The organism is Paraburkholderia solitsugae (assembly GCF_013177695.1).
GTDB classification, from domain to species: domain Bacteria; phylum Pseudomonadota; class Gammaproteobacteria; order Burkholderiales; family Burkholderiaceae; genus Paraburkholderia; species Paraburkholderia solitsugae.
This window is the reverse complement of sequence record NZ_WOEY01000161.1, coordinates 1-55703: the sequence shown is the minus strand read 5'-3', so window position 1 is coordinate 55703 and position 55703 is coordinate 1. Positions and strand designations below refer to the sequence as shown.

61 protein-coding genes (1 of these 61 running past the window's edge) are annotated in these 55703 nt (G+C 60.7%); 52 read left to right on the top strand and 9 right to left on the bottom strand.

The window, feature by feature from the left end; translation table 11 throughout:
- The 36 genes from recQ to dsbD form a co-directional block, all read left to right on the top strand.
- Positions 1-967 carry the 3' portion of a DNA helicase RecQ gene (gene recQ, locus GNZ12_RS40290; protein ID WP_172318039.1) on the top strand. It extends 881 nt beyond the left edge of the window, so 967 of the gene's 1848 nt are visible here — the last part of the coding sequence; the start codon falls outside the window, past its left edge; its stop codon occupies positions 965-967.
- 221 nt (positions 968-1188) lie between these two features.
- Positions 1189-1569: a 30S ribosomal protein S12 gene (gene rpsL, locus GNZ12_RS40285; protein WP_006998493.1), complete on the top strand. Its 381-nt coding sequence runs from the start codon at positions 1189-1191 to the stop codon at positions 1567-1569.
- 181 nt (positions 1570-1750) lie between these two features.
- Entirely contained in the window at positions 1751-2221 is a 471-nt protein-coding gene (rpsG, locus tag GNZ12_RS40280) for a 30S ribosomal protein S7 (RefSeq protein WP_006053291.1), read from the top strand.
- Positions 2222-2355: 134 nt separating this feature from the next.
- Positions 2356-4458 carry an elongation factor G gene (gene fusA / locus GNZ12_RS40275; RefSeq protein WP_054043378.1) on the top strand — a complete coding sequence of 701 codons (2103 nt, stop codon included), beginning with the start codon at positions 2356-2358 and terminating at the stop codon, positions 4456-4458.
- Positions 4459-4505: 47 nt separating this feature from the next.
- On the top strand, positions 4506-5696 hold the full coding sequence (gene tuf, locus GNZ12_RS40270) for an elongation factor Tu (RefSeq protein ID WP_063497539.1): 1191 nt from the start codon (positions 4506-4508) through the stop codon (positions 5694-5696).
- Positions 5697-5822: 126 nt separating this feature from the next.
- Positions 5823-6134, top strand: a complete 312-nt coding sequence (gene rpsJ, locus GNZ12_RS40265; protein ID WP_006998489.1) for a 30S ribosomal protein S10 — start codon at positions 5823-5825, stop codon at positions 6132-6134.
- Between the two features lie 201 nt (positions 6135-6335).
- Positions 6336-6995, top strand: coding sequence for a 50S ribosomal protein L3 (rplC, locus tag GNZ12_RS40260; RefSeq protein ID WP_027800367.1), 660 nt, complete (start codon positions 6336-6338; stop codon positions 6993-6995).
- The gene (rplD, locus tag GNZ12_RS40255) at positions 6995-7615 is read left to right on the top strand and encodes a 50S ribosomal protein L4 (protein ID WP_007180136.1); all 621 of its coding nucleotides are present in this window, start codon (positions 6995-6997) and stop codon (positions 7613-7615) included. Before rplC ends, rplD begins: the two co-directional genes overlap by 1 nt.
- The gene (rplW, locus tag GNZ12_RS40250; RefSeq protein WP_007180135.1) at positions 7612-7926 is read left to right on the top strand and encodes a 50S ribosomal protein L23; all 315 of its coding nucleotides are present in this window, start codon (positions 7612-7614) and stop codon (positions 7924-7926) included. Before rplD ends, rplW begins: the two co-directional genes overlap by 4 nt.
- 2 nt (positions 7927-7928) lie before the next feature.
- Positions 7929-8756: a 50S ribosomal protein L2 gene (rplB, locus tag GNZ12_RS40245; protein WP_169487532.1), complete on the top strand. Its 828-nt coding sequence runs from the start codon at positions 7929-7931 to the stop codon at positions 8754-8756.
- Positions 8757-8766: 10 nt separating this feature from the next.
- A complete protein-coding gene (rpsS, locus tag GNZ12_RS40240) occupies positions 8767-9042 on the top strand; it encodes a 30S ribosomal protein S19 (protein WP_054036552.1) in 276 nt (91 codons plus the stop codon).
- A gap of 7 nt (positions 9043-9049) precedes the next feature.
- Positions 9050-9382 carry a 50S ribosomal protein L22 gene (rplV, locus tag GNZ12_RS40235; RefSeq protein ID WP_197070230.1) on the top strand — a complete coding sequence of 111 codons (333 nt, stop codon included), beginning with the start codon at positions 9050-9052 and terminating at the stop codon, positions 9380-9382.
- Positions 9383-9393: 11 nt separating this feature from the next.
- Entirely contained in the window at positions 9394-10200 is an 807-nt protein-coding gene (gene rpsC, locus GNZ12_RS40230; protein ID WP_011490053.1) for a 30S ribosomal protein S3, read from the top strand.
- Between the two features lie 2 nt (positions 10201-10202).
- On the top strand, positions 10203-10619 hold the full coding sequence (gene rplP / locus GNZ12_RS40225) for a 50S ribosomal protein L16 (RefSeq protein ID WP_007180131.1): 417 nt from the start codon (positions 10203-10205) through the stop codon (positions 10617-10619).
- A gap of 10 nt (positions 10620-10629) precedes the next feature.
- Complete coding sequence (rpmC, locus tag GNZ12_RS40220; protein ID WP_007180130.1) at positions 10630-10824, top strand: 50S ribosomal protein L29; 195 nt, start codon at positions 10630-10632, stop codon at positions 10822-10824.
- Positions 10821-11093, top strand: coding sequence for a 30S ribosomal protein S17 (rpsQ, locus tag GNZ12_RS40215; RefSeq protein ID WP_007180129.1), 273 nt, complete (start codon positions 10821-10823; stop codon positions 11091-11093). Before rpmC ends, rpsQ begins: the two co-directional genes overlap by 4 nt.
- 290 nt (positions 11094-11383) lie before the next feature.
- Positions 11384-11752 (top strand): 50S ribosomal protein L14, encoded by a 369-nt coding sequence (gene rplN / locus GNZ12_RS40210; protein WP_006052212.1) that lies wholly within the window; start codon positions 11384-11386, stop codon positions 11750-11752.
- A 9-nt stretch (positions 11753-11761) separates the two neighbouring features.
- Positions 11762-12070, top strand: a complete 309-nt coding sequence (gene rplX / locus GNZ12_RS40205) for a 50S ribosomal protein L24 (RefSeq protein ID WP_115781222.1) — start codon at positions 11762-11764, stop codon at positions 12068-12070.
- Positions 12071-12087: 17 nt separating this feature from the next.
- Complete coding sequence (gene rplE / locus GNZ12_RS40200) at positions 12088-12627, top strand: 50S ribosomal protein L5 (RefSeq protein ID WP_006052214.1); 540 nt, start codon at positions 12088-12090, stop codon at positions 12625-12627.
- 7 nt (positions 12628-12634) lie between these two features.
- Entirely contained in the window at positions 12635-12940 is a 306-nt protein-coding gene (gene rpsN, locus GNZ12_RS40195) for a 30S ribosomal protein S14 (RefSeq protein ID WP_006052215.1), read from the top strand.
- A gap of 14 nt (positions 12941-12954) precedes the next feature.
- Entirely contained in the window at positions 12955-13350 is a 396-nt protein-coding gene (rpsH, locus tag GNZ12_RS40190) for a 30S ribosomal protein S8 (RefSeq protein ID WP_006052216.1), read from the top strand.
- 18 nt (positions 13351-13368) lie between these two features.
- On the top strand, positions 13369-13899 hold the full coding sequence (rplF, locus tag GNZ12_RS40185) for a 50S ribosomal protein L6 (protein WP_028199570.1): 531 nt from the start codon (positions 13369-13371) through the stop codon (positions 13897-13899).
- 12 nt (positions 13900-13911) lie between these two features.
- Positions 13912-14277: a 50S ribosomal protein L18 gene (gene rplR / locus GNZ12_RS40180; protein WP_006052218.1), complete on the top strand. Its 366-nt coding sequence runs from the start codon at positions 13912-13914 to the stop codon at positions 14275-14277.
- A gap of 14 nt (positions 14278-14291) precedes the next feature.
- Positions 14292-14810 (top strand): 30S ribosomal protein S5, encoded by a 519-nt coding sequence (gene rpsE, locus GNZ12_RS40175; protein ID WP_006052219.1) that lies wholly within the window; start codon positions 14292-14294, stop codon positions 14808-14810.
- A 10-nt stretch (positions 14811-14820) separates the two neighbouring features.
- Positions 14821-15003, top strand: a complete 183-nt coding sequence (gene rpmD / locus GNZ12_RS40170) for a 50S ribosomal protein L30 (RefSeq protein ID WP_007180126.1) — start codon at positions 14821-14823, stop codon at positions 15001-15003.
- 29 nt (positions 15004-15032) lie between these two features.
- A complete protein-coding gene (gene rplO / locus GNZ12_RS40165) occupies positions 15033-15467 on the top strand; it encodes a 50S ribosomal protein L15 (protein WP_074281990.1) in 435 nt (144 codons plus the stop codon).
- A gap of 46 nt (positions 15468-15513) precedes the next feature.
- A complete protein-coding gene (gene secY, locus GNZ12_RS40160; RefSeq protein ID WP_172177402.1) occupies positions 15514-16860 on the top strand; it encodes a preprotein translocase subunit SecY in 1347 nt (448 codons plus the stop codon).
- A gap of 8 nt (positions 16861-16868) precedes the next feature.
- Positions 16869-17087 carry a translation initiation factor IF-1 gene (infA, locus tag GNZ12_RS40155; protein ID WP_004521905.1) on the top strand — a complete coding sequence of 73 codons (219 nt, stop codon included), beginning with the start codon at positions 16869-16871 and terminating at the stop codon, positions 17085-17087.
- A 20-nt stretch (positions 17088-17107) separates the two neighbouring features.
- Positions 17108-17224: a 50S ribosomal protein L36 gene (gene rpmJ, locus GNZ12_RS40150; RefSeq protein WP_004199844.1), complete on the top strand. Its 117-nt coding sequence runs from the start codon at positions 17108-17110 to the stop codon at positions 17222-17224.
- A gap of 41 nt (positions 17225-17265) precedes the next feature.
- Positions 17266-17631, top strand: coding sequence for a 30S ribosomal protein S13 (rpsM, locus tag GNZ12_RS40145; RefSeq protein ID WP_012434566.1), 366 nt, complete (start codon positions 17266-17268; stop codon positions 17629-17631).
- A 28-nt stretch (positions 17632-17659) separates the two neighbouring features.
- Positions 17660-18064 (top strand): 30S ribosomal protein S11, encoded by a 405-nt coding sequence (gene rpsK / locus GNZ12_RS40140; protein ID WP_006052224.1) that lies wholly within the window; start codon positions 17660-17662, stop codon positions 18062-18064.
- 156 nt (positions 18065-18220) lie between these two features.
- Positions 18221-18844, top strand: coding sequence for a 30S ribosomal protein S4 (gene rpsD, locus GNZ12_RS40135; protein WP_172318037.1), 624 nt, complete (start codon positions 18221-18223; stop codon positions 18842-18844).
- 124 nt (positions 18845-18968) lie between these two features.
- On the top strand, positions 18969-19946 hold the full coding sequence (locus GNZ12_RS40130) for a DNA-directed RNA polymerase subunit alpha (RefSeq protein ID WP_006052226.1): 978 nt from the start codon (positions 18969-18971) through the stop codon (positions 19944-19946).
- Between the two features lie 182 nt (positions 19947-20128).
- Positions 20129-20521, top strand: a complete 393-nt coding sequence (rplQ, locus tag GNZ12_RS40125; protein ID WP_006052227.1) for a 50S ribosomal protein L17 — start codon at positions 20129-20131, stop codon at positions 20519-20521.
- Positions 20522-20714: 193 nt separating this feature from the next.
- Complete coding sequence (gene cutA / locus GNZ12_RS40120) at positions 20715-21047, top strand: divalent-cation tolerance protein CutA (protein ID WP_407947767.1); 333 nt, start codon at positions 20715-20717, stop codon at positions 21045-21047.
- Positions 21040-22911, top strand: a complete 1872-nt coding sequence (gene dsbD / locus GNZ12_RS40115) for a protein-disulfide reductase DsbD (protein WP_172318033.1) — start codon at positions 21040-21042, stop codon at positions 22909-22911. Before cutA ends, dsbD begins: the two co-directional genes overlap by 8 nt.
- Before the next feature lie 169 nt (positions 22912-23080).
- Here dsbD and hemB read toward each other — a convergent pair whose 3' ends face one another.
- Positions 23081-24079 carry a porphobilinogen synthase gene (hemB, locus tag GNZ12_RS40110; RefSeq protein WP_074281994.1) on the bottom strand — a complete coding sequence of 333 codons (999 nt, stop codon included), beginning with the start codon at positions 24077-24079 and terminating at the stop codon, positions 23081-23083.
- A gap of 250 nt (positions 24080-24329) precedes the next feature.
- Positions 24330-24986, bottom strand: a complete 657-nt coding sequence (yihA, locus tag GNZ12_RS40105; protein ID WP_172318031.1) for a ribosome biogenesis GTP-binding protein YihA/YsxC — start codon at positions 24984-24986, stop codon at positions 24330-24332.
- 216 nt (positions 24987-25202) lie between these two features.
- Between yihA and GNZ12_RS40100 the strand changes: the two genes are divergently transcribed.
- The 5 genes from GNZ12_RS40100 to msrQ all read left to right on the top strand — a co-directional run bounded on the left by GNZ12_RS40100 (position 25203) and on the right by msrQ (position 31306).
- On the top strand, positions 25203-25856 hold the full coding sequence (locus GNZ12_RS40100) for a c-type cytochrome (protein WP_172318049.1): 654 nt from the start codon (positions 25203-25205) through the stop codon (positions 25854-25856).
- Between the two features lie 116 nt (positions 25857-25972).
- Entirely contained in the window at positions 25973-28195 is a 2223-nt protein-coding gene (locus GNZ12_RS40095) for a cytochrome c biogenesis protein ResB (RefSeq protein ID WP_172318029.1), read from the top strand.
- 4 nt (positions 28196-28199) lie between these two features.
- Positions 28200-29414, top strand: coding sequence for a c-type cytochrome biogenesis protein CcsB (gene ccsB, locus GNZ12_RS40090; RefSeq protein ID WP_172318027.1), 1215 nt, complete (start codon positions 28200-28202; stop codon positions 29412-29414).
- A 186-nt stretch (positions 29415-29600) separates the two neighbouring features.
- Positions 29601-30596: a protein-methionine-sulfoxide reductase catalytic subunit MsrP gene (msrP, locus tag GNZ12_RS40085; RefSeq protein WP_172318025.1), complete on the top strand. Its 996-nt coding sequence runs from the start codon at positions 29601-29603 to the stop codon at positions 30594-30596.
- Positions 30597-30610: 14 nt separating this feature from the next.
- A complete protein-coding gene (gene msrQ / locus GNZ12_RS40080) occupies positions 30611-31306 on the top strand; it encodes a protein-methionine-sulfoxide reductase heme-binding subunit MsrQ (protein WP_172318023.1) in 696 nt (231 codons plus the stop codon).
- A gap of 78 nt (positions 31307-31384) precedes the next feature.
- Here msrQ and lysA read toward each other — a convergent pair whose 3' ends face one another.
- Together lysA and GNZ12_RS40070 are read right to left on the bottom strand one after the other, a co-directional pair.
- Positions 31385-32647: a diaminopimelate decarboxylase gene (lysA, locus tag GNZ12_RS40075; protein ID WP_172318021.1), complete on the bottom strand. Its 1263-nt coding sequence runs from the start codon at positions 32645-32647 to the stop codon at positions 31385-31387.
- A 9-nt stretch (positions 32648-32656) separates the two neighbouring features.
- Positions 32657-33001 carry a lipoprotein gene (locus GNZ12_RS40070; protein WP_172318019.1) on the bottom strand — a complete coding sequence of 115 codons (345 nt, stop codon included), beginning with the start codon at positions 32999-33001 and terminating at the stop codon, positions 32657-32659.
- A 35-nt stretch (positions 33002-33036) separates the two neighbouring features.
- Here GNZ12_RS40070 and cyaY point away from each other — a divergent pair, with 35 nt between their 5' ends.
- Positions 33037-33354 carry an iron donor protein CyaY gene (gene cyaY, locus GNZ12_RS40065; RefSeq protein WP_074282003.1) on the top strand — a complete coding sequence of 106 codons (318 nt, stop codon included), beginning with the start codon at positions 33037-33039 and terminating at the stop codon, positions 33352-33354.
- Positions 33355-33428: 74 nt separating this feature from the next.
- On the opposite strand, the gene GNZ12_RS40060 is transcribed toward cyaY, so the two are convergent.
- Complete coding sequence (locus GNZ12_RS40060) at positions 33429-35831, bottom strand: penicillin-binding protein 1A (RefSeq protein WP_172318017.1); 2403 nt, start codon at positions 35829-35831, stop codon at positions 33429-33431.
- A 253-nt stretch (positions 35832-36084) separates the two neighbouring features.
- On the opposite strand from GNZ12_RS40060, the gene pilM reads away from it, so the two are divergent.
- The 7 genes from pilM (at position 36085) to GNZ12_RS40025 (ending at position 43529) form a co-directional block, all read left to right on the top strand.
- Positions 36085-37077: a type IV pilus biogenesis protein PilM gene (pilM, locus tag GNZ12_RS40055; protein ID WP_172318015.1), complete on the top strand. Its 993-nt coding sequence runs from the start codon at positions 36085-36087 to the stop codon at positions 37075-37077.
- A gap of 41 nt (positions 37078-37118) precedes the next feature.
- Positions 37119-37802: a fimbrial assembly protein gene (locus GNZ12_RS40050; RefSeq protein ID WP_172318013.1), complete on the top strand. Its 684-nt coding sequence runs from the start codon at positions 37119-37121 to the stop codon at positions 37800-37802.
- Positions 37799-38722: a hypothetical protein gene (locus GNZ12_RS40045; RefSeq protein ID WP_172318011.1), complete on the top strand. Its 924-nt coding sequence runs from the start codon at positions 37799-37801 to the stop codon at positions 38720-38722. The genes GNZ12_RS40050 and GNZ12_RS40045 overlap by 4 nt, the downstream gene beginning before the upstream one ends.
- A gap of 173 nt (positions 38723-38895) precedes the next feature.
- The gene (locus GNZ12_RS40040) at positions 38896-40506 is read left to right on the top strand and encodes a type IV pilus secretin PilQ (RefSeq protein ID WP_172318009.1); all 1611 of its coding nucleotides are present in this window, start codon (positions 38896-38898) and stop codon (positions 40504-40506) included.
- A 106-nt stretch (positions 40507-40612) separates the two neighbouring features.
- Entirely contained in the window at positions 40613-41164 is a 552-nt protein-coding gene (locus tag GNZ12_RS40035) for a shikimate kinase (protein ID WP_172318047.1), read from the top strand.
- Positions 41164-42249: a 3-dehydroquinate synthase gene (aroB, locus tag GNZ12_RS40030; protein WP_172318007.1), complete on the top strand. Its 1086-nt coding sequence runs from the start codon at positions 41164-41166 to the stop codon at positions 42247-42249. The genes GNZ12_RS40035 and aroB overlap by 1 nt, the downstream gene beginning before the upstream one ends.
- A 77-nt stretch (positions 42250-42326) precedes the next feature.
- Positions 42327-43529: a deoxyguanosinetriphosphate triphosphohydrolase gene (locus GNZ12_RS40025; RefSeq protein WP_172318005.1), complete on the top strand. Its 1203-nt coding sequence runs from the start codon at positions 42327-42329 to the stop codon at positions 43527-43529.
- Positions 43530-43625: 96 nt separating this feature from the next.
- Here GNZ12_RS40025 and GNZ12_RS40020 read toward each other — a convergent pair whose 3' ends face one another.
- Together GNZ12_RS40020 and GNZ12_RS40015 are read right to left on the bottom strand one after the other, a co-directional pair.
- Positions 43626-44006: a DUF883 family protein gene (locus tag GNZ12_RS40020; RefSeq protein ID WP_172318003.1), complete on the bottom strand. Its 381-nt coding sequence runs from the start codon at positions 44004-44006 to the stop codon at positions 43626-43628.
- Between the two features lie 340 nt (positions 44007-44346).
- Positions 44347-45072, bottom strand: coding sequence for an OmpW/AlkL family protein (locus GNZ12_RS40015; protein ID WP_172318001.1), 726 nt, complete (start codon positions 45070-45072; stop codon positions 44347-44349).
- A gap of 186 nt (positions 45073-45258) precedes the next feature.
- Here GNZ12_RS40015 and GNZ12_RS40010 point away from each other — a divergent pair, with 186 nt between their 5' ends.
- From GNZ12_RS40010 to GNZ12_RS40000, 3 genes are all read left to right on the top strand, one after another.
- A complete protein-coding gene (locus tag GNZ12_RS40010) occupies positions 45259-45966 on the top strand; it encodes a transposase (RefSeq protein ID WP_054036587.1) in 708 nt (235 codons plus the stop codon).
- A 297-nt stretch (positions 45967-46263) separates the two neighbouring features.
- The gene (locus GNZ12_RS40005) at positions 46264-50967 is read left to right on the top strand and encodes a glutamate synthase-related protein (RefSeq protein ID WP_172317999.1); all 4704 of its coding nucleotides are present in this window, start codon (positions 46264-46266) and stop codon (positions 50965-50967) included.
- Between the two features lie 126 nt (positions 50968-51093).
- Entirely contained in the window at positions 51094-52563 is a 1470-nt protein-coding gene (locus GNZ12_RS40000; protein ID WP_074282013.1) for a glutamate synthase subunit beta, read from the top strand.
- A gap of 324 nt (positions 52564-52887) precedes the next feature.
- Here GNZ12_RS40000 and GNZ12_RS39995 read toward each other — a convergent pair whose 3' ends face one another.
- Both GNZ12_RS39995 and GNZ12_RS39990 read right to left on the bottom strand, forming a co-directional pair.
- Positions 52888-54153, bottom strand: a complete 1266-nt coding sequence (locus GNZ12_RS39995; protein ID WP_172317997.1) for a D-amino acid dehydrogenase — start codon at positions 54151-54153, stop codon at positions 52888-52890.
- 17 nt (positions 54154-54170) lie between these two features.
- The gene (locus GNZ12_RS39990; protein WP_172317995.1) at positions 54171-55430 is read right to left on the bottom strand and encodes an MFS transporter; all 1260 of its coding nucleotides are present in this window, start codon (positions 55428-55430) and stop codon (positions 54171-54173) included.
- Between the last annotated feature and the right edge of the window lie 273 nt (positions 55431-55703).

The window sequence follows — 55703 nt, the reverse complement described above, 5'->3', positions numbered from 1 at the left end:
GATCGCCTTTGGTATGGGGATCGACAAGCCTGACGTACGCTTTGTGGCTCACCTTGATTTGCCGAAGAGCGTTGAAGGTTACTACCAGGAAACCGGGCGCGGGGGGCGCGACGGCATGCCGGCCAATGCATGGATGGCGTACGGTCTGGGCGACGTCGTGCAGCAGCGCAAGATGATCGACGAATCCGACGCCGACGACGCGCACAAGCGCGTGCAGACCGGCAAGCTCGATGCGCTGCTCGGTCTGTGTGAAGCGGCGACCTGCCGGCGGGTGCGGCTCCTTGCGTATTTCGGCGAGTCGAGCAAGCCGTGCGGCAACTGCGACAACTGCCTCGAACCGCCAGACACGTGGGACGCGACGCGCGAAGCGCAGATGGCGCTGTCCTGCGTGTTCCGCGCCCAGCGCGCGAGTGGTTTTCACTTTGGCGCAGGCCACCTGATCGATATCCTGCGGGGCAACCGCAGCGAGAAGATCATGCAGCGTGGCCACGAGAAATTGACTACGTTTGGGATCGGCGCGGCGCTCGGGGAGCCTGAGTGGCGTGCGGTATTTCGTCAACTCGTAGCGTTCGGCTATCTGACGGTCGATCACGAAGGGTTTGGCTCGCTGGTCCTCACCGAAGCCAGCAAACCGGTGCTGAAGGGTGAGCAGAATGTCACGATGCGCCGCTATGTGAAGCCCACCCGCACCCGGCAGTCGTCCGGTCGCACGAGCGAGCGCGCCGATCCGACGATTGGCATGGGCCCGCGCGAGCGTGCCCGCTGGGATCGCCTGCGCGCCTGGCGCACGGAGACGGCGAAAAGCGACGGCGTGCCGGCCTACGTCATCTTCCACGACGCCACGCTGGCCGAAATTGCCCGTAACGGCCCTGATTCCATCGAGGATTTGCGCGGCATTCCGGGCATGGGCGCCCGCAAACTCGACCGCTTTGGTGACGAGTTGCTGGAAGTCGTCGCCGCCGACTGAGTGCCGGCGAGCTCAGGTTGAGGTCGGCAGGCGTGCAAAACAATGCAACCTGTTGACTCGCTTAGCATTTTCGGAATATTATGCTAGGTTCCGGTTCTTGGAATGCCTGTGCGTGAAGTCAATTCATGCGCCGACACCCTGGTTCGGAAGTTCGATGCGCAATCGTTTCTGCTTTGCCCGGAAACAGATGCGTCGATTTTGTTCAATTTCAGGAATAAACAATGCCAACCATCAATCAACTGGTTCGCAAAGGCCGCGCGTCGGAAACGACGAAGAGCAAGAGCCCGGCTTTGCAGGACTGCCCCCAGCGTCGCGGCGTGTGCACCCGTGTGTACACCACGACGCCTAAGAAGCCTAACTCGGCACTGCGTAAGGTTGCCAAGGTTCGTCTGACGAACGGTTTCGAAGTTATTTCGTACATCGGTGGTGAAGGCCACAACCTGCAGGAACACTCGGTCGTGCTGATTCGCGGCGGCCGTGTTAAGGACTTGCCGGGTGTGCGTTACCACATGGTTCGCGGCTCGCTGGATACCCAGGGCGTCAAGGATCGTAAGCAAGCTCGCTCGAAGTACGGTGCGAAGCGCGCCAAGGCTGGCAAGTAATTAGCCGGTCAGTGTAGTTTCAGGTCGCCTGTAAAGGCGGTAATAGCGGTGGTGCCGGAATCGCCGGTGCTGTCGAGTAAGTGGTCACCCGACCAGGCTGGTAAGTCGTTAGAGATGAATCGGGTTAGTTGGTGGCCGCGGGGCTAAAAATAGCTCCAACTGAAAAAGTAAAGGAAGAAACATGCCGCGTCGTCGCGAAGTCCCCAAGCGGGAAGTGTTGCCGGATCCGAAGTTCGGTAACGTAGATGTAGCTAAGTTCATGAACGTGCTGATGCTCTCCGGCAAGAAGTCGGTTGCTGAGCGCATCGTGTACGGCGCTTTCGAACAGATCCAGACCAAGGGTGGCAAGGACCCGCTGGAAGTGTTCACGGTAGCGCTCAACAACGTCAAGCCGGTGGTCGAAGTTAAGAGCCGCCGCGTTGGTGGTGCGAACTATCAGGTTCCGGTCGAAGTGCGTCCGTCGCGTCGTATGGCATTGGCGATGCGTTGGTTGCGTGAAGCCGCGAAGAAGCGCAGCGAGAAGTCGATGGCCCTGCGTCTGGCAGGTGAACTCTCCGAAGCGGCCGAAGGCCGTGGCGGCGCGATGAAGAAGCGCGACGAAGTTCACCGGATGGCAGAAGCCAACAAGGCGTTCTCGCACTTCCGTTTCTAAGCTTCCCGAACCCGGGTTTAGCAGAAAAAGCGGAAAGAAATTCCGGGCGGGTGCGCTTACAAAGCGCCTCGCCCGTTTGTGTTACAGCGCGATGGGTATTTTCTCGCATCGCGTCATCCCAATAGAGGATCAAAGTGGCTCGCAAGACACCTATCGAGCGCTACCGTAACATCGGTATTAGCGCTCACATCGACGCCGGCAAAACGACGACGACCGAGCGCATCTTGTTCTACACCGGCGTGAACCACAAGATTGGTGAAGTTCACGACGGCGCTGCCACCATGGACTGGATGGAGCAGGAGCAGGAACGCGGCATCACGATCACGTCCGCTGCTACCACGGCATTCTGGAAAGGCATGGCCGGCGACCGCGCTGAGCACCGCATCAACATCATCGACACCCCGGGCCACGTTGACTTCACGATTGAAGTTGAGCGCTCGATGCGCGTGCTCGACGGCGCATGCATGGTGTATTGCGCAGTGGGCGGCGTGCAGCCCCAGTCGGAAACCGTGTGGCGCCAGGCTAACAAGTACAAGGTTCCCCGTCTCGCGTTCATCAACAAGATGGACCGTACCGGCGCGAACTTCTTCAAGGTCTACGACCAGCTCAAGCTGCGTCTGAAGGCGAATCCGGTTCCGGTCGTGGTGCCTATCGGCGCTGAAGAATCGTTCACGGGCGTGGTCGATCTGCTGAAGATGAAAGCGATCATTTGGGACGAAGCGTCCCAAGGCACGAAGTTCTCGTACGAAGAAATCCCGGCAGAACTCGTCGACACGTGCAATGAATGGCGTGAAAAGATGGTCGAAGCTGCGGCTGAATCGAGCGAAGATCTGATGAACAAGTACCTCGAAGAAGGCGAGTTGACGGAAGCAGAAATCGTCAAGGGTCTGCGCGACCGTACGATCGCTTGCGAAATCCAGCCGATGCTGTGCGGTACCGCGTTCAAGAACAAGGGCGTGCAACGCATGCTGGACGCCGTGCTCGACTTCCTGCCGTCGCCGATCGACATTCCGCCGGTTACGGGTGAACTCGAAAACGGTGAAAAGGCTGAGCGTCGCGCAGCTGACGACGAGAAGTTCTCGTCCCTCGCATTCAAGATCATGACCGACCCGTTTGTCGGCCAGCTGATCTTCTTCCGTGTGTACTCCGGCACGACGAAGTCGGGCGACACGCTGCTGAACGCGACCAAGGACAAGAAGGAACGTCTCGGTCGTATTCTGCTGATGCACGCAAACCAGCGTGAAGAAATCAAGGAAGTGCACGCAGGCGACATCGCTGCGGCTGTTGGCCTGAAAGACGCAACCACGGGCGACACGCTGTGCGATCCGCTGCACCCGATCGTGCTCGAACGCATGATTTTCCCGGAGCCGGTGATTTCGCAGGCTGTTGAGCCGAAGACGAAGCCGGACCAGGAAAAGATGGGTCTGGCCCTGAACCGTCTGGCTCAGGAAGATCCGTCGTTCCGCGTTCAAACGGACGAAGAATCGGGTCAAACCATTATTTCGGGCATGGGCGAGCTCCACCTGGAAATTCTGGTCGACCGGATGAAGCGTGAATTCGGCGTCGAAGCAACGGTTGGCAAGCCGCAAGTGGCGTATCGTGAAACGATCCGCGGCAAGGCGGAAGACGTCGACGGCAAGTTCGTCAAGCAGTCGGGTGGTCGCGGCCAGTACGGTCACGCGGTCATCACGCTCGAGCCGAATGAGCAGGGCAAGGGCTACGAGTTCCTGGACGAGATCAAGGGCGGTGTGATTCCGCGTGAATACATCCCGGCAGTCGACAAGGGTATCCAGGAAACGCTGAAGGCTGGCGTGCTGGCAGGCTTCCCGGTTGTTGACGTGAAGGTTCACCTGACGTTTGGTTCGTACCACGACGTTGACTCGAACGAAAATGCGTTCCGCATGGCTGGTTCGATGGCGTTCAAGGAAGCAATGCGCAAGGCGCAGCCGGTCATCCTCGAACCGATGATGGCTGTGGAAGTCGAAACGCCTGAAGATTACATGGGCAACGTGATGGGCGACCTGTCGGGCCGTCGCGGTATCGTTCAGGGCATGGACGACATGGTTGGCGGCGGCAAGATCGTTCGCGCCGAAGTGCCGCTGTCGGAAATGTTCGGCTACTCGACGTCGCTGCGTTCGCTGACCCAAGGTCGTGCAACGTACACGATGGAGTTCAAGCACTACTCCGAAGCACCGCGCAACGTGTCTGAAGCGATCATCAACGCGAAGTCGAAGTAAGTACGCGGCAAGTCATTCAACGATTAACTTTTTGAAAGAAGAGAAACATGGCTAAAGGTAAATTCGAACGGACCAAGCCGCACGTGAACGTCGGCACGATCGGTCACGTTGACCACGGCAAGACCACGCTGACGGCAGCGATCACGACGGTGCTGACCAAGAAGTTTGGCGGCGAAGCGAAGGCATACGACCAGATCGACGCGGCGCCGGAAGAAAAGGCACGTGGTATCACGATCAACACGGCGCACGTCGAGTACGAAACGGCTAACCGCCACTACGCACACGTTGACTGCCCGGGCCACGCTGACTATGTGAAGAACATGATCACGGGCGCAGCGCAGATGGACGGCGCGATCTTGGTGTGTTCGGCTGCAGACGGCCCGATGCCGCAAACGCGTGAGCACATCCTGCTGGCGCGTCAGGTTGGCGTTCCGTACATCATCGTGTTCCTGAACAAGTGCGACATGGTGGACGACGCTGAGCTGCTGGAGCTCGTCGAGATGGAAGTTCGCGAACTTCTGTCGAAGTACGACTTCCCGGGCGACGACACGCCGATCATCAAGGGTTCGGCCAAGCTGGCGCTGGAAGGCGACACGGGCGAGCTGGGCGAAGTGGCGATCATGAACCTGGCCGATGCGCTGGACACGTACATCCCGACGCCGGAGCGCGCAGTTGACGGTGCGTTCCTGATGCCGGTGGAAGACGTGTTCTCGATCTCGGGTCGCGGCACGGTGGTGACGGGTCGCGTTGAGCGCGGCGTGGTGAAGGTCGGCGAAGAAATCGAAATCGTCGGTATCAAGCCGACGGTGAAGACGACGTGCACGGGCGTGGAAATGTTCCGCAAGCTGCTCGACCAGGGTCAGGCAGGCGACAACGTGGGTATCCTGCTGCGCGGCACGAAGCGTGAAGACGTGGAGCGTGGCCAGGTTCTGGCGAAGCCGGGTTCGATCAACCCGCACACGCACTTCACGGCTGAAGTGTACGTGCTGAGCAAGGACGAAGGCGGCCGCCACACGCCGTTCTTCAACAACTATCGTCCGCAGTTCTACTTCCGTACGACGGACGTGACGGGCTCGATCGAGTTGCCGAAGGACAAGGAAATGGTCATGCCGGGCGACAACGTGTCGATCACGGTGAAGCTGATCAACCCGATCGCGATGGAAGAAGGTCTGCGCTTCGCAATCCGCGAAGGCGGCCGTACGGTCGGCGCAGGTGTGGTTGCTAAGATTCTCGAGTAAAATCGAGGGCTGAAGTTGCAGTAAGTGGTGCCCGGAGCCGGGTGCCAGCCCACAGCGGGTGCCCGGCTCTACGTTCTTTTACTATCTGGCGGCGCAATACCGCCTCGCTCTTTCCAAGGAATTGTCATGCAGAACCAGAAAATCCGCATTCGCCTGAAGGCTTTCGACTATCGCCTGATCGATCAATCGGCAGCTGAAATCGTCGACACGGCAAAGCGGACTGGCGCAATCGTTCGTGGTCCGGTGCCCCTGCCGACCCGCATTCAACGTTTCGACATCCTGCGTTCGCCGCACGTCAACAAGACGTCGCGCGATCAGCTCGAAATCCGTACGCACCAACGCCTGATGGACATCGTCGATCCGACGGACAAGACCGTTGACGCACTGATGAAGCTGGACCTGCCGGCTGGCGTGGACGTGGAAATCAAGCTCCAATAAGGCTTCTAACGCTTGCCTGGCATGCCGGGCAACGCTAAGTCATTGATTGCTTGCGGAAAACGAAAAGCCTCGCTATAATGCAAGGCTTTTCGCGCATTTGCGCAAAAAAGTCGGTGTGCTGCAGCATGATTTCATGCCCGAAACGGCACCGGCATTTTGTAAATTAGCCCCGACCAATCGCAGTCGGGAATGGAGAAAACGATGAGCCTTGGACTCGTAGGTCGCAAGGTTGGCATGACCCGTATCTTCACGGCAGAAGGGGATTCGATTCCCGTTACCGTGCTGGACGTGTCCGACAACCGCGTGACGCAGATCAAGACTGTTGAAACCGACGGCTACACCGCCGTGCAGGTTGCATTCGGTACGCGCCGTGCATCGCGTGTGACGAAGCCGTTGGCCGGTCATCTCGCCAAAGCCGGTGTTCAAGCCGGTGAAATCCTCAAAGAATTCCAGATCGATGCTGCCAAGGCTGCCGAGTTGTCGAGCGGCACCGTGGTCGGTCCCGACCTGTTCGAAGTAGGCCAGAAGGTCGACGTGCAAGGCGTGTCGATCGGTAAGGGCTACGCCGGTACCATCAAGCGTTACAACTTCGCATCCGGCCGTGCATCGCACGGTAACTCGCGCTCGCACAACGTGCCGGGTTCGATCGGTATGGCGCAGGATCCGGGTCGTGTTTTCCCGGGTAAGCGCATGACCGGTCACATGGGTGACGATACGGTAACCGTGCAAAACCTCGAGATCGCTCGTATCGACGCTGACCGCAAGCTGTTGCTGGTCAAGGGCGCCGTTCCGGGTGCGAAGGGTGGCAAGGTATTCGTTACGCCGGCCGTGAAGACGCGTGCCGTGAAAGGAGCGAAATAATGGAACTTAAGCTCCTGAATGCCAATGGTCAGGAAGGTGCAGGCGTTAGCGCGTCGGACGTCGTGTTCGGCCGCGATTACAACGAAGCCCTGATTCACCAGGTTGTGGTGGCGTATCAAGCGAATGCCCGTAGCGGCAACCGCGCGCAGAAGGACCGTGAGCAAGTCAAGCACACGACCAAGAAGCCGTGGCGCCAGAAGGGTACGGGCCGCGCCCGTGCCGGTATGTCGTCGAGCCCGTTGTGGCGCGGCGGTGGCCGGATCTTCCCGAATTCGCCGGAAGAAAACTTTTCGCACAAGGTTAACAAGAAGATGCATCGCGCAGGCCTCTGCTCGATCTTCTCGCAGCTGGCTCGCGAAGGCCGCATCTCGGTGGTTGACGAGCTGACGCTCGAAGCGCCGAAGACGAAGCTGCTGGCCGAAAAATTCAAGGCGATGGGTCTCGACTCCGTGCTGGTGATTACCGACACGGTTGACGAAAACCTGTACCTCGCGTCGCGCAACCTCGCCCATGTGGCAGTTGTCGAGCCGCGTTACGCCGACCCGCTGTCGCTGATCTACTTCAAGAAGATCCTGATCACGAAGGCTGCGGTCGCCCAGATCGAGGAGTTGCTGTCATGAGCGAGATTCGCAAGAACGATCATCGTTTGATGCAGGTCCTGCTCGCGCCGGTGATCTCCGAAAAGGCGACGCTGGTGGCCGACAAGAACGAGCAAGTTGTGTTCGAAGTCGCGCCCGATGCCACGAAGCAGGAAGTGAAAGCTGCAGTCGAGCTGCTGTTCAAGGTGGAAGTCAATTCCGTCAACGTGCTGGTCTCGAAGGGCAAAGCCAAGCGCTTTGGCCGCTTCATGGGCAAGCGCAAGGACGTGAAGAAGGCGTACGTCTGCCTGAAGCCCGGCCAGGAAATCAACTTTGAAGCGGAGGCCAAGTAATCATGGCAATCGTTAAAGTTAAGCCGACTTCGCCGGGTCGCCGTGCGATGGTCAAGGTGGTCAACAAGGATCTGCATAAGGGCAAGCCGTTCGCGCCGCTGCTCGATTCGCAATCCACGACCGCCGGCCGTAACAACAACGGCCACATCACCACGCGCCATAAGGGTGGTGGTCATAAGCATCATTACCGTGTCGTCGATTTCCGTCGCAACAAGGACGGCATTCCGGCAAAGGTCGAACGTCTTGAGTACGATCCGAACCGTAGCGCGAACATCGCGCTGGTTCTGTACGCAGACGGCGAGCGCAAGTACATCATCGCTCCGAAGGGTTTGACGGTTGGCCAGCAACTGATGTCGGGTTCGGAAGCTCCGATCCGCGCAGGTAACACGCTGCCGATCCGCAATATCCCGGTCGGTACGACGATTCACTGCATCGAAATGTTGCCGGGCAAGGGCGCGCAAATGGCGCGTTCGGCTGGCACGTCGGCGATGTTGCTGGCTCGTGAAGGCATCTACGCACAGGTCCGCCTGCGCTCGGGTGAAATCCGCCGCGTTCACGTTGAATGCCGCGCGACGATTGGTGAAGTTGGCAACGAAGAGCATAGCCTCCGTCAAATCGGTAAGGCTGGCGCGAATCGCTGGCGCGGTATCCGCCCGACGGTGCGTGGCGTTGCAATGAACCCGGTCGATCACCCGCACGGCGGTGGTGAAGGCAAGACGGCTGCAGGTCGCGATCCGGTGAGCCCGTGGGGCACGCCTGCTAAGGGTTATCGCACCCGCAGCAACAAGCGCACGACGAGCATGATCGTCCAGCGCCGTCACAAGCGTTAAGGAGTAGGCAATGGCACGTTCTGTAAAAAAAGGTCCGTTCTGCGACGCCCATTTGCTGAAGAAAGTTGAGTCGGCAGCCGCTGCGCGTGACAAGAAGCCGATCAAAACCTGGTCGCGTCGTTCGACGATTCTGCCGGATTTCATCGGTTTGACGATTGCTGTGCATAACGGCCGTCAACACGTTCCGGTGTACATCTCGGAAAACATGGTCGGCCACAAGCTTGGCGAGTTCGCATTGACCCGGACGTTCAAGGGTCATGCAGCCGACAAGAAGGCTAAGAAATAAGGGGATCATGATGGAAGTGAAAGCAATTCATCGCGGTGCCCGCATCTCGGCGCAGAAAACGCGCCTTGTGGCTGACCAGATCCGCGGTTTGCCGGTCGACAAGGCGCTGAACGTTCTGACGTTCTCGCCGAAGAAGGCTGCGGGAATCGTGAAAAAGGTTGTGCTGTCGGCGATCGCGAATGCGGAGCATAACGAAGGCGCCGATATCGACGAGCTCAAGGTAACGAGCATCATGGTCGACAAGGCTGCATCGCTCAAGCGTTTTACCGCGCGCGCTAAAGGCCGTGGTAACCGCATCGAGAAGCAATCCTGTCACATCACTGTGACGGTCGGGAATTAAGGGGTCATACGATGGGACAGAAAATTCATCCGACTGGCTTCCGTTTGGCCGTCAGCCGCAATTGGGCGTCGCGTTGGTACGCGAACAACAACAATTTCGCGGCGATGTTGCAGGAAGACATCGGTGTTCGTGAATACCTGAAGAAGAAGCTGAAAAACGCTTCGGTTGGCCGCGTCGTTATCGAGCGTCCGGCGAAGAACGCGCGCATCACGATTTATAGCTCGCGTCCGGGTGTCGTCATCGGTAAGAAGGGCGAGGATATTGAGCTGCTGAAGTCGGAACTGCAACGCCGCATGGGCGTTCCGGTCCACGTCAACATCGAAGAAATCCGTAAGCCGGAAACCGATGCGCAACTGATCGCGGATTCGATCACGCAACAACTCGAGCGCCGGATTATGTTCCGCCGCGCGATGAAGCGTGCGATGCAAAACGCAATGCGTCTGGGTGCTCAAGGCATCAAGATCATGAGCGCTGGCCGCCTGAACGGTATCGAAATCGCTCGTACGGAATGGTATCGCGAAGGTCGCGTGCCCCTTCATACGCTGCGTGCTGATATCGACTACGCAACGTCGGAAGCGAAGACGACGTACGGCATCATCGGCGTGAAGGTGTGGGTCTACAAGGGCGACACGCTCGGCCGCAACGACGCTCCGGTGGTTGAAGAAGTCGCCGAAGAAAAGCGTCCGCGCCGCAACGCACGTCCGGGTGGCGATCGCCGTCCGCGTCGCGATGGTGAAGGTGGTGGCCCGGCAGGTGCACGCCGTGGCGCTCCCCGTCGTGCTGGCGGTGCCGGCGACGGCGGGAAGACTGGAGAATAACGATGCTGCAACCGAAACGCAGAAAGTATCGCAAAGAGCAGAAGGGTCGTAACACCGGTATCGCTACCCGCGGCAACGCGGTGTCGTTCGGTGAGTTCGGCCTGAAGGCTATCGGTCGTGGTCGCTTGACCGCGCGCCAGATTGAAGCGGCACGTCGTGCAATGACGCGTCACATCAAGCGTGGTGGCCGCATCTGGATCCGCATCTTCCCGGACAAGCCGATCTCGCACAAGCCGGCTGAAGTACGTATGGGTAACGGTAAAGGTAACCCTGAGTACTACGTCGCGGAGATTCAACCGGGCAAGATGCTGTACGAAATGGACGGCGTAACCGAAGAGCTGGCACGCGAAGCGTTCCGTCTGGCTGCAGCTAAGCTGCCGCTCAAGACGACGTTTATCGTGCGTCAGCTCGGCGCCTAAGGAGTAAATGATGAAGGCTTCCGAACTTCACCAGAAAGATCAGGCCGCGCTCAACAAGGAGCTGTCGGACCTGTTGAAGGCGCAATTCGGCCTGCGCATGCAACTCGCGACCCAGCAGCTCACGAACACGAGCCAGCTGAAGAAGGTTCGTCGCGACATCGCACGTGTGCGGACCGTCCTGACTGAGAAGGCGAACCAGAAATGAACGATAGCGTAAAAACCTCGCTCAAGCGGACGCTGGTCGGCAAGGTCGTCAGCAACAAGATGGACAAGACGGTCACCGTGCTGGTTGAGCACCGCGTGAAGCACCCGATCTACGGCAAGTACGTTGTGCGTTCGAAGAAGTACCACGCGCACGACGATGCGAACACGTACAACGAGGGTGACCTCGTTGAAATCCAGGAAACGCGTCCGATTTCGAAGACGAAAGCTTGGGTTGTGGCTCGCCTGGTTGAGGCTGCTCGCGTCATCTGACGCCGCAAAGTTGTAGAAGTAGTTGAAATCGCAGTAAGTTTCGCTTGCAAGACCGAGATTATTTGTTATAATCTCGGTCTTCCCTCTTTTATGGGAGCCCCGTCGCGGGCGAAGTTGGTGGGGGAAGCGGTTCAGGCGCCAGTCTGTTCCGAAGGATTCACCGGATTGCGATGGCGGGTTTCGTTTGCCGTCGCTGCTGTTCATACCCAAGCAGCCGATTGGCTGACGGGACCAAGACTGACCGGGTACGCCATGGTGGTGTGACCGGATTAAGTTGGGATAGATAAACCATGATCCAGACCGAAACTCGGCTTGAAGTGGCCGACAACACCGGTGCGCGTGAAGTCATGTGCATCAAGGTTCTCGGCGGCTCGAAGCGTCGTTATGCCAGCATTGGCGACATCATTAAGGTGACCGTCAAAGAAGCAACGCCGCGCGGGCGCGTGAAGAAAGGCGAAATTTACAACGCCGTGGTGGTTCGCACCGCCAAGGGCGTGCGCCGTCAGGACGGCTCGCTGATCAAGTTCGACGGCAATGCTGCAGTGCTGTTGAATGCCAAGCTCGAACCTATTGGCACCCGTATTTTCGGGCCTGTTACGCGCGAGTTGCGCAGCGAACGATTCATGAAGATCGTTTCGTTGGCACCTGAAGTGCTGTAAGGAGTCGCGATGAACAAGATTCGCAAAGGTGACGAGGTTATCGTCATCACCGGCAAAGATAAAGGCAAGCGCGGCGTCGTGCTGTCCGTTGGCGAAGGCAAAGTTATTGTCGAGGGCATCAACCTCGTCAAGAAGCACGTCAAGCCGAACCCGATGAAGGGTACGACGGGTGGCGTGGAAGCCAAGACGATGCCGCTGCAAATTTCGAACGTCGCATTGGTCGACGCGAATGGCAAGGCGTCGCGTGTAGGCATCAAGGTCGAGGGAGACAAGAAAGTCCGTTTCCTTAAGACGACCGGTGCCGTGCTGAGCGCCTGACGCTGCGGAGTAAAAAAATGGCTCGTTTGCAAGAGTTTTACAAAGAAAAGGTTGTACCCGGCCTCATCGAGAAGTTCGGTTACAAGTCCGTGATGGAAGTGCCGCGCATCACCAAGATCACCCTGAACATGGGCCTTGGCGAAGCGGTTGCTGACAAGAAGATCATCGAAAACGCCGTTGGCGACCTGACGAAGATCGCAGGCCAGAAGCCGGTGATCACGAAGGCACGCAAGGCAATCGCTGGCTTCAAGATCCGTCAGGGCTATCCGATCGGTGCAATGGTCACGTTGCGTGGTCAAGCAATGTACGAATTTCTGGACCGTTTCGTGACGGTCGCGCTCCCCCGTGTGCGTGACTTCCGTGGCGTGTCGGGTCGTGCGTTCGACGGTCGCGGCAACTACAACATCGGTGTGAAAGAGCAGATCATTTTCCCCGAAATAGACTACGACAAGATCGACGCACTGCGTGGGCTGAACATCAGCATCACGACAACTGCGAAGACCGACGACGAAGCAAAGGCTCTGCTCGCCAGCTTCAAGTTCCCGTTCAGAAACTGAGGTTACCGTGGCTAAACTGGCACTGATCGAACGTGAAAAGAAGCGTGCTCGCCTGGCCGCTAAGTACGCTCCCAAGCGTGCTGAGCTGAAGGCGATCATTGGCGATATGAGCAAGTCGGACGAAGAGCATTACGCAGCACGTCTGGAACTGCAACAACTGCCGCGCAACTCTAATCCGACCCGTAAGCGCAATCGTTGTGCAATTACCGGTCGCCCACGTGGCACGTTCCGTAAATTCGGGCTGGCGCGTAACAAGATTCGCGAAATCGCGTTCCGCGGCGAGATCCCTGGCCTGACCAAGGCGAGCTGGTAATAGGAGAAACGTAAATGAGCATGAGTGATCCTATCGCCGATATGCTGACTCGCATCCGCAACGCGCAGATGGTTGAGAAAGTTTCGGTGACAATGCCCTCGTCGAAAGTCAAGGTTGCGATTGCGCAGGTCCTGAAGGACGAAGGCTATATCGATGATTTCGCAGTGAAGTCCGAAGGTGCGAAGTCTGAATTGAACATCGTGTTGAAGTACTACGCTGGCCGTCCGGTGATCGAGCGCATTGAACGCGTTTCGAAGCCTGGTCTGCGTGTGTACCGCGGCCGTAACGACATCCCCGTGGTCATGAATGGCCTCGGCGTGGCAATCGTGTCGACGCCGAAGGGCGTGATGACGGACCGCAAGGCGCGTGCAACGGGCGTTGGCGGCGAAGTCATCTGCTACGTCGCTTAAGGCCGAAAGGAGAGAAACATGTCTCGAGTAGGTAAAAGCCCGATCGCGCTGCAAGGCGCAGAAGTGGCCCTGAGCGACGAACGCATTACCGTCAAGGGCCCGCTGGGTACGATTTCGCAGGCTGCAAACAGCCTCGTGAAGGTGGTGAACGACAACGGCACGCTGAAGTTCGAGCCGGTGGACGAGAGCCGCGAAGCGAATGCGATGTCGGGCACGATGCGCGCACTGGTTGCGAACATGGTGAACGGCGTGACGAAGGGTTTCGAGCGCAAGCTGACGCTGGTTGGCGTCGGTTACCGCGCACAGGCGCAAGGCGACAAGCTGAATCTGTCGCTGGGTTTCTCGCACCCCGTGGTGCACCAGATGCCGGAAGGCGTCAAGGCTGAAACCCCGACGCAAACCGAAATCGTGATCAAGGGGATCAACAAGCAACAAGTTGGCCAGGTCGCTGCAGAAGTGCGCGGCTATCGCCCGCCGGAGCCCTATAAGGGCAAGGGTGTGCGTTACGCCAATGAGGTTGTGATCCTCAAAGAAACGAAGAAGAAGTAAGGGTGCGCAATCATGGATAAGACTCAATCTCGCCTGCGCCGCGCTCGTCAGACGCGTATCAAGATCGCTGAGCTGCAGGTCGCGCGTCTCGCCGTGCATCGCACGAACACGCACATCTATGCGCAAGTGTTCTCGCCGTGCGGCACCAAGGTGCTCGCCAGCGCGTCGACGCTCGAAGCCGAAGTGCGTGCGCAACTGGCTGATCAGACGGGCAAGGGCGGCAACGTCGCTGCTGCGACCCTGATCGGTAAGCGCATTGCAGAAAAGGCTAAGGCTGCCGGCATCGAATCCGTCGCCTTCGACCGTTCGGGTTTCCGTTACCACGGCCGCGTGAAAGCGCTGGCTGATGCGGCGCGCGAAGCCGGACTCAAGTTCTAAGGGAAGAATTCGTCATGGCAAAGATGCAAGCGAAAGTTCAGGCTGACGAACGCGACGACGGCCTGCGCGAAAAGATGATTTCGGTCAACCGCGTGACCAAGGTTGTGAAGGGCGGCCGGATTCTCGGTTTTGCCGCACTGACCGTGGTTGGCGACGGTGATGGCCGCGTCGGTATGGGCAAGGGCAAGGCGAAGGAAGTGCCGGTCGCTGTTCAGAAGGCGATGGAACAGGCTCGCCGCAACATGTTCAAGGTGCCGCTTAAGAACGGTACCCTGCAACACGAAGTGCACGGTAAGCACGGCGCATCAATGGTCCTCTTGGCTCCGGCCAAGGACGGTACCGGTGTGATCGCTGGCGGCCCGATGCGCGCAGTGTTCGACGTGATGGGCGTGCAGAACGTTGTGGCCAAGAGCCACGGTTCGACGAACCCGTACAACCTCGTTCGTGCAACGCTCGACGGTCTGCGCAAGCAGTCGACGCCGGGTGATATCGCGGCGAAGCGCGGCAAGTCCGTCGAAGATATTCTGGGCTAAGGTGGACACCATGTCTGATAAAACTGTCAAGGTCCAGCTCGTCAAGAGCCTGATCGGCACCCGTGAAACGCACCGTGCAACGGTGCGTGGCCTGGGTCTGCGCCGACTCAACTCGGTTAGCGAGTTGCAGGACACGCCGGCTGTGCGCGGCATGATCAACAAGGTTTCGTACCTCGTTAAGGTCATCAGCTAAGCGGCTGACCAGGACTCAAGGAGTTGATAATGGAATTGAATAACCTGAAGCCGGCTGAAGGCTCGAAGCACGCTAAGCGTCGCGTCGGCCGTGGTATCGGCTCCGGTCTGGGCAAGACTGCTGGCCGTGGTCACAAGGGTCAGAAGTCGCGTTCGGGCGGCTTTCACAAGGTTGGCTTCGAAGGCGGTCAAATGCCGCTGCAACGTCGCCTGCCGAAGCGTGGCTTCACCTCGCTGACGAAGGAATTCGTCGGTGAAGTGCGTCTCTCTGATCTGGAAAAGCTGCCGGTCGACGAAATCGATCTGTTGGCTCTGAAGCAAGCCGGCCTGCTCGGTGAGCTGATCAAGAGCGCCAAGATCATCGCGACGGGCGAGCTCAAGCGCAAGGTCGTTGTGAAGGGTCTGGGTGCGACGAAGGGTGCGCGCGCTGCGATTGAAGCAGCCGGCGGCTCTTTTGCCGAGTAACGCGCAAGTTATTTGCCGTCACTAGCATTTGCATCGGAGAAGGTACTTGGCTAACAGTCCGAGTCTCGCAAAACCCGGTCGCAGCGCGGCGAAGTTTGGCGATCTGCGTCGGCGTGCAGTATTCCTGCTGCTGGCGTTGATCGTCTACCGTATCGGCGCGCACATTCCGGTGCCGGGTATTGACCCGGACCAGCTGGCAAAGTTGTTCCAAAGCCAGTCGGGCGGCATCCTTGGCATGTTCAACATGTTCTCGGGTGGTGCACTTTCGCGGTTCACGATTTTTGCGCTGGGGATCATGCCGTACATTTCGGCGTCGATCATCATGCAGTTGCTGGCGATTGTCTCGCCGCAGCTGGAAGCGCTGAAAAAGGAAGGGCAGGCGGGTCAACGGAAGATTACGCAGTACACGCGTGTCTTTACGGTCCTGCTGGCGACGTTCCAGGCGTTCGGCATTGCCGTCGCACTGGAAAATCAGCCGGGCCTGGTGATCGATCCGGGGATGGTATTTCGGTTGACGACGGTCGTGACGCTGGTGACCGGCACGATGTTCCTGATGTGGCTGGGTGAGCAGATCACGGAACGTGGGCTGGGTAACGGTATCTCGATCATCATTTTCGGCGGTATTGCGGCGGGTTTCCCGAACGCAATCGGTGGTCTTTTCGAACTGGTGCGAACCGGCTCGATGAGCATCATCTCGGCGATTATCGTGGTTGCGCTGATTGCTGGTGTGACGTATCTGGTGGTGTTCATCGAACGCGGCCAGCGCAAGATTCTTGTGAACTACGCCAAGCGGCAAGTTGGTAACAAGATTTACGGCGGACAGTCTTCGCATCTGCCGCTGAAGTTGAATATGTCGGGCGTGATTCCGCCGATCTTTGCATCGTCGATCATTCTCTTCCCGGCAACCATCCTGAACTGGTTTAGTTCAGGGTCGCGTGCCAGCTGGTTCGCAGACACGTTGCACAACGTGGCCGAAGCCATTAAGCCCGGTCAACCCGTGTACGTGTTGCTGTACGCGTTGGCGATCGTCTTCTTCTGCTTCTTCTACACCGCACTGGTGTTCAACAGCAGGGAAACGGCCGACAACCTGAAAAAGAGTGGCGCTTTCGTCCCAGGCATCCGCCCGGGCGATCAAACGGCGCGATACATCGACCGCATCCTAACGCGTCTGACGCTGGCTGGTGCGATCTACATCGTGTTTGTTTGTCTGCTGCCTGAATTTTTGGTACTGCGCTGGAACGTGCCGTTTTATTTTGGTGGAACGTCGCTGCTGATCATTGTCGTCGTCACAATGGATTTCATGGCGCAGGTGCAGTCGTACGTTATGTCGCAACAGTATGAATCGCTGCTGAAGAAAGCTAATTTCAAAGGCGGCGGCGTCCCGATGCGTTGAAAGGACTTATGGCCAAAGACGATGTTATCCAGATGCAGGGTGAAGTCATCGAAAACCTGCCTAACGCTACCTTTAGGGTGAAGCTGGAAAACGGCCATGTCGTATTGGGACACATATCCGGCAAGATGCGGATGCACTACATCCGAATCTTGCCGGGCGACAAGGTAACGGTTGAATTGACGCCTTACGATCTGTCGCGTGCGCGGATCGTGTTCCGGGCGAAGTGATTTGAAAAAAGGGTAATATCATGAAAGTGATGGCATCGGTTAAGCGCATTTGCCGCAATTGCAAGATCATCAAGCGCAAAGGCGTTGTGCGCGTGATTTGCAGCTCTGATCCGCGCCACAAACAGCGTCAAGGCTGAACGCCGCGCTTTTTGCTGCGCTTTTTGTTTGAGGAAAAACAATGGCTCGTATCGCAGGGGTTAACATCCCGAATCACCAGCATACCGAAATCGGCCTGACGGCAATTTACGGTGTCGGCCGCACGCGCTCGCGCGACATTTGCGTCGCTGCTGGTGTGGCATTTTCGAAGAAGGTCAAGGACCTGAACGACGCAGACCTCGAAAAGCTGCGTGAAGAAGTCGGCAAGTTCATCGTTGAAGGCGATCTGCGCCGTGAAACGACGATGAACATTAAGCGCCTGATGGATCTCGGCTGCTACCGTGGCGTGCGTCATCGCAAGGGCTTGCCCCTGCGTGGCCAACGCACGCGTACGAATGCCCGTACGCGCAAGGGTCCGCGTCGTGCAGCGCAATCGCTGAAGAAGTAAGCGGAACTGACAGTTACAGGAAAACGTAATGGCTAAGGCTTCGAACAACTCCGCGGCGCAACGCGTTCGCAAGAAGGTCAAGAAGAACGTCGCCGAGGGCGTGGTTCACGTTCACGCGTCGTTCAACAACACCATCATCACGATCACCGATCGTCAAGGCAATGCACTTGCTTGGGCAACGTCGGGTGGTCAGGGCTTCAAGGGTTCGCGTAAATCGACCCCGTTTGCAGCCCAGGTGGCAGCCGAATCGGCTGGCCGCGTGGCGATGGAATACGGCGTGAAGAACCTCGAAGTGCGTATCAAGGGCCCCGGTCCTGGCCGCGAATCGGCGGTGCGCGCGTTGCATGGTCTTGGTATCAAGATCACCGCGATCTCCGACGTGACTCCGGTCCCGCACAACGGCTGCCGTCCGCCGAAGCGTCGTCGTATCTAAGACGCTGTTTTCGCTAGCGCCTGTTGCCGCCGGTGTTCAAGCCGGCGACGACAGGCTGCTTGCGCTATTGAATTGACTAAGCCCACCGTTCGACCCAAAGGGTTCGAACTAGCGCGAGTGCATGCATTCGTGCGATTAATCATTGAAGGAATCAACGTGGCACGTTATATCGGCCCTAAGGCCAAGCTGTCCCGCCGTGAAGGCACTGACCTCTTCCTGAAGAGCGCCCGTCGTTCGCTCGCTGACAAGTGCAAGCTTGACAGCAAGCCTGGCCAACACGGCCGCACGTCGGGTGCACGTACGTCCGACTACGGTACGCAGCTGCGCGAAAAGCAAAAAGTGAAGCGCATCTACGGTATCCTGGAGCGTCAATTCCGCCGTTACTTCGCTGAAGCTGACCGCCTGAAGGGCAACACGGGTGAAAACCTGCTGCAACTGCTCGAATCGCGTCTCGATAACGTCGTGTATCGCATGGGCTTCGGCTCGACGCGCGCTGAAGCGCGTCAGCTGGTGAGCCACAAGGCGATCGCGGTGAACGGTGTCGTGTCGAACATCCCGTCGATGCAAGTGAAGGCAGGCGACGTCGTCGCAGTGCGCGAACAAAAGAAGAAGCAGGCGCGTATTCTCGAAGCGCTGTCGCTGGCTGAGCAAGGCGGTCTGCCGAGCTGGGTTGCTGTCGATTCGAAGAAGTTCGAAGGCACGTTCAAGAGCAAGCCGGAACGCAGCGACATCGCTGGCGATATCAACGAAAGCCTGATCGTCGAATTGTATTCGCGGTAATCGGATTAACGGCCGGGGCACCCCGATTGCGTTGCGCAAGGGGGCGTCTCGGCTGTTTATTTTCAGGTTGTTACCGGTCAGCCTTATCGGTGTAACGAGCCGAGGGTATTGAAAAGGAAAACCTATGCAAACCAGTTTGTTGAAGCCCAAGATCATCGCTGTTGAATCGCTTGGTGAGAGCCATGCGAAAGTGGTCATGGAACCGTTTGAACGCGGTTACGGCCACACCTTGGGTAACGCGCTTCGGCGCGTGCTGCTGTCGTCGATGATCGGCTACGCGCCGACCGAAGTGACGATCGCAGGCGTGGTTCACGAGTATTCGACGCTCGACGGTGTGCAAGAGGACGTAGTCAACCTGTTGTTGAACCTGAAGGGCGTGGTGTTCAAGCTGCATAACCGTGACGAAGTGACGGTTACGCTGCGCAAGGAAGGCGAAGGCGTTGTCACCGCTGGCGACATCGAACTCGCGCACGATTGCGAAGTGATCAACCCGGATCACGTCATTGCGCACCTGTCGAAGGGTGGCAAGCTCGACGTGCAGATCAAGGTCGAAAAGGGCCGTGGTTATGTGCCGGGCAATGTGCGTCGTTACGGCGAAGAGTCGGCCAAGATCATCGGCCGTATCGTGCTGGACGCGTCGTTCTCGCCGGTTCGCCGCGTGAGCTACGCCGTTGAAAGCGCGCGCGTCGAACAGCGTACCGACCTCGATAAGCTCGTCATGAACATCGAGACCAACGGTGTGATTTCGCCGGAAGAAGCGATCCGTCAATCGGCGCGTATTCTGGTTGATCAACTGTCGGTGTTCGCTGCACTGGAAGGCACCGAAGCAACGGCTGAAGCGCCGTCGCGTGCGCCGCAGATCGATCCGATCCTGCTGCGTCCGGTTGATGATCTCGAACTGACGGTTCGTTCCGCGAACTGCCTGAAGGCCGAGAACATTTACTACATCGGCGACCTGATCCAGCGCACGGAAAACGAGTTGCTCAAGACCCCGAATCTGGGTCGCAAGTCGTTGAACGAAATCAAGGAAGTACTGGCGTCGCGTGGTTTGACGCTCGGCATGAAACTCGAAAACTGGCCGCCGGCAGGTTTGGACAAGTAAGTCGAGAAGTAATGCCGGGGGCAGAACCCGTCGCTGCACTGGCAAAGACGCGGATTTTCCTTTAAAATCCGCGTCTTGTCTTTTTTCACTACCGGCCCGTGCACTCGTCACCGTTGGGAAACCGAGGGTAGACCGAGCGCGATAGAAGAGCTGGACCAAAACTTTGAAACAAAGGAATTAACATGCGTCACCGTCATGGTCTGCGGAAACTGAACCGCACGAGCAGCCACCGTCTGGCAATGCTCCGTAACATGTCCAACTCGTTGATCGAGCACGAAGTCATCAAGACGACGCTGCCGAAGGCGAAAGAACTCCGTAAAGTCGTCGAGCCGCTGATCACGCTCGGCAAGAAGCCGTCGCTGGCAAATCGTCGTCTGGCGTTCAACCGCCTGCGCGATCGTGACTCGGTCACGAAGCTGTTCGAAGTCCTCGGCCCGCGTTACGCTACCCGTCCGGGCGGCTACCTGCGCGTCCTGAAGTTCGGCTTCCGCGTCGGCGACAACGCACCGATGGCACTGGTCGAATTGCTGGACCGTCCGGAAGTCGAAGAAGTTGAAGTGCAAGAAGCTGAGTAAGCTTTTTAGCATCGAAGAAAAAGCCAGGCGCCAAGCTTGGCTTTTTTGTTTCTGGCGGCTGAATTCATCACCGTAATCCAATCATGGCGGCCAAATGCCGCATGCTCGCCGTGTGCTTCTGCGGCACCACAGCGGTGCCGCAAGGCTAGGTGATACGATATCGGCACTTGAATCGTGCCTGTCCGGAGCCTTTGTGAGCGTGAATGTAACTTTGATTCTGACTACGGTACCGGATGCCGCCGTTGCTCAGAAGCTTGCGGCGGACGCACTGGCCGCGCGGCTGTGCGCTTGCGTCACGCAGTTAGGCGCCGTGCAGTCCAGCTATCAGTGGCAGGGCGCGATCGAAACCGCGCAGGAGATCCAATTGCTGTTCAAGACGAGTGCGGCACGCGCGCTCGAACTCGAGCAGTACATCCAGGCGCACCATCCCTACGACACGCCGGAAATCCTCTCGTGGCAAGCTACGGCATCGGCCGCGTACGGCCAGTGGATCACTGCTGAAACCCAACGTCCTCTCCATGTTTAACGGTCTTAATCGGCGTGCACGCCATGCGTTGCGCGCAGTCTTTTTCCTGCTCGGTTGCCTGATCTTCGCTCAGCTCGGCACGCTTGCGCACGCCGCAGACGACTTCCTCGATCCCGCCCTCGCCTTCAAATTCAGCGCGACTGAGAAGCCCGGCGAAGTCGACGTCACCTACAAGATCGCGGACGGCTACTACATGTACCGGGAGCGCTTCGCGTTCGCGACCCGCAACGGCACGACGACGATCGGCGAGCCACAATTGCCGGCCGGCCACGTCAAGTTCGATCAGACCTTCAACAAGAACGTCGAAACGTATCGCAATGAGCTGACGATCCGCATCCCGGTGAAACAGGCCCAGGGGCCGTTCGACCTGGTTGTCACGTCGCAAGGCTGCGCCGATGCCGGCATCTGCTATCCGCCGATGGACCGCGTGTATCACGTGAGCGGCGAGGCTTTGCAGCCAGCCGACAGTGCAGCGACTGCCTCTACGCAGCAATCCGCAGGAGCCGGCGCCCCGTGGTATGAGCGTGCCACCAGCGCCGATTACGCCCAATCGCTACTGCAAGGTGGCGGCTTCTTCGCGATCATCGGGCTCTATTTCGTGGCCGGCGCCGTGCTCAGTCTGCTGCCATGCTCGTACCCGATGATTCCGATCCTGTCGGCGATCATCATTGGCGAGGGCGCGCGGGTGACGCGTGCCCGCGGCTTTGCGTTGTCGCTGGCGTACGTGATCGGTATGGCGCTCGTGTACACGGCGCTTGGCATTGCGGCGGCGCTGGTTGGGCAGAGCCTCGGTGCGTGGCTGCAGAACCCGTGGGTGCTCGGTACATTCGGCGTACTGCTGACCGTTTTCGCGCTGACCCTGATCGCTGGCTTCGACATCGCGTTGCCGCAGCGCTGGCAGGATGGCGTGTCGCGCGCGTCGACGGGGCGTTCTGGCGGCAAGTTTGCCGCGGTGGCCGTCATGGGCGCGCTGTCCGCGTTAGTGGTCGGCGCTTGCATGACCGCTCCGCTCTTTGCCGTGCTGGCGTTCATCGCGCACACAGGCAACGCGTTATTGGGCGGCGCGGCGCTGTTCTCGATGGGACTCGGTCTCGGCGTACCGCTGCTTATCATCGGTCTTGGCGCCGGTACTTTGCTGCCGCGCGCCGGCGCGTGGATGGACGGCGTCAAGGTGTTTTTCGGCGTGGTGCTGCTTGCCGCGGCCCTGTGGATCGTCTGGCCGGTGCTCGGTGCGACAGCGACCATGCTGTTGAGCGCGTTGTGGCTGCTGATCGCCGCCGCAGGACTCGGTCTTTTCTCGGCACCAGCCGCGGGCGCGTCAGTGTGGCGGCGGCTCGGCCGTGGTATCGGCGCGGCGCTGGCAATCTGGGCGGCGGTACTGCTGGTGGGCCTGGCTGCGGGTTCCTCCGATCCATTGCGTCCGCTAGCTGTCCTAGCCGCGCGTGGCGGTGAGGAGGCTAGCGTGGCAAATGGCTCCAATAAGCCGAATACGGCGTCACAGAGCGATCTGACGTTCGCTTCGGTTCGTTCCTCGGCCGGGCTCGACGAGGCCGTCAAAACGGCTGCGCAGCCCGCTATGCTCGATTTTTACGCAGACTGGTGCGTGAGCTGCAAAGAAATGGAGAAGTTCACGTTTAGCGATCCGCGCGTTCAGGCGAAATTGAAGCAGATGAACCTGCTGCGCGCCGACGTCACCGCGAATAACGCTGACGATCAAATGCTGCTCAAGCGTTTCAGCCTGTTTGGGCCGCCTGGGATCATCTTCTTCGATCAAGGCGGCAGGGAAGTGTTGCGCGTCGTCGGGTACGAGTCGGCCGACAAGTTTTTGCGCACCCTCGATCGCGCGAGCGCGCCTGGGGCGTAACGCAAAGCGACTCGCCTGCCTGAGCGCGCCAAGAAGCGCGTGCCGGCGCGCCCGTACAAGGCGCACACCAGAACACGCACAAAAAAAAACGGAGGCGCGACGAAAGTCAGCCTCCGTTTATTCTTTGGCTTTGAGAAGACTGGCGTCGCCGCCAAAGCGACGCCTTAAATCACTTCTGCGAGCGCAAAATCCGCGCGGCATCCAGCGCGAAGTAGGTCAGCACGCCATCCGCGCCAGCCCGCTTGAACGCCAGCAGCGATTCCATCATCGCCTTGTCGTGATCCAGCCAGCCGTTCTGCGCGGCCGCCTTCAGCATGGCGTATTCGCCGCTCACTTGGTACACATAAGTCGGGAATTTGAACTCGTCCTTTACACGACGCACGATGTCCAGATACGGCATGCCAGGCTTGACCATCACCATATCCGCGCCTTCGTCGATGTCCGCTTGCACTTCGCGCAGCGCTTCATTCGAGTTGGCCGGGTCCATCTGGTAGGTCATTTTGTTGCCCTTGCCGAGATTCGTCGCGGAACCGACGGCATCGCGGAACGGGCCGTAAAACGCCGACGCGAACTTGGCGGAGTAAGCCATGATGCGCGTGTGGATATAGCCCTCGCTCTCGAGCATTTCGCGGATCGCGCCGATGCGGCCGTCCATCATGTCCGAGGGCGCGACGATATCAACGCCCGCTTCAGCCTGTGCGCGCGCCTGTTCAACCAGGATCTCGACGGTCTCGTCGTTGATCACATAGCCGGCCTCGTCGAGTACGCCGTCCTGGCCGTGGCTCGTATACGGATCCAGCGCGACGTCGGTGAGCACGCCCAAGTCGGGGAAGTTCTTTTTCAGTTCGCGAACCGCGCGCGGGATCAGGCCAGCCGGGTTGGTCGCTTCGCGGCCATCAGGCGTTTTCAAGGAAGGCTCGATCGCCGGAAAGAGCGACAGCACCGGCACGCCCAACTCGACGCATTGCTCGGCCACGCCCATCAGCAGATCCACCGACACGCGCTCGACGCCCGGCATCGACGGTACGGCTTGCCGCACGTTGGTGCCTTCGACGATGAACACGGGGTAGATCAGATCGTTGGTGGTGAGGATGTTTTCCCGCATCAGACGGCGCGAGAAGTCGTCACGGCGCATGCGGCGCGGACGGAAGTGCGGAAAGAAGCTCATAAACGAATCGAAGATCGTGGATGTGTGGAGTGGGCAAGAAACGCCTGCGTCCGCTCCCGGAAACTTTTCGAGACAATGGTATATCATACCGATCGAGCAAGGCGCCCTGCGCTGACCTCCCCGCTTCTCCTCCCTGAGCGGGTGCCTGTCGTTTTTTCGATTAGGCTGTTTGACCCGCCGTTAAAGCGGCGGGTTTTTTTATGGGCGGACGAAATAGGGCTTGTACCCCGGCTGACAGGCGCCGTAGCGCTTACTGCGGTGCGTCTGCTTCGCCCTTCGCATCGGGGATCAGCCAGCTTTCGATCAGCTCGTGCGCCTCGTCGATGCCGATACGCTTGAGCGCCGAAAACAGCTGTGCGGTCAATTCGCCCTGGTAGCCGTTGGCGCGATATTCAGCCAGACCCTTCTGCGTCGCGCGCAGCGCATTCACACTTTCCTGGCGCGTCAATTTGTCGCACTTCGTCAGCAGCGTGTGGATTGGCTTGCCGGTCGGCGCGAACCACTCGATCATCCGCCGGTCCAGATCCGTCAACGGGCGACGCGAGTCCATCATCAGGATCATGCCGCGCAGTTGCGAGCGCGACTGCAGGTAGGTGGACAGCAACGCTTCCCAGTGAGCCTTGGCTGCGCCCGGCACTTCCGCATAACCGTAGCCCGGCAGGTCGACCAGGTGCGCAGTCGGCTCATCCGCCTTGCCCACCGAGAAATAATTGATGTGCTGCGTGCGGCCCGGCGTCTTACTGGCGAACGCGAGGCGCTTCTGATTGCACAGAATATTGATGGCCGTAGACTTGCCCGCATTCGAGCGCCCGGCAAAGCAGATCTCGGGTTGCGCCGTGGCCGGCAGATCACGCAGGTGATTGACGGTCGTGAAAAAGCGGGATTGGTGGAGCAGGAAGGAAGACATGATCAGGCCAGGATTCGAGACGCCGGGGAACCCGGAGTGGGGACGGGTCAAGCCCGACTGGCGTCTTAGCGATTAGCGAGTTATTGTACAATACGATGGTTTACTGAAAACCTGAGGGGGCCAGCCCGCGTGCCTTGGCGGCTCTTAGCGGTCACTCAGTCGCTGTCGTATCTTGCAAAACCTCTAAAATCCCACAAGACGAGACAGGGTGTGCGAATGAATCGACTGTGCAAGACTCTGATGGTGCTTCATGTAGCGGCAGGTCTTTCAGGTTTGGCAATTCAGGCACGAGCAGCAGATCCGGCAAAGCCGGACGTCAATCGGGGGCAGGCAATCGCAGTGCAGGTTTGCGCGTCATGTCACGGTGCAGACGGCAACAGTGCTGGCGGTGCGTATCCGAAGCTGGCGGGGCAGCATCCTGAGTATCTCGTCAAGCAGCTCATGGATTTCAAGACGCAACCGGGCGCCAAGCAGCCTGCGCGCAACAATGCGATCATGGCGGGCATGGCTGCGGCGCTGTCGGATCAGGACATGGTCAACGTCGCTGCCTATTTTGCGACGCAGACCCCGAAGCCAGGCTATGCGCATAACAAAGACACCGTCCCGCTCGGTCAGAAGATTTATCGCGGTGGCATTGCGGACAAGGGCGTGCCGGCCTGCGCAAGCTGCCACGGGCCGACCGGTCAGGGGATTCCGTCACAGTATCCGCGTCTGTCGGGGCAGTGGGCGGAATACACGGTGGCGCAGTTGACCGCGTTCACGCAAGGTCCGGGCGCGCGTAGCAACAATGAGGCGATGCACGCCATTGCATCGCGTCTGTCGGACAGCGAGATCAAGGCTGTAGCCGATTACATCGCGGGCTTGCACTAAGAAGTCCGCACGCAAGTGCAACCGGTCCAGCGAGACCGGTACAAAACAAGAAAAGGGTGAGGGCGTCGTGCCTACGACAGCCCTTCACCCTTTTTTGCTGTTCAGTCGGAGTATGAATGAGCGTCACCACGTCGGGTTTGCAGTCGAAGTCGGGCAATCGCATCACGCGCAGCATCATCGAAGTATTGAGTTCGATGCGTTTCGCCATTGCGCTGCTCGTGATTCTGTCGATCGCCAGCATCATCGGCACCGTCCTCACGCAGGACGACCCCTATCCCAACTACGTCAATCAGTTCGGCCCGTTCTGGGCCGACATCTTCCGCTCGCTGAGCCTGTACACCGTGTACAGCTCGTGGTGGTTCATGCTGATTCTCGGCTTCCTGATGGTGTCGGTGTCGCTGTGCGTGATCCGCAATTCGCCGAAAGTGGTCGCGGACGTCAAGAGCTGGAAGGACAAGGTCCGCGAAGGCAGCCTGCGCGCGTTCCATCACAAGGGCGAATTCGCGGTGCACGGCACGCGCGCGCAGACTTCGGCGGTGCTCGCCAGACTCTCGGCCAAGCTTGGCTATAAGTTCGTCACGCGTGAGTCGGAGGGGGCGACGCTGATCGCCGCCAAGCGCGGCGCGCTGACCAAGTTCGGCTACATCTCCGCGCATATTGCGATCGTGGTGATCTGTCTGGGCGGTCTGCTCGACAGCAATCTGCCGATCAAGCTGCAAATGTGGTTATTCGACAAGTCGCCGATCCGTGCCAACACGGTGATCAACGACATTCCGCCGGAACATCGGCTGTCGCAATCGAACCCGACTTTCCGCGGTTACGCATGGGTGCCGGAAGGGCAACATGTGTCGACGGCGATCCTGAATCAGCCAGACGGCTCGTTGATCCAGGACCTGCCGTTCTCGATCGAGCTGAACAAGTTCATCGTCGACTACTATTCGACGGGCATGCCGAAGCTGTTCGCGAGCGACATCGTCGTGGTCGACCATAAGACGGGCGCGCGCGTGCCGGCGCGCGTCGAAGTGAACAAGCCGTTCACCTACGACGGCGTGTCGATCTACCAGTCGAGCTTCCAGGACGGCGGCTCGCAGATGCAGATGACCGCGTACCCGATGTCCGGCGCGAGCGCGAAGACCGCGCCGTTCGGCGGCACGATCGGCAACAACGCGCCGTTGAGCACGGCCACGCCGCTGGCCGACGGCCAAACGGTCGAATTCACCGATTTCCGCGCAATCAACGTCGAAAACATCTCCAACGGCAGCGGCCAGAACGATGCTCGCGGCGTCGCCGCGCATCGCACGCTGCAAGAAGCGTTCGACGAGCGCCTCGGCTCCGGTGCCAAGACCTCCAAGCCGCTCGATCTGCATAACGTCGGCCCGTCGGTGCAGTACAAGGTGCGCGACAAGGACGGCCAGGCGCGCGAGTACAACAACTACATGCTGCCGGTAGACGTAGGGGGCGAAAAGATGTTCCTCGCCGGCATGCGCCTGAATCCGGACGACCCATTCCGCTACCTGCGTATTCCCGCCGACACTGGCGGGACCGTCAAGGAATGGATGAACCTGCGCGCCACGCTTGAAAATCCGGCCATGCGCGCCGCGGCCGCTCACCGTTTCGCGCTGCGCTCGGTACCGGGTTCGAATACCGAACTGCAACAGCACCTGGAAGAAAGCGCGCTGCGTGTCCTGACCCTGTTTGCCGGGGCGGACAACAGTATCAAGATGCCGAACGGCCAGACGGTCGGCGGCTTCCAGGCGATCGCGGGCTTCATCGACCATTCGGTGCCCAAGGGCGAGCAGGAAAAGGCCGCGGGCCTGCTGCTGCGCATGCTGGAAGGCGCGACGTGGGACTTGTGGCAACTGTCGCGTGAGCAGTTGGGCGAGCAGGATGCGCAGCCCAATGCGGACGCGAGCCGCTTCATCCAAAGCTCGATCAATGCGATATCCGACAGCTTTTTGTATGGTTCGCCGGTCTATTTACAGCTTGACTCATTCAAGCAGGTGCAAGCTTCGGTATTTCAGTTGACGCGCGCACCGGGCAAAAAAGTCGTGTATCTTGGCAGCCTGCTCCTCGTGTTGGGCATCTTCTCGATGTTCTACGTCCGCGAACGGCGCCTCTGGTTCTGGCTCAAAGATACCGATCACGGCACGAATGTCGTGATGGCGATGTCGAGCGCGCGCAAAACGCTTGATTTCGAGAAGGAGTTCGTCCAAACGCGCGACGCTGTCGGCGCCGCGCTGGGCGCCAAACTCACTGAAGCATCCGCCGCCGCCGGCGCCTCCGACAAACCCGGCAATGCCGGCGCGCCGTCCGCACGCTCACAAGATTCGACCCGGTAAGATCATGGACTTGACTCAGGTTTCCTCATCCTCCTCTTCGTCACCCTCGCGGCCCACCAGGGCGTTCGCGAGCGAGACACTCAACGTCGCGCAGTATGACGAACGGCCGTTTCTGAAGCGGCTCGGTGTCGTCGACTGGCTGTTCGCCGTCGTGATGGTCGCGGGTGCTGGGTTCGCGCTGTCGCGCTATCACCCGTTCATGAATTACTACGACAAACTGGTGCTGTGCCTGGCGGTACCGGTGTTCGTCGTGCTCGGCTGGCGCTGGAAGCCCGTGCGTCCGCTTATGGCCGGTATTGCGGCGCTGTCGTTGCTGGCGATTCAGATCTATCACGGCGATCTCAGCCGTGCGGATAGCGCGTTCTTCCTCAAGTATTTCCTGTCGAGCCAGTCCGCGATCCTGTGGATGAGCGCGCTCTTCGTGTTCGCCACCGTCTTCTACTGGATCGGCCTGCTGTCGCGTTCACCGACCGGCGCCGCGATCGGTTCGAAAATGACGTGGGCCGCAGTGGTGATGGGTTTCGTCGGGTTGATGGTGCGCTGGTACGAGTCGTACCTGATCGGCGCGGACGTCGGCCATATTCCAATCTCGAATCTGTACGAAGTGTTCGTGCTGTTCAGCCTGATCACTGCGTTGTTCTATCTGTACTACGAGCAGCACTACAACACGCGTGCACTCGGCGCCTTCGTGCTCCTCGTGATCAGCGCGGCGGTCGGTTTCCTGATGTGGTATTCGGTCGCTCGCGACGCGCAGCAGATCCAGCCGCTGGTTCCCGCGCTGCAAAGCTGGTGGATGAAGATTCACGTGCCGGCTAACTTCATTGGCTATGGCAGCTTCGCGCTGTCGGCGATGGTCGGCGTCGCCTATCTGGCGAAAGAGCGCGGCGTGCTGGCTGACCGCCTGCCGCCGCTCGATGTGCTCGACGACTTGATGTACAAGTCAATCGCTGTCGGCTTCGCGTTCTTCACGATCGCAACAATCCTTGGCGCGCTGTGGGCCGCTGAAGCATGGGGCGGTTACTGGAGCTGGGACCCGAAGGAAACGTGGGCGCTGATCGTCTGGCTGAACTACGCGGCCTGGCTTCACATGCGCCTGATGAAGGGCCTGCGCGGTGCGGTGGCGGCATGGTGGGCGCTGACCGGCCTGCTGGTGACGACCTTCGCGTTCCTCGGCGTCAATATGTTCCTGTCGGGGCTGCATAGCTACGGCAAGCTGTAAGATCTGCCGTTCCGAGCCGACTAAGAACCGCCGCGTGCTTCGCACCGGCGGTTTTTTTACGTCTGGTGGAATATTCGCTGCATCCAGTGTGTTCGTTAGAGCAGTACCAAAGGATGGCAGGGCGAGCAGATCATCAATATGGCCCCGTAAGATAGACAACCCGATGGGCCGGCAAGGAGCAGCACGATGTGGATCAAGCGAAGCGACAGAATTCAACTCATCGGCGACGACATCGCACGCAGCGAAATCACGCCGCAGCGCGTCTTCGAGAACCGGCGGCGTGCGTTGCAGGCGGCCGGCGCGTTGGCGCTCGGCAGTCTGATCGGTGTCAATGGCGAAGCGCTGGCGGCGTATTCGTCGCCGGATCCGAAAGCGCAGAAGCTCGCCGCGAAGACCAACGCGAAGTTCGTCGCGCTCGACAAGATCACGCCGTACAAGGACATCACCACGTACAACAACTACTACGAGTTCGGCACCGACAAAGCGGATCCCGCGCAGAACGCCGGTACGTTGCGCCCGCACCCGTGGAAGGTGAGCGTCGAGGGCGAAATCAAGAATCCTAAGGTGTACGACATCGACGAATTGCTGAAGCTCGCGCCGCTTGAGGAACGCGTGTACCGGTTGCGTTGTGTCGAAGGCTGGTCGATGGTGATTCCGTGGATCGGCGTGCCGCTCTCGGAGTTGATCAAGCGCGTGCAGCCGACCGGCAACGCCAGATACGTGCAGTTCATCACGCTCGCCGATCCGTCGCAAATGCCCGGCCTCTCGACGCCGGTACTCGACTGGCCGTACACCGAAGGTCTGCGGATGGACGAAGCGATGAATCCGCTGACGCTGCTGACGATGGGCCTCTACGGCCAGGTGCTGCCGAATCAGAATGGCGCGCCGATCCGTGTGGTGGTGCCCTGGAAGTACGGCTTCAAGAGCGCGAAGTCGCTGGTGAAGATCCGCTTCCTTGACAAGCAGCCGCCGACCAGCTGGAACACGTACGCGTCAAACGAATACGGCTTTTATTCGAATGTGAATCCGAACGTCGATCACCCGCGCTGGAGCCAGGCAACCGAACGGCGCATCGGCGAAGACGGTTTCTTCACCCCCAAACGCAAGACGTTGATGTTCAACGGCTACGGCGATCAGGTCGCGTCGCTGTATCAGGGCATGGACCTGAAGAAAAACTTCTGAGCGGCGACGCGAATATGGCTTCCGATACTCAACCTGTTGCTCAAACCGAAACTAGAGCGCAGCGAGCAGCGCAGGCGTCGGCTGCGGCGAAACGTCCCGCAAGCGGCGCGCGCTGGATCGTGCCGGCGAAGATCGCGGTGTTTATCGCGGCGTGGTATCCGCTCGCGCGCATCGTACTGTTCGGCTTGACCGATCGGCTGGGCGCGAATCCGATCGAGTTCATCACGCGCTCGACGGGCCTGTGGACGCTCGTCATTCTTTGCATCACGTTGGCCGTGACGCCGTTGCGCCGGCTGACCGGCATCACTGCATTGGCCCGGTTTCGCCGGATGCTGGGTCTTTACGCCTTCTTCTACGCGACGCTGCATTTCACCACTTACCTGTGGTTCGACAAGTGGTTCGATGTTGCCGCGATTCTCAAGGACATCGGCAAGCGGCCTTTCATTACCGTGGGCTTCGCCGCGTTCGTGCTACTGATCGCGTTGGCCGTGACGTCACCGCGCGCGATGGTGCGCAAACTGGGACGCCGCTGGCAGACGCTGCATCGCGCGATCTATGCGATCGGCGGGCTCGCGATCCTGCACTTCTGGTGGATGAGGGCGGGCAAGCACGACCTGATCTTGCCGAAGATCTATGGCGCGATCATGGTCGCGTTGTTGGGGTGGCGTTTGCTCGTATGGCTGCGCGAGCGGCGGCTAAAGACGCGCTGACCAAGAGGTGCCGCGCGCAAAAAGAAAAAGGCGATGCCGCAGTGGCATTGCCTTTTTATGCTGCTTAAGCTTTGACGTTTACGCCGGCAAGATGGTTTCGCCTGCAAACAGCTGCTTGACCTCTTCACGCGCGCGAACGACATGCACTTGTGTACCATCAACCATCACCTCGGCCGCACGCGGACGGGTGTTGTAGTTCGAGCTCATCACAAACCCGTACGCGCCGGCCGAGCGAATCGCCAGCAGATCACCCGGTTCGACTGCCAGCAGTCGCTCACGACCCAGCCAGTCGCCACTTTCGCAAACCGGGCCGACGACGTCGTACACGTGAGCGGGCACGTCGCGCTTCACGACAGCGTCGATCGCGTGATAGGCCTCGTACATGGCAGGGCGTGCGAGATCGGTCATCGCTGCATCGACAATGGCGAAATTCTTTTCCGCGCCGGGCTTCAGAAACTCGACGCGTGTTAGCAGCACACCGGCATTGCCGACCAACGAACGGCCCGGCTCGAAATACACCTCGCGATGCCCGTGACCGCGCGCTTCGATGCGATCCAGCACGGTGCGCACGAAGTCGCCGATTTCCGGCGGGGTTTCGTCGTCGTACGTGATGCCGAGACCGCCACCTACGTCGATATGGCGAATCTTCACGCCGTCCTGCTCGATCTGTTCGACCAGTTCGAGAACCTTGTCGACCGCGTCCAGATACGGTGCGACTTCAGTGATCTGCGAGCCGATATGGCAGTCGATGCCGACCACGTCGAGATGCGTCATTGCCGCTGCGGCTTGGTACGTGGCGCGTGCATCTTCGAACGCGACGCCGAACTTGTTCGACTTCAGACCGGTGGAAATATACGGATGCGTTTTTGCGTCGACGTCCGGATTCACGCGCAGCGAGACGGGTGCTTTTTTGCCCATTTCCGCCGCAACCGCATTCAGGCGGTCGAGCTCGGGAATCGATTCGACGTTGAAGCATTTGACGCCAGCCGCGAGTGCCTGACGCATCTCGTCCGCATGCTTGCCGACACCGGAAAACACGGTGTTTTCCGCTTTGCCGCCCGCAGCCAGCACGCGCGCCAGTTCGCCGCCCGACACGATGTCGAAGCCGGCGCCGAGGCGTGCGAACACATTTAGCACCGCGAGATTGCTATTCGCCTTGACGGCGACGTGCACGGTCGCGCGGCGGCCGGCGCAAGCGCCTGCATACGCATTCCACGCTTCGGTTAGCGCGGCGCGTGAATAGACGTACAGCGGCGTGCCGAATTGCTCGGCGAGTGAGACGGCGGACACGCCTTCGGCGTGCAACACGCCGTCGACGTAGTCAAATGCGGATCGAGTCATGCGAAAGTCTTATTGAGCGGGAGTGACGGCGGAGGCAGGTTGCGCAGGCATAGCGGCGGATGCGGCAGAAGCGGGCGGCGTGGCGAGTTCGCTTTCCGGCGACAACGAGAGCGGCGCGCCAGACGTATCTGGTACCTCACCCATCGGGGAAGCGGTTTCCGCGCCGGGTTTCACTTCAACTGACGACGGCGCTTGCGTGCGATCGACCGGCTTGGCCGGCATGGGTGGCACGGTGGGCAGATAGAGCGAACCGCGTTGCCCGCAGCCGGCAAGTGCACAACCTGCGAGAATGGTTAAACCCGCTACAATCGCGCGGCCGGGCGCCCCCGCGCGCATCCGAGATACGACTCGCATGACTGTCCCTGAATAAATAATCGATGGAGTTTAGCATGTCCGATAGTGAATACCTGACCCGCGCGGAAGCCGCGCTAGCCGCCATCGAACGCGCGCTCGACGACACGGAAGCCGACATCGAACTCGAGCGCAGCGGCAATGTCCTGACCCTCGAATTCGAGAACCGCACGAAGATCATCGTCAACCTGCAGCCACCGATGAGCGAGATCTGGATTGCCGCGAAAGCGGGTGGGTTTCACTTCCGTTTTATCGACGGTGAGTGGCGCGATACGCGTAGCGGCACGGAGTTTTTCGCCGCGCTGTCGGAGTACGCGACGCAGCAGGCTGGTGAGCCGGTTCACTTCGAGGCATAAAGCGACCGCCTGAAAGAAAAAAACCACCGCGCATCGAGCGCGGCGGTTTTTTTTCGACTGATCCAGGGATTGCTTTAGTGCCCCCGGAACAGATTCATGATGTCCTGCTTTTCCTGCTCGCCGACTTGCTCCGGCGCGGCTTCCGATGCTGAACCGCTCGCGTCGGCATCCAGCGCGGCCTGACTGATACCGACTGTCGAGACGAAACCGTGCCCCGGCGTGAAGTCGTCGAAATACAGCTCTGAACCGAGCTCGGTCACGCCGTCTGGCATCGGCATCTTGTAATCCGGCACGCCTTTGAGCGCGCTCGCCATGTATTCGATCCACACCGGCAACGCGAGGCCGCCGCCGGTCTCCTTATCGCCGAGACTGCGCGGGTTGTCGTAGCCGATCCACGCGATGGCGGTGAGCGTGTGCTGATAGCCGGCAAACCATGCATCCCGCGAATCGTTGGTCGTGCCGGTCTTGCCGCCGAGATCGGTACGCTTCAGGACGTTGGACTTCGCGCCCGTGCCGCGTTGCGCGACGCTTTGCAGCAGGCTGTTCATCACATACGCATTGCGCGGCTCGATCGCGTGCGGCGCACTCTGCGCGGCGACCAGCGGTTGCGCGTGCGCCACGACGATACCGCGCTGATCGGTGACTTCAGCGATCAGATACGGGTTGACACGAAAGCCGCCGTTAGCAAACACCGAGAATGCACCTGCCATCTGCAAGGGCGTGACCTGACCCGCGCCGAGCGCCATCGGCAGATAAGCGGGGTGACGCTCCGCATCGAAGCCGAAACGCGTGATGTATTGCTGCGCGTACTTGGTGCCGATCTGGTTCAGGATGCGGATCGACACGAGGTTCTTCGACTTCTGTAGTGCGGTGCGCATGGTCATCGGACCGTCGAAACCGCCGCCGTAGTTCTTCGGTTCCCACGCTTGACCACCTGTCTCCGCAGCGCTGAAAAAGAGCGGCGCATCATTGATCACCGTGGCCGGTCCGAGCCCCTTTTCGAGCGACGCCGAATAGATGAACGGCTTGAAGCTCGAACCCGGTTGACGCCACGCCTGGGTCACGTGGTTGAACTTGTTCTTGTTGAAGTCGAAACCGCCGACCAGCGCGCGAATCGCGCCATCTTGCGGCACCACCGAAACGAACGCGCCTTCCACTTGCGGCAACTGCGTGATCGACCAGTTGCCGTCGTCATCCTTCACAAGGCGAATGATCGCGCCGGGCCGCACGCGTTGATTCGGCTGCGCACGCGTGCCGAGCGCGAACTGCGCGAAGCGCAGGCCGTCGCCCTGAATGGTCGCGACGTTGCCATCGATGAAAGTGGCCTGCACCTGCTTCGGGTTCGCCGCCGTCACCACCGCGGCGATGATTTCGCCGTTGTCGGGATGCTCGAGCAACGCGTCGTCGATGGCCTGTTCGCGGTCGTCCGCATCGGATGGCAAATCGATGAACGCTTCCGGGCCGCGATAGCCGTGGCGCCGCTCGTAGTCCATCAGACCTTTGCGCAGCGCCCGATAAGCGACGTCCTGATCGGCCGAGTCGATGGTGGTCACCACGTTCAGGCCGAGCGTGTACGCCTCTTCGCGATACTGCGCGTACATCATCTGCCGCACCATTTCCGCGACGTACTCCGCGTGCACACTGAACTCCTTGCCCGCACCCTTGACAACCAGCGGCTGCTTGCTTGCCTCCTCGTATTGTTCCTGACTGATGTAGTGCAATTCGTACATGCGCTGCAGGATGTACTCCTGACGGATCTTCGCGCGCTTCGGATTGACCACCGGGTTATACGCGGACGGCGCCTTGGGCAGGCCCGCCAGCATGGCCGATTCCGCCAGTGTCAGATCCTTCAGATCTTTGCCGAAGTACACCCGCGCCGCGCTCGCGAAGCCATACGCGCGCTGACCGAGATAGATCTGATTCATATACACCTCGAGAATCTGATCTTTCGTCAGCTTCGACTCGATCTTGTACGCGAGCAGCATCTCGTAGATCTTGCGCGTGTAGGTCTTCTCACTCGACAGGAAGAAGTTGCGCGCTACCTGCATGGTGATCGTGCTGGCGCCTTGCGTGGCGTGACCATTGGTCAGTGCGACGAAGCCGGCTCGCGCGATGCCTGTGAGGTCGACGCCGCCGTGATCGTAGAAGCGCGCGTCTTCGATTGCCAACACGGCTTTCTTCAGGCTGTCGGGTACGTCCTGGATATGGACGATGTCGCGCCGTTCTTCACCGAATTCGCCAATCAGCACGTGGTCGGCCGTGTAGATACGCAATGGCACCTTCGGCCGGTAGTCGGTCAGCGCATCGATCGACGGCAGGTTCGGAGTTGCTACCACCAGCGCATAACCGAGCACCAGCAGCACGCACAGGATGCCTGCGACGATCAGACCCACAAAGCCCATGATGAGCTTGAGCCACAAGGGGCGTTTGCGCTTCTGCGGCGCAGGCGGCGGGGACGTAGGAGACGTGGATTGCATATGGGCACCAAAAAACAGTCCCGCGATTATAGCCGCCTCGCTTTTCAGCTTTCGGCATGCTTACTGACAGTTCTTGACAAGTCGGCGCGCCGCGCAGGAATGACTTCACTGTAGACGCTTTGATGGCGTGCAGGGCGTGCGTCGCGCAACGTTAGCCATTCGGCTGAGTGTCGCGCGGCGGCGCGGCTACGCACAATTCTCCCTCGTTACCCGCGTTCGAATAGTTCGTCGCGTGAGTCTGAGGGAGGGCGTGATGACGTTCAAAAGTTCGTGGCTTCAAGGTATGCAACTCGGTGCGCAGCGTTTTGCTGCGGGAATCGATGTGGGTTCGCAGGCGGTGCGTCTGGTCGTGGTGAGTCAGCATTCACGCGCACGTGCCGCGCTGCATATCGAGTACGCGAGCACGGTGCCGCTTGGAGCCGGCACGATGGCCGGCACAGAGATCGCCGACCGGCACGCGGTGGCGCGTGCGCTACGCGACGCATTCGCCGGTCTGCCGCGCGCGTGTGCGACGCATGCATTGCGATGCGCGATGGCGCTGCCCGCCTCGGCCACGTTGACAACCACAGTGCCGCTCACACGGCTCGCCGCGCTCGCCGGTTGCGCGGAAGACGGCGGGCATGAACTCGCCGAACTCGAGCCGGCGGTGATGAGCGAAGTCGAGCGCATCGCAGGCCTCGAGCGGCATGCGTTGGCGGTCGACTGGTTCGTCGACGAAACGCGCTCGCCGATTCGTTCGGTGACGATCGCCGCCACCGCACGTCAGCACCTCGAAGCGCGTATCGAATGCGCGGCGTCCGCGGGTATCTCGCTCACCGCGATCGATGGCGAGCCGCATGCGGCTTTGCGCGCCATGCGCTACGCGGCGAGCCACGAACTCGATCCGCACGAGCCCTATGTCGCGCTCTGGATCGGCATGGACGGCGTGTACGGCTGGCGCATCGTCGACGACTGCCTGGTCGGCGAAATGCGCTACCCGGCGCCCGAGCACACCGATCTCGCCGACGCATTGCGTGATCTCGTCCACGGTCCCGTACTCGACTGCGCGTTGTTGAGCGGCGAGGTCGATTTGCTCGACGGCGTGGGCTTCTCGATGGCGGATATCGCCGATGTATTGGGTTGCACTGTGCTGCCGTTCGAATGTGCGGCGCTGGGCGGGCTCGCCCCTCAACTGCACGATCCCTTGTTGCACGAGCCTGCCGCAGCGGTCGCATTCGGACTTGCGTTGCGCGGGGTGCTCGAATGAGGCGCGGTCCGAGCGCAGGTTTGGATCCGGCGGGCCCGAACATGCCGCCTTCTACGCCTGGCGCGCGCTTCGCACGGCTGCGACTCGGCGGCTTCAATCTGCTGCCGTACAGGCAACGCAATGCGCGGCTCTCGCGCCGGCAGCGTCTGCTCGAATGGCTTGCCGCAGCGCTCGCCGGTTTCGCGGCCTTGCTTGCGTTAATCGGATGGCAGGCATTTGAACGGTCACGGATCGACGCGCAGCGCGCGTCGATCGAACAATCGCTCACGCACCTAGCCGTGCCGCTCGCGGAGCACGCCAGCTTGCTGCGGGCGCAAGACGAGCAACGCAAAGGCGCGGCGCGTGCGGTGAACTTGTCCGAGCCGCTAATGCATTTGCGCGATCTGCTGGATGCATTGAGTTTCGAACCGGGTGACGGCGTGGTGCTGCAGCAGTTGCGCCACCGCGAGCACGAGACGGAATTGTTCGCGACCTCGCGCGGACATATCGCGTCGGCCGGGTGGCTCAAACGCTTGAGCGCGATCCGCGGTGTGCAGGGCGCGGAGGTCAGCGACCTGCGTCGCTCGGCGCCACGCAGCAGTGCGGTTGCGGCGGCCCGCATGACCGGCCCGATCGAATTCGGCGCGCATCTGCGCTGGGACGACCCGCCAAAGAAAACGGCTCATACAGCCGGGTTGGCGGCGCAAGGTCCCGTGAAGTCTGAACAATCAGGAGGTGCGAAATGAGTACGGTTTTTGTCGAGTTCGGCGGCGCGGCGAGCGCGCAGTTTTCTTTGTCCCAGTGGCTGAAGCGTGTGCGCTTGCCGCTCGCTGCCTGGAGCCGTCGGCGCCGTTGGGTGGTCGCGTTGCTGATCGCTGCGGTCGTGTTCGGACTTGGCGCGCATGGCTGGGTGGTGGCCGATCTCGGCGGTGTCGAGGCGAGCCGGACGGCATTGGATGCCGCCACCCGGCATCTCGCGGAGGCGCGCCGCGCGCTGGCGCAATTGCCCGCGCTACGCCGGGAAATTGCCGCCACGCCGGGCGCACCGTTGCCTGCGTCATGGACCTCCGCGGACGATGTGCGCATCGTGTCCGAACTCGCGACGCAGAATAGCGTTTCGTTGCTCTCGGTAGAACCGGGCGCCACTAGCGGCTCGGGTGCCGAAAACATGCGTCCTATCCAGCTCACCGCGCACACCAATTTCGTCCACCTGATGGCATTTCTGCGCGGCCTGTCGGATCTGCCGGTGCTGATCGTTCCCTTCGATGTGACGGTCAAGCGCGATGCTGATTCGCTGGCGGTGAGGGCGACGCTGCACGTATTCAGCGCGCTGAGACCGGTGCCTTCTACGGCTGCTGCGGATGCGTTCGCCGACGAGAGCCTCGATTCAGACGATGAAGAAGACATCGTATTCTTCGACCCGTTCTCGCTTCCGCAGATGCTCGCGTCCGGCGAGCCGCAGCCTGATGTTTCACCACTGCGCCTGGTCGGCTTGCTGCACGACCGCACGCGAGGCCTGGCCTTGCTCGATACGCCAGATGGCGCGACCACGGTCGTGCCCGGGCAGCAACTTGGTACTGAGCGCGTCACGCGGCTCGACGCGCTCAGCATCACGCTGGTCAGTGGCGGCGCGACACGTACGTTGGCACTGACGGAGGCGTCCTGATGAGGCTGATGACGCCAGTTAGCGTGGCCGTGTTGCGCTTCGGCGCTCGCACGTGTTTTTGCCATGGTGTCTGTTGTGGCCTGTCTGCAAGAACGCGTGGAGGCGCGTTTTGCAGATCGCTTTGCAGTCCGGTTCGCAGCCATCTTAGCCTTTTTAGCTGTCTGGTCGCCGGCATGGCATTAAGCATCGGCATCGCGCACGCGTCGACCCCGCTGCTTCCTCCACTCCCCGCGCACATGTCGCTCGACGACGCCATCGCGCTGCCCGATGCTCGATACGACGCACCGCCACTGCCGCGCGGCATCGCTGCCGAAGTGCCTAACCCGTTCCGTGACGATTTCGCCGACGAGCCCCGCGTATCGCGAGCGGCGGCACCCGCCGACATCGGTCGCGCCGACGACCTCGCCGGCGACGCAGACGGTTCAGTTCCGCTACGGAGACAATCCGCAGCCTCTGCGCGCGATGATCTCGCTGGAACTTCAGCGCTTGAAGGCCCACCGGTCCCGCTGCCTCCGCTCGCGCGCCTGAGCGACGCACCGAAAACGCCTGCAGACGCCAAACTTGCCGCTGACGACAAACCGATCTCGCTTAATTTCCAGCGTGCCGAACTCGGCGCGGTGCTCAACGCCTTCGCCGAGTTCACCGGACTGAACATCGTCGCGAGCGAGAGAGTGCGCGGCGCCGTTTCACTGCGGCTCGACAAGGTGCCGTGGCGCACCGCGTTCGATACCTTGCTCGACGTCAACGGGCTGGCAATGGAGCGGCACGGCAACGTGATCTGGGTCGCACCGATCGCGGATCTGGCCGCGCGTGAGCGGCAACGTTTCGAAGCGCACGCGAGAGCTGCCGATCTTGAGCCGCTCGCAAGCCGCACGTTCGAGTTGCAGTACGCCCGCGCCGACGACGTGCGGCGGCTGTTGAGCGGCGCCGGAAACCAGCGCGTGCTGTCCAAACGCGGCGCCGCGACTGCCGATCCGCGTACCAATCTGCTGTTCGTCACCGATCTCGAAGGACGCCTCGCGCAAATCACGTCGTTGCTTGCCTCCGTCGACCGGCCGACCCGTCAGGTATTGATCGAGGCGCGTATCGTCGAAGGTGAGCATGGGTTTTCGCGTAATCTCGGTGTGCGGCTTTCCATGGCGGCGGCCAATGCCAACGCCGACGGTTCCACCCGAGGGTTGACGGGAGGCAAGGACGGCTCCGTATACGATCTGTCGGCGCGGCCGATTTCCGGTTTCGACGCCGCCACCGCCGGGCTGACCTTGTTCGCAGCCGGGGCGACGCGGCTCCTGAACATCGAGCTGAGCGCGCTGGAGGCCGAAGGGCGCGGTGAAATCGTCTCGAGCCCCCGGGTCGTGACAGCGGACCGGATGAAAGCGGTCGTCGAGCAGGGCACCGAGCTGCCCTATCAGGCGAAAGTGGGGCAGGGTGTGTCGGGCGTGCAGTTTCGCCGCGCCACGCTCAAACTGGAGGTTGAGCCGCAAATCATGCCGGACGGCAGAGTGGTGCTGGATCTCGACATCGCCAAAGACAGCGTCGGCGAGCAGACTGACGCCGGGCCCGCGATCAACACCAAACACGTGCAAACGCGCGTCGAAGTCGAAGATGGTGGTACGGTGTCGATCGGCGGAATTTACGCGACCGACGACCGGGACGATGTGACGCGGGTGCCGGTCCTGGGCAAAATACCTGTTTTAGGTGCGCTTTTTCGCCATCGGGCCCGTCGGGACCAGCGCAGTGAACTGGCAGTTTTCATCACGCCGCGCGTCGTTCAGACAAATTAGGGGCACGCTGCCGCCGCTCACTCGCGGCGGCGTGCAGGCTCGACAAGGCAGCCGCTTTGCCAGTAAGCTGCGGCACGAACCATACCGGATTAGCCAGAGGACACCGTTGCAAGCGCGGGACGCATACGCCAATGTATTTTTTGTAGGGCTCATGGGGGCAGGCAAAACCACCGTGGGCCGGGCCATTGCGCGCCGTCTCGATCGCCCGTTCTTCGATTCCGACCATGAAATCGAGGCGCGCACGGGCGCGCGCATCCCAGTGATCTTCGAGCTGGAAGGCGAAGCGGGCTTTCGCGATCGCGAAGCGCACGTGATTTCCGAGCTGACCGGGCGCGAAAATATCGTGCTGGCCACGGGCGGCGGCGCCGTGCTGCGGCCGGAAAACCGCGAAGCGCTGCGAAATCGAGGTCTGGTGATCTATTTGCGCGCCAATCCGCACGATCTCTGGCTGCGCACCCGGCGCGACAAGAATCGTCCGCTTTTGCAGACCGAAGACCCCAAAGCGCGCCTCGAGGCGCTCTACGAAGTACGCGATCCGCTATACCGGGAATGCGCGCACTTTGTCATCGAAACCGGCCGGCCTTCGGTCAACGGACTCGTCAACATGGTTCTGATGCAGCTCGAGATGGCCGGCGTCGCCAAACATCCTGCGTCATAATGGACCGTATGATTACCGTCAATGTCGAACTGGGCGAGCGCGCCTACCCCATCCATATCGGTGCTGATCTGATCAGCCAGACCGCGTTGTTCGCGCCGCATATCGCCGGCAGCTCGGTCACCATCGTCACGAATACCACGGTCGACCCGCTCTACGGCGACACGCTGCGCGCGGCGCTCGCGCCGCTCGGCAAGCAGGTGTCCACGGTCGTTTTGCCGGACGGCGAAGCGTATAAGAACCTCGAAACCCTGAACCTGATTTTCGACGCGCTGCTGGGCTCGCGCGCCGATCGCAAGACCACGCTGATCGCCTTGGGCGGCGGCGTGATCGGCGACATGACGGGGTTTGCCGCGGCCTGCTACATGCGCGGCGTGCCGTTCATCCAGGTGCCGACCACCTTGCTGTCGCAAGTCGATTCGTCGGTGGGCGGCAAGACCGGCATCAACCATCCGCTTGGCAAAAACATGATTGGCGCGTTCTACCAGCCGCAGGCTGTGATCGCCGACATCGGCGCGCTGCGCACGCTGCCGGCGCGCGAATTGGCCGCGGGCGTCGCTGAAGTGATCAAGACCGGCGCGATTGCCGACGCCGGTTTCTTCAACTGGATCGAAGCGAACGTCGAGGCGCTCAATCGCTGCGAGCCGGAAGCGCTGGCCGAAGCGGTCAAGCGCTCGTGCGAGATCAAGGCGTCGGTTGTGGCGCAGGACGAGCGCGAAGGCGGACTGCGCGCGATCCTCAATTTCGGCCACACCTTCGGCCATGCGATCGAAGCCGGACTCGGCTACGGTGAATGGTTGCACGGCGAGGCGGTCGGCTGCGGGATGGTGATGGCGGCGGACCTGTCCGTGCGCATGGGCTATCTCGACGAAGCGGCGCGCAAGCGTCTGGTGGACGTGATCGTAGCCGCGCATCTGCCCACCCGGGCGCCCGCGCTTGGCGATTCGCGGTATGTCGAACTCATGCGGGTCGACAAGAAGGCGGAAGCCGGCGCGATCAAATTCATTCTGTTGAAGCGTTTCGGTGAGACGCTGATCACCCAGGCGCCCGACGCCGAGGTGCACGCCACGCTGACCGCTGCCGTCTAGACCGATTCGGCGAGGGCCTGGCAGCAAGGCAACGCGCACCAGCGTCACGAGGCGCCGCCCATGTTTCGGAGAATCCGGTGACTGACAGGCGCAGCGACGATGTAAAGCATGACCCGGCAAGCACGCCCGTGAGCGGCGTGCCTTCGCAGGAAGCACTCGAAGCGCATCTTGCGCCGTATGCGGCACATTCCGCCCATTCGCGCGGGCGTCGCTATCCCGAAGCCGCGCCCAGCGCGCGCACCGAATTCCAGCGCGATCGCGACCGCATCGTCCACTCGACGGCGTTCCGTCGGCTTGAGTACAAAACGCAGGTATTCGTGAATCACGAGGGCGATCTGTTTCGCACGCGACTCACCCATAGCCTGGAAGTCGCGCAGATTGCCCGTTCGGTTGCCCGAAATCTGCGTGTCAACGAAGACCTCGTCGAAGCCATTTCGCTTGCGCACGATCTCGGCCATACGCCGTTCGGCCATGCGGGCCAGGATGCGCTGAACGAATGTATGCGCGAACATGGCGGCTTCGAGCACAACCTGCAAAGCCTCGCAGTGGTCGACGATCTGGAAGAGCACTACGGCGCGTTCAACGGCCTGAATCTCTGCTTCGAAACGCGGGAAGGCATTCTCAAGCACTGCTCGCGCGAGAATGCGCGGCGCCTCGGCGCACTCGGCGAGCGTTTTCTGGAGGGGCGGCAGCCTTCCATCGAAGCGCAGATCGCCAATGTCGCCGATGAGATCGCGTACAACAATCACGATGTCGACGACGGCTTGCGCTCTGGCCTGCTCGCGGTGGAGCAGCTGGCTGAAGTGGAGTTATGGCAGACGCACTACGCGGCCGCACGCGACGACTTCCCGCAGATCGAAGGGCGCCGGCTGATTCACGAGACCGTGCGCCGCATTATCAACACGTTGATCGTCGACCTGATCGATACGACCTCGCTCAATCTTGCAAGGCACGCGCCAGCGTCGCTGGACGCCGTGCGCGCCGCACCGCCGCTGGTCGCGCATAGCGAAGCGATCGCTGCGCAGGCGGCGGCGCTCAAGCGCTTTCTATTCAAGAACCTGTACCGCCACTATCGCGTCATGCGCATGGCCAACAAGGCTCGCCGCGTAGTGGCCGGCCTGTTCGATGCATTCACGGACGATCCGCGGCTCTTGCCACCCAGCTATCAATCGACGGACGTGTCGCAGCAGCCGCGCCTGATCGCCCACTACATCGCGGGCATGACGGATCGATATGCGGTGAAGGAGTATCAGCGGCTGTTCGTGATCGACGACAACTGAACGAACTGACGCCGATAGGTATCGGTCGCTTGACCGGCGTCAGAGCCGGCTCCTATACCGCGAGCCGGCTCTTCATCCTCATTTGGCACAACCTGTCTAGCGCAGCCGCGACGCGAGCAGCGCGCCCGCGATTAGCGCAGCGCCGCCGACGATCGCAATCGTCTGCCAGGGGTTTTCACGCACGTAGTCTTCAGCCTCGGAGATTGCCGCTTCGGCGCGTTCCCGCATGGCTTCGCGGGTGTCGTTCAGGCGCTCGCGCGCGGCATCGAGTTGCTTTCGCAGTTTGCTGCGCAGCGCCACGGCATCGGCCCCGGTGCCGTCTGCCAGGGTGGATTCGAGTTCCGACATCAGCGTGCGCAGTTCGCCCGCGATATCTTTGGCCGCATGGCGGCTATGGCGAGCGATACGCCGCGCACGGCGGCTTGTGGTGGTCCAGGATTCGCCGAGGGCGTCTCGCGTATTGGGCAGTGCTGTCATGGCCGCTCCTTCGATGGGAGTGAAAAGGTCCCACGCTGTCACGCAGACACACGTTGCCGCGCGGGAAATGCACTATGAACGCAACTTCGGTGCCACACCCGCGGCGCCTGCCCACCTTGGCGCGGACCCACATTCCTCAGCAGAGAGTGCACGAGCCAATTCAATGGCGGGTTAAATTTACAAACCCTCACGCCTGCCCGCTGGGTGGGGTTCCCATGCCGCGAACGGCCTCGCGACTAGCGCGCAACATAAAAAACGCCGTCATTGGATGTATGACGGCGTTGTCCAAGTCACGAAAATTCGACTACCCTAAGTCAACAGCCCCTAATTTCGTGAGGCGTTAGAAACGGTAACCGATGTTGACGTAGGAAACGATCGGGTTGAGTCTGATCTTGGTTTGCGATTGCACATTCAGCGTGCCGACCGGGGTGGCGGCGGCAGAGTTCAGTTTGGCGGTCGTGCTGAGCGGCAGGTACGAAATCGAGACGCCCGCGAACCAGTGCTGGTTGAACGCATAGGTGAAACCTGCATTAAACACCGGTGCCCACGAACTATCCGTAGAGACGCTGGTCGGACCATGCAGTACGTTTGCCTGGAACACGCTATTGGTGATCTCTGCATCAGTGAACCAGACGCGGCTCACGCCAACGCCGAGATACGGGCGGAACGTGGCGGTCGGCGCGTTGAAGTAGTACTTGAACAGCAGAGTCGGGCTCCACTGTTTTGCCTGGCCGAGCTTCCCGAATTGGGAGAGGTTGCCCGAGCCTTCAAGGTCGAACGAAGGCGGGACGCCGATCACGAACTCGGTCGCAATGTGATCTGTGACGAAGTAACCGGCGGTGAAGCCGATCGTGTCGGCCGAATCCAGCTTTGCCCCGGTGTTAGGTTGTGTGAGATTGGTCGGGCTGCCACCTATGCTCGTCACGGTCAGCGGGTCGCTGTTCGACTGAGGCGCAAGATGGAACCAACCTGTCGTGACGTAAAAGCTTCCGGCCGATTGCGCATGTGCTGCCGTTGTCATGCAGGCTAGCGCGGCGATCCCCGTTACGGCCTGTTTTAATTTCATATGTGCTCCTCCAAAAAGGCCCGCTCATTATGACTACAACGTTTGAAACAAACCATACGCGGCGGTTAGAGCTTTCTCCCTAGGCTCCGCGCGGTTTCTGGCTCAGCCGCGCCGCGCCGAACCCCGGGCGCATGCGGCTCTTCGGACCTTCGGGTTTGTACCAACGCGACTATTGGATACTTCAGCATGGCACGGCTTGCACGTCTCTATGTCCCTGACCAGCCGCAGCACGTCATCCTCCGCGGACTTGATCAGCAGCCCGCGTTCGTCGATGACCAGGACTACGAGCTTTTCATCGACTGCTTGAAAGCGGCTTCACGCGACCATCACTTGTCCATCCACGCGTATGCGTTGATGCCGGGTTCTGTCCAACTGCTCGTCACGCCCACTGAGGAGTCGAGCTTGCCGAAGGCAATGCAGGCGGTGGGGCGCCGCTACGTTGCGCACTTCAACCGGCGTTATGCGCGCCGCGGCACGCTGTGGGAGGGCCGCTACCGTGCCACGGTTATCGAAGGCGAGCGCTATTTCCTGCTGGCGAGCCGCGTTGTCGAGATGTCGCCGGTGCGTGCCGGGCTCGTCAGCGCGCCCGAGGACTATCGCTGGTCGAGCTACCGCCACCACATCGGCCTGACGCTCGACAGCCTGATTACCGACCACCCGTTGTACTGGTCGCTCGGCAATACGCCATTCGAACGGCAGCGTGCGTACCGTGAATTGTGCGAGCAGCCGCTCGACGAACGCGAAGCCAGTCAGCTTCAACAGGCCACCCTGAAAGGCTGGGTTTTGGGCAGCGACACCTATCGGGAGTGGGCGGCGCGGGCCGCCAACCGGCGCGTTTCGCCGCTGCCGCGTGGGCGGCCGCGCAAGGTCCGCGAGACGCCGCAGACGCAATAAAGCGTTTTGCATCAAAGCGCTGCACCCAAAACGGCATCTTCGCATGCCGTTTTCTTTTGCACCTTTTTGATATGGCACCAATAAAAAACAACCGCAATGCACCAATTTGATAATTGGGGTCTGATAACCACGTTTTATTTGCTATTCCATTGATTCGTCGCGTATATTCCGAATTCCGGTACTTTTTGATACGCGTAGCATTCAAGCGTACGGAGACGCCGACGCGGTTGCGGTACGCACTGCGGCAATAGAAAAACGGTTTAACGGCCTGTCCGGCCCCTCACAGACGGTGTCCCCATGAACGATCACCAGCAACCGACTCACCCGGTTCCCGCCGCGCAAGGTCTGTACGACCCGCAAAACGAACATGACGCCTGCGGCGTCGGCTTCGTTGCTCACATCAAGGGCAAGAAAAGCCACGAGATCATCGAGCAAGGCCTGAAGATTCTCGAGAACCTCGACCACCGGGGCGCCGTCGGCGCCGATCCGCTGATGGGCGACGGCGCGGGCATCCTGATCCAGATCCCGGACGGTTTCTATCGCGAGGAAATGGCCAAGCAGGGCGTCGTGCTGCCGCCGAACGGCGAGTACGGCGTTGGCATGGTCTTCCTGCCGAAGGAACACGCATCGCGTCTCGCATGCGAACAGGAACTGGAACGCACGGTGAAGGCCGAAGGCCAGGTCGTGCTGGGCTGGCGCGACGTGCCGGTCGATCACACCATGCCGATTTCGCCCACCGTCAAGGCGAGCGAGCCGCTGATCCGCCAGATCTTCATCGGCCGCGGCAAGGACATCATGGTGACCGACGCGCTCGAGCGGAAGCTGTACGTGATCCGCAAGACCGCGAGCCACCGCATCCAGGCGCTCAAGCTCAAGCACGGCAAGGAATACTTCGTGCCGTCGTGCTCGGCGCGCACGGTGGTCTACAAGGGGCTGCTGCTGGCCGGCCAGGTCGGAGTGTATTACCGCGACCTGCAGGACGAGCGCACGGTGTCGGCGCTGGCGCTGGTGCACCAGCGCTTCTCGACCAACACGTTCCCGGCGTGGGAACTGGCTCACCCGTACCGCATGATCGCCCACAACGGCGAAATCAACACGGTGAAGGGCAACGTCAACTGGCTGAACGCCCGTACCGGCGCGATCGCATCGCACGTGCTCGGCGACGATCTGCCGAAGCTGTGGCCGCTGATCTACCCGGGCCAATCCGACACGGCATCGTTCGACAACTGTCTCGAACTGCTGGTGATGGCCGGCTACCCGCTCGTCCATGCCGTGATGATGATGATCCCGGAAGCCTGGGAACAGCACACGCTGATGGACGACAACCGCCGCGCGTTCTACGAATACCACGCCGCGATGATGGAGCCGTGGGACGGCCCCGCCGCGATTGCCTTCACCGACGGCCGTCAGATCGGCGCCACGCTCGACCGTAACGGTCTGCGTCCGGCGCGCTACATCGTCACCGACGACGACCTCGTGATCATGGCGTCCGAAGCTGGCACGTTGCCGATCCCCGAGTCGAAGATCGTCAAGAAGTGGCGTCTGCAGCCGGGCAAGATGTTCCTGATCGACATGGAACACGGCCGCATCATCGACGACAAGGAACTGAAGGACAACCTCGCCAACGCCAAGCCGTACAAGAGCTGGATCGACGCGGTGCGCATCAAGCTCGACGAAATCGAGCCGAAGGCCGAAGACGTCGCAACGGAACGCCGCGAAGCCGCTGCCTTGCTGGATCGCCAGCAGGCGTTCGGCTACACGCAGGAAGACCTCAAGTTCCTGATGGCGCCGATGGCGCAAGCCGGTGAAGAAGCCGTCGGTTCGATGGGCAACGACTCGCCGCTGGCGGTCATGTCCAACAAGAACAAGACGCTCTATCACTACTTCAAGCAGCTGTTCGCGCAAGTCACGAACCCGCCGATCGACCCGATCCGTGAAAACATGGTGATGTCGCTGGTGTCGTTCGTCGGTCCGAAGCCGAACCTGCTGGACACGAACAACATCAACCCGCCGATGCGCCTCGAAGTGTCGCAGCCGGTGCTCGACTTCAAGGACATCGCGAAGATTCGCGCGATCGATCAGTACACGGGCGGCAAGTTCAGTTCATACGAACTGAACATCTGCTATCCGGTGGCCTGGGGCAAGGAAGGCATCGAAGCGCGCCTGGCGTCGCTGTGCGCGGAAGCCGTCGATGCGGTGAAGTCCGGCTACAACATGTTGATCGTGTCCGATCGCAAGACTGACCGCGACAACGTTGCGATCCCGGCATTGCTGGCCACTGCCGCGATCCACACGCACCTCGTCCAGCATGGTCTGCGCACGAGCGCGGGCCTGGTCGTGGAAACCGGCTCGGCGCGTGAAACGCACCACTTCGCCTTGCTCGCGGGCTACGGCGCGGAAGCCGTGCACCCGTACCTCGCGATGGAAACGCTCGGCCAGCTCGCAGCGGGCCTGAAGGGTGACCTGTCGCCGGAAAAGGCGGTCTACAACTTCACCAAGGCAGTCGGCAAGGGCCTGCAGAAGGTCATGTCGAAGATGGGCATTTCGACTTACATGTCGTACACCGGCGCGCAGATTTTCGAAGCCGTTGGCCTGGCTGAAGGCCTGGTGTCGAAGTACTTCAATGGCACCTCGTCGAAGGTCGGCGGTATTGGCCTGTTCGACGTCGCGGAAGAAGCGATCCGTCTGCATCGCGACGCGTTCGGCGACAACCCGGTGCTCGCGAACATGCTCGACGCGGGTGGCGAGTACGCCTATCGCGTGCGCGGCGAAGAACACATGTGGACGCCGGATGCGATCGCCAAGCTCCAACATTCGGCGCGCAGCAACTCGTACCAGACGTACAAGGAATACGCGCATCTGATCAACGATCAGACCAAGCGCCACATGACGTTCCGCGGCCTGTTCGAATTCAAGTTCGATCCGACCAAGGCGATCCCGCTCGACGAAGTCGAATCGGCGAAGGACATCGTCAAGCGTTTCGCGACCGGCGCCATGTCGCTGGGCTCGATCTCGACCGAAGCCCATGCCACGCTGGCTGTCGCGATGAACCGCATCGGCGGCAAGTCGAACACCGGCGAAGGTGGCGAGGACGTGAACCGTTACCGCAACGAACTGCGCGGCATTCCGATCAAGAACGGCGACACGATGAAGTCCGTGATCGGCGATGAAGTGATCGTCGACATTCCGCTGAAGGACGGCGATTCGCTGCGCTCGAAGATCAAGCAGGTGGCGTCGGGCCGTTTCGGCGTGACGGCGGAATACCTCGCGTCGGCTGATCAGATCCAGATCAAGATGGCGCAAGGCGCGAAGCCGGGCGAAGGCGGTCAGTTGCCGGGCCACAAGGTGTCGGAATACATCGGCAAGCTGCGTTACTCCGTGCCGGGCGTCGGCCTGATTTCGCCGCCGCCGCACCATGACATCTACTCGATCGAAGATCTGGCGCAGCTGATTCACGACCTGAAGAACGCCAACCCGGCGGCCAGCGTGTCGGTGAAGCTGGTGTCGGAGTCGGGCGTCGGTACGGTGGCAGCGGGTGTCGCCAAGGCGAAGGCCGATCACGTCGTGATCGCCGGCCATGACGGCGGTACGGGTGCATCGCCGCTGTCGTCGGTGAAGCATGCCGGCACGCCGTGGGAACTGGGTCTGGCTGAAACGCAGCAAACGCTCGTGCTGAACCAACTGCGCGGCCGTATCCGCGTGCAGGCCGACGGTCAGATGAAGACCGGCCGTGACGTCGTGATCGGCGCGCTGCTTGGCGCGGACGAGTTCGGCTTCGCGACGGCGCCGCTCGTCGTCGAAGGCTGCATCATGATGCGCAAGTGCCACCTGAACACCTGCCCGGTCGGCGTCGCGACGCAAGATCCGGTGCTGCGTGCGAAGTTCCAGGGCCAGCCGGAACACGTCGTCAACTTCTTCTTCTTCGTTGCGGAAGAAGCGCGCGAAATCATGGCGCAACTGGGCATCCGCAAGTTCGACGACCTGATCGGCCACGCCGAACTGCTCGATATGAAGAAGGGCGTTGAGCACTGGAAGGCGAAGGGCCTCGACTTTTCGCGTGTGTTCTATCAGCCGCAGGTATCGGCTGAAGTCGCACGCAAGCACGTCGACGTGCAGGACCACGGTCTCGAGAAGGCGCTGGATCACGTGCTGATCGAGAAGGCAAAGGCCGCGATCGAGAAGGGCGAGCACGTCTCGTTCATCCAGCCGGTGCGCAACGTGAACCGTACGGTCGGCGCGATGCTGTCCGGCACGATCGCGAAGAAGTACGGCCACGACGGCTTGGCCGACGACACGATTCACATCCAGTTGAAGGGCACCGCGGGCCAGAGTTTCGGCGCGTTCCTCGCGAGAGGCGTGACGCTGGATCTGGTCGGCGACGGTAACGATTACGTCGGCAAGGGCCTCTCGGGCGGCCGCATCATCATTCGTCCGACCAACGATTTCCGCGGCAAGTCGGAAGAGAACATCATCTGCGGCAACACGGTAATGTACGGCGCGATCGAAGGTGAAGCGTTCTTCCGCGGCGTCGCTGGCGAGCGTTTCTGCGTGCGTAACTCGGGTGCGACGGCGGTTGTCGAAGGCACGGGCGACCACGGTTGCGAATACATGACTGGTGGCACGGTGATCGTGCTCGGCGAAACGGGCCGTAACTTCGCGGCCGGTATGTCGGGCGGTATCGCCTACGTGTTCGATCCGGACAGCACGTTCGCGGGCAAGTGCAACAAGTCGATGGTCGCGCTCGATCCCGTCTTGCAACAAGCTGAACAGGAACGCACGGTCGACAAGGGCCTCTGGCACAGCGGCACGACCGACGAAGCCCTGCTCAAGGGTCTCATCGAACGTCACTTCCAGTTCACGGGTTCGCCGCGTGCAAAGGCGCTGCTCGAAAACTGGGATGCGTCGCGCCGTCAATTCGTCAAGGTGTTCCCGACCGAATACAAGCGCGCGCTGGGCGAAATGGCAGCGAAGAAGGCGAACAAGGAAGTGCTCGCCGCTTAACCTGACCCGCCCGCGGCCCGACCCGCAGACGTCACACTTAGCCGTACCCGCCGCGCTCGACTATTCGATTGTTCGACGCGACGGGTGTAGATCACCTCACTTGATACAGATAGAGAAGAGAACCACATGGGCAAGGCAACCGGTTTTCTCGAGTATGAGCGCCGCCACGAGGCGTACGAAGCTCCGCTCACACGTGTGAAGCACTACAAGGAATTCGTCGCGGCACTGACCGACGACGAAGCAAAGATTCAAGGCGCGCGTTGCATGGACTGCGGCATTCCGTTCTGCAACAACGGCTGCCCCGTGAACAACATCATCCCGGACTTCAACGACCTGGTGTTCCATCAGGACTGGAAGAACGCGATCGAAGTGCTGCACTCGACGAACAACTTCCCCGAGTTCACGGGCCGCATCTGCCCGGCGCCGTGCGAAGCGGCGTGCACGCTCGGCATCAACGACGACCCGGTGGGCATCAAGTCGATCGAACACGCGATCATCGACAAAGCGTGGGCCGAAGGCTGGGTCGCGCCGCTGCCGCCGAAGCACAAGACCGGCAAGAAGGTCGCCGTGGTCGGATCCGGCCCTGCCGGTATGGCCGTCGCGCAGCAACTCGCGCGCGTGGGGCACGATGTCACCGTGTTCGAAAAGAACGACCGCATCGGCGGCTTGCTGCGTTACGGCATTCCCGACTTCAAGCTGGAAAAGTGGCTGATCGATCGCCGCATGCGCCAGATGGAAGCTGAAGGCGTGACGTTCCGCGCTAACGTGTTCGTCGGTAAGGCGGATACGCTGCCGGAACACATCGGCAACACGGCGAAGGAAACCATCACGCCGGCCGAACTGAAAGAACAGTTCGACGCGGTCGTGATCGCTGGCGGTTCCGAAACGCCGCGCGATCTGCCGGTGCCGGGCCGCGAGCTGGAAGGCATCCACTATGCGATGGAATTCCTGCCGCAGCAGAACAAGGTCAACGCCGGCGACAAGGTCGTGAACCAGTTGCTCGCGAAGGGCAAGCATGTGGTCGTGATCGGTGGCGGCGATACGGGTTCGGACTGCGTCGGTACGTCGAACCGTCATGGCGCGAAGAGCGTCACGCAATTCGAACTGCTGCCGCAACCGCCGGAAGAAGAAAACAAGCCGCTCGTGTGGCCGTACTGGCCGATCAAGCTGCGCACGTCGTCGTCGCATGACGAAGGCTGCTCGCGTGACTGGGCCGTCGCGACCAAGCGCCTCGAAGGCAAGAACGGCAAGGTCGAGAAGCTGATCGCCGCACGCGTCGAATGGAAGGACGGCAAGATGCAGGAAGTGCCGAACTCGGAATTCGAAATGAAGGCCGATCTGGTGCTGCTGGCCATGGGCTTCACGCAACCGGTGTCGCCGGTGCTTGAGGCGTTCGGTGTCGATAAGGACAACCGTGGCAACGTGCGTGCCGCGACCGAGGGCGACAAGGCGTATTACACGTCGGTGGACAAGGTCTTCACCGCGGGCGATATGCGTCGTGGCCAGTCGCTGGTGGTGTGGGCGATTCGCGAAGGCCGCCAGTGTGCACGTTCGGTCGATGCATTCCTGATGGGGCATTCGGAACTGCCGCGCTAATGTCTGCTGTCGACCAGAGTTGGCGCTTTAGCTGTCGACTGGAGTCGCGCTTTAGCACGTTACTCCAGTCCCATGCAAAGCGCTTACTCTGGTCCCATGCAACACGGTTGCTGCTGGTTTCCGCCTGATGGCGTAAAAACCAGCTCATGCTTGCAGGACGTGGTGGAGACGACAAAGCGGTATATAAGCAGTACCCCAAAGCGGTAAAAACAAAGCCGGGCACCTGAGAGGGTGCCCGGCTTTTCGTTTTTGCGACGCTCAGAGCGTCCTGTCTATGTGTTGGGTTGCGAGTGGTGCTCCGCGCCAGGCCGCGCAGTCATTGAGTCATTTTCGATACCGGGCCAACGTCAACCCGTCGAGATCGATCTCCGGCTTGCGCTGCGTGATGAGATCCGCGACCACCCGGCCCGAACCCATCGACATTGCCCACCCCGTTGAACCGTGCCCGAGGTTCAGCCACAGATTGTCCACGCCCGACGGACCGAGCAACGGCGCGCCATCGGGCGTCATCGGACGGCGACCCACCCAGAAGTGCGCGGAAGTCGGATTGGCCGCGTGCGGAAACCAATCGCTGAGCACTTTCATCAGCGTTTGCAAGGCCTGCTCGCGCAAGGTCGTCTGGCGATTGCCGAGCTCCGCGGTGCCGGCCACGCGCAGGTTGTTGCCGAAGCGCGTGATCGCCGTTTTCAGCGACTCGTCCATCAGTGCCGCGTGCGGGGCTTTTTCTTCGTCGGTGATGGGCAGCGTCGCCGAGTAGCCTTTGACCGGGTAGAGCGGCACCTTCACACCGAGCGGCGCGAGCAATGCCGCACTATCGACGCCCAGCGCCACCACCACCGCCTCCGCTTGCAACGTCTCGCGGCCGCGTTCGCTTTCGATCTGCACCGCGCGAACCATACCGCCTCGCACGTCGAGGGCGCTCACACGCGTGTCGAAGCGAAACTGTACGCCGTTGCGCTCGCAGATCGCGCGCAATTCGCGGGTGAAGCGGGCGCAATCGCCGGCTTCGTCGTCGGGGAGGTAGAGACCTGAGACTGGTGTCTGACGCGCCCAGCGCAAACCCGGTTCGATCTCGACGCACTGCGCCGCGCTGACTTCCCGATGCGCGATGCCCGCGTCGCGCAGGACCGCCAGCGCGGGTTGCGCGAGTTCGACGTCGTACTCGCTGCGGAACAACTGCAGATAGCCCTGACTGCGGCCATAGTCGAACGGATAGCCGCGGCGGAATTCGTGCAGGCACTCACGGCTGTAGTAAGCGATGCGTTGCATGCGCTGCTTGTTGACGCGAAAGCGTTCGAGGTCGCATTCACGTAGCCAGCGCGCGATCCAACGCCATTGAGCTGGATCGAAAGCAGGGCGGAAGATCAGCGGTGAGGCCGGCTTGAACAGATACTTGAGAATCTTCGCCGGCATGCCAGGCGCGGCCCACGGCGTCACATAGCCCGGCGCGATCACGCCGGCGTTGCCGAAGCTGGTGGAGAGCGCGACGTCCGGCTCGCGCTCGATGAGGGTGACGTCGCAGCCTTGCTGGCTCAGATAAAACGCGGTAGCGACGCCGATCACGCCGCCGCCCAGAACGATCGTTTTCATGTGTGTGACCAGCGATTTCAGGCGATAGGGTGGGTCGCGCCGAGCACTTTGCCCTTGGTTTCCGGCAGGAGCACGGCGGCGACGATCACCAGCAGATAGCCCGAACCGGCGACGAGACCCATCGCCTTAACCAGCGTCATGGTTTGCGACAGCGTACCCACCAGGATCGGAAAGAACGAGCCGAGACCGCGGCCCAGGTTGTAGCAGAAGCCTTGCCCCGAGCCGCGGATCGAATTCGGATACAACTCCGACAGATAGGCGCCCACACCCGCGAAAATCCCTTGCACCACGATGCCGAGCGGGAAGCCGAGCCCGAGCATCATGCCGTCGGTGATCGGCAGCATCGTGTAGACCATGCCAAGCACGAACGAGCCGATTGCGAACAGCACGAACGACGCGCGCCGGCCGATCTTGTCGCACAGAATCGCCCCGACGATATAGCCGGTGAATGAGCCGACGATCAGCACGATCAGATAGCCGCTGGTGTTGAAGACCGACAGATGGCGCACGGTTTTCAGATAGGTCGGCAGCCAGGTGGTGATCGCGTAGTAGCCGCCGAGCATGCCGGTGCACAGCACGCTGCCTAGCAGGGTCGTTTTGAGGTGAGGGAAGGAGAAGATCTGCAGGAAGTGCGAGGTGTCGAAGCCGCTTTCGCGAGCGCGGCGCGTTTCGAGAAATATCTCCGGATCGCTGACATTGCGGCGGATGTAGAAGATCCACAGCGCGGGCAGCAGGCCGATCCAGAAGCAGGCGCGCCATGCGACCTGTTCCGGCAGCAGCGCGAAGAACGCCCAATAGATGATGGCCGCCGCGGCCCAGCCGAATGACCAGCTGCTTTGCACGGTGCCGACGGCTTTCGCGCGATGCTGAGGTGACCGGATGGTTTCGGCCATCATGATCGTCACGACCGACCATTCACCGCCGAAGCCGATGCCTTGCAGCGTGCGGGTGGTGAGCAGTTGCCAGAACGAGTGCGTGAAGCCAGACAGGCAGGTGAAGATCGCGAAGGTGGCGATGGTCCACTGGAGGACACGCACGCGTCCGTAGCGGTCGGCGAGGATACCCGCGAGCCAGCCGCCGACCGCCGACGAAATCAGCGAACTGGTCGCGATCATGCCGGCTTCGCTTTTGGTCATGCCCCACGTCGCGATCAGCGTCGGAATGAGGAATGAGTAGATCATGAAATCGAAGGCGTCGACTGCGTAGCCGCCAAAGCCAGCGTAGAGGGTGCGGCGTTCGCGCTGGGTCAGTTCGGTGAACCATTGGAGAGAGGGCATGTTTTTTTGTGGTCTCCAGGCGGTTTTTGCCTTCCGGCAGCTTGATCGTGGTTTTTTGTATTCTAAGGGGGCGAGGTGTTGTGCGGCCAGTTGTGGTCAAAAATGGCGACGGGTAAGACATTCCATTCCGGTTCCTTACTAATTACGGTTCTTCGCGGAAAAGTGTGATGAAAAATCGCCATTTTTCAGATTCGAGGCAGCATGCAAGTGAGGATCTTCAGGCGCAGATACTCCTCATCTCGCAATCCGTACGCGCGTCGTTGGATGACCCGA

Bases quoted from the DNA above. Each gene is read 5' to 3' on its own strand.
- cyaY (WP_074282003.1), top strand. From the start codon at position 33,037: ATGTCCGATAGTGAATACCTGACCCGCGCGGAAGCCGCGCTAGCCGCC.
- GNZ12_RS40130 (WP_006052226.1), top strand. From the start codon at position 18,969: ATGCAAACCAGTTTGTTGAAGCCCAAGATCATCGCTGTTGAATCGCTT.
- rplC (WP_027800367.1), top strand. From the start codon at position 6,336: ATGAGCCTTGGACTCGTAGGTCGCAAGGTTGGCATGACCCGTATCTTC.
- rplQ (WP_006052227.1), top strand. From the start codon at position 20,129: ATGCGTCACCGTCATGGTCTGCGGAAACTGAACCGCACGAGCAGCCAC.
- pilM (WP_172318015.1), top strand. From the start codon at position 36,085: ATGACGTTCAAAAGTTCGTGGCTTCAAGGTATGCAACTCGGTGCGCAG.
- rpsC (WP_011490053.1), top strand. From the start codon at position 9,394: ATGGGACAGAAAATTCATCCGACTGGCTTCCGTTTGGCCGTCAGCCGC.
- msrQ (WP_172318023.1), top strand. From the start codon at position 30,611: ATGGCTTCCGATACTCAACCTGTTGCTCAAACCGAAACTAGAGCGCAG.
- GNZ12_RS40050 (WP_172318013.1), top strand. From the start codon at position 37,119: ATGCCGCCTTCTACGCCTGGCGCGCGCTTCGCACGGCTGCGACTCGGC.
- rplX (WP_115781222.1), top strand. From the start codon at position 11,762: ATGAACAAGATTCGCAAAGGTGACGAGGTTATCGTCATCACCGGCAAA.
- rpsG (WP_006053291.1), top strand. From the start codon at position 1,751: ATGCCGCGTCGTCGCGAAGTCCCCAAGCGGGAAGTGTTGCCGGATCCG.
- GNZ12_RS40015 (WP_172318001.1), bottom strand. From the start codon at position 45,072: ATGAAATTAAAACAGGCCGTAACGGGGATCGCCGCGCTAGCCTGCATG.
- yihA (WP_172318031.1), bottom strand. From the start codon at position 24,986: ATGTCTTCCTTCCTGCTCCACCAATCCCGCTTTTTCACGACCGTCAAT.
- dsbD (WP_172318033.1), top strand. From the start codon at position 21,040: ATGTTTAACGGTCTTAATCGGCGTGCACGCCATGCGTTGCGCGCAGTC.
- rplE (WP_006052214.1), top strand. From the start codon at position 12,088: ATGGCTCGTTTGCAAGAGTTTTACAAAGAAAAGGTTGTACCCGGCCTC.
- rplR (WP_006052218.1), top strand. From the start codon at position 13,912: ATGGATAAGACTCAATCTCGCCTGCGCCGCGCTCGTCAGACGCGTATC.
- rpsQ (WP_007180129.1), top strand. From the start codon at position 10,821: ATGAACGATAGCGTAAAAACCTCGCTCAAGCGGACGCTGGTCGGCAAG.
- hemB (WP_074281994.1), bottom strand. From the start codon at position 24,079: ATGAGCTTCTTTCCGCACTTCCGTCCGCGCCGCATGCGCCGTGACGAC.
- rplO (WP_074281990.1), top strand. From the start codon at position 15,033: ATGGAATTGAATAACCTGAAGCCGGCTGAAGGCTCGAAGCACGCTAAG.
- rplD (WP_007180136.1), top strand. From the start codon at position 6,995: ATGGAACTTAAGCTCCTGAATGCCAATGGTCAGGAAGGTGCAGGCGTT.
- rpsS (WP_054036552.1), top strand. From the start codon at position 8,767: ATGGCACGTTCTGTAAAAAAAGGTCCGTTCTGCGACGCCCATTTGCTG.
- lysA (WP_172318021.1), bottom strand. From the start codon at position 32,647: ATGACTCGATCCGCATTTGACTACGTCGACGGCGTGTTGCACGCCGAA.
- GNZ12_RS40010 (WP_054036587.1), top strand. From the start codon at position 45,259: ATGGCACGGCTTGCACGTCTCTATGTCCCTGACCAGCCGCAGCACGTC.
- rplF (WP_028199570.1), top strand. From the start codon at position 13,369: ATGTCTCGAGTAGGTAAAAGCCCGATCGCGCTGCAAGGCGCAGAAGTG.
- GNZ12_RS40070 (WP_172318019.1), bottom strand. From the start codon at position 33,001: ATGCGAGTCGTATCTCGGATGCGCGCGGGGGCGCCCGGCCGCGCGATT.
- GNZ12_RS40060 (WP_172318017.1), bottom strand. From the start codon at position 35,831: ATGCAATCCACGTCTCCTACGTCCCCGCCGCCTGCGCCGCAGAAGCGC.
- rplW (WP_007180135.1), top strand. From the start codon at position 7,612: ATGAGCGAGATTCGCAAGAACGATCATCGTTTGATGCAGGTCCTGCTC.
- rplV (WP_197070230.1), top strand. From the start codon at position 9,050: ATGATGGAAGTGAAAGCAATTCATCGCGGTGCCCGCATCTCGGCGCAG.
- rpmD (WP_007180126.1), top strand. From the start codon at position 14,821: ATGTCTGATAAAACTGTCAAGGTCCAGCTCGTCAAGAGCCTGATCGGC.
- rpsJ (WP_006998489.1), top strand. From the start codon at position 5,823: ATGCAGAACCAGAAAATCCGCATTCGCCTGAAGGCTTTCGACTATCGC.
- GNZ12_RS40100 (WP_172318049.1), top strand. From the start codon at position 25,203: ATGAATCGACTGTGCAAGACTCTGATGGTGCTTCATGTAGCGGCAGGT.
- GNZ12_RS40000 (WP_074282013.1), top strand. From the start codon at position 51,094: ATGGGCAAGGCAACCGGTTTTCTCGAGTATGAGCGCCGCCACGAGGCG.
- rpsK (WP_006052224.1), top strand. From the start codon at position 17,660: ATGGCTAAGGCTTCGAACAACTCCGCGGCGCAACGCGTTCGCAAGAAG.
- ccsB (WP_172318027.1), top strand. From the start codon at position 28,200: ATGGACTTGACTCAGGTTTCCTCATCCTCCTCTTCGTCACCCTCGCGG.
- rplP (WP_007180131.1), top strand. From the start codon at position 10,203: ATGCTGCAACCGAAACGCAGAAAGTATCGCAAAGAGCAGAAGGGTCGT.
- rpmJ (WP_004199844.1), top strand. From the start codon at position 17,108: ATGAAAGTGATGGCATCGGTTAAGCGCATTTGCCGCAATTGCAAGATC.
- rpsL (WP_006998493.1), top strand. From the start codon at position 1,189: ATGCCAACCATCAATCAACTGGTTCGCAAAGGCCGCGCGTCGGAAACG.
- GNZ12_RS40005 (WP_172317999.1), top strand. From the start codon at position 46,264: ATGAACGATCACCAGCAACCGACTCACCCGGTTCCCGCCGCGCAAGGT.
- rpmC (WP_007180130.1), top strand. From the start codon at position 10,630: ATGAAGGCTTCCGAACTTCACCAGAAAGATCAGGCCGCGCTCAACAAG.
- aroB (WP_172318007.1), top strand. From the start codon at position 41,164: ATGGACCGTATGATTACCGTCAATGTCGAACTGGGCGAGCGCGCCTAC.
- GNZ12_RS40040 (WP_172318009.1), top strand. From the start codon at position 38,896: ATGGCATTAAGCATCGGCATCGCGCACGCGTCGACCCCGCTGCTTCCT.
- rplN (WP_006052212.1), top strand. From the start codon at position 11,384: ATGATCCAGACCGAAACTCGGCTTGAAGTGGCCGACAACACCGGTGCG.
- GNZ12_RS39990 (WP_172317995.1), bottom strand. From the start codon at position 55,430: ATGCCCTCTCTCCAATGGTTCACCGAACTGACCCAGCGCGAACGCCGC.
- rpsH (WP_006052216.1), top strand. From the start codon at position 12,955: ATGAGCATGAGTGATCCTATCGCCGATATGCTGACTCGCATCCGCAAC.
- rpsE (WP_006052219.1), top strand. From the start codon at position 14,292: ATGGCAAAGATGCAAGCGAAAGTTCAGGCTGACGAACGCGACGACGGC.
- tuf (WP_063497539.1), top strand. From the start codon at position 4,506: ATGGCTAAAGGTAAATTCGAACGGACCAAGCCGCACGTGAACGTCGGC.
- msrP (WP_172318025.1), top strand. From the start codon at position 29,601: ATGTGGATCAAGCGAAGCGACAGAATTCAACTCATCGGCGACGACATC.
- GNZ12_RS40095 (WP_172318029.1), top strand. From the start codon at position 25,973: ATGAGCGTCACCACGTCGGGTTTGCAGTCGAAGTCGGGCAATCGCATC.
- GNZ12_RS39995 (WP_172317997.1), bottom strand. From the start codon at position 54,153: ATGAAAACGATCGTTCTGGGCGGCGGCGTGATCGGCGTCGCTACCGCG.
- GNZ12_RS40045 (WP_172318011.1), top strand. From the start codon at position 37,799: ATGAGTACGGTTTTTGTCGAGTTCGGCGGCGCGGCGAGCGCGCAGTTT.
- infA (WP_004521905.1), top strand. From the start codon at position 16,869: ATGGCCAAAGACGATGTTATCCAGATGCAGGGTGAAGTCATCGAAAAC.
- rplB (WP_169487532.1), top strand. From the start codon at position 7,929: ATGGCAATCGTTAAAGTTAAGCCGACTTCGCCGGGTCGCCGTGCGATG.
- GNZ12_RS40020 (WP_172318003.1), bottom strand. From the start codon at position 44,006: ATGACAGCACTGCCCAATACGCGAGACGCCCTCGGCGAATCCTGGACC.
- rpsM (WP_012434566.1), top strand. From the start codon at position 17,266: ATGGCTCGTATCGCAGGGGTTAACATCCCGAATCACCAGCATACCGAA.